Origin of the sequence: Sediminibacterium sp. (assembly GCF_019264485.1) — a bacterium.
Classification (GTDB): Bacteria; Bacteroidota; Bacteroidia; order Chitinophagales; family Chitinophagaceae; genus Sediminibacterium.
The window spans coordinates 115344-173014 of sequence record NZ_JAHVAA010000012.1 but is presented as its reverse complement, the minus strand read 5'-3'; the positions used below and the strand labels follow the sequence as shown (position 1 = coordinate 173014).

Annotated in this window: 51 protein-coding genes (2 of these 51 cut by a window edge); 29 read left to right on the top strand and 22 right to left on the bottom strand. The window is 41.2% G+C overall.

Features of this window, described 5'->3' with window-relative positions; translation table 11 throughout:
- The 3 genes from KXJ59_RS10380 to KXJ59_RS10370 all read left to right on the top strand — a co-directional run.
- Nucleotides 1-76, top strand: partial view of an acyl-CoA dehydrogenase gene (locus KXJ59_RS10380; protein ID WP_295204241.1) — the 3' portion only. It extends 1082 nt beyond the left edge of the window; 76 of the gene's 1158 nt are visible here — the last part of the coding sequence; its start codon lies beyond the left edge, outside the window; it ends in the stop codon at nucleotides 74-76.
- A gap of 233 nt (nucleotides 77-309) precedes the next feature.
- On the top strand, nucleotides 310-708 hold the full coding sequence (locus KXJ59_RS10375) for a VOC family protein (protein WP_295204239.1): 399 nt from the start codon (nucleotides 310-312) through the stop codon (nucleotides 706-708).
- 7 nt (nucleotides 709-715) lie between these two features.
- Complete coding sequence (locus KXJ59_RS10370; RefSeq protein WP_295204238.1) at nucleotides 716-1093, top strand: VOC family protein; 378 nt, start codon at nucleotides 716-718, stop codon at nucleotides 1091-1093.
- Between the two features lie 181 nt (nucleotides 1094-1274).
- Here KXJ59_RS10370 and KXJ59_RS10365 read toward each other — a convergent pair whose 3' ends face one another.
- The 4 genes from KXJ59_RS10365 to abc-f form a co-directional block, all read right to left on the bottom strand.
- Nucleotides 1275-2336, bottom strand: coding sequence for an Ig-like domain-containing protein (locus KXJ59_RS10365; protein ID WP_295204235.1), 1062 nt, complete (start codon nucleotides 2334-2336; stop codon nucleotides 1275-1277).
- Between the two features lie 37 nt (nucleotides 2337-2373).
- Nucleotides 2374-3480, bottom strand: a complete 1107-nt coding sequence (locus KXJ59_RS10360) for a hypothetical protein (RefSeq protein WP_295204232.1) — start codon at nucleotides 3478-3480, stop codon at nucleotides 2374-2376.
- Between the two features lie 392 nt (nucleotides 3481-3872).
- Complete coding sequence (locus KXJ59_RS10355) at nucleotides 3873-4148, bottom strand: hypothetical protein (protein ID WP_295204229.1); 276 nt, start codon at nucleotides 4146-4148, stop codon at nucleotides 3873-3875.
- A 163-nt stretch (nucleotides 4149-4311) separates the two neighbouring features.
- Nucleotides 4312-6285 carry a ribosomal protection-like ABC-F family protein gene (abc-f, locus tag KXJ59_RS10350; RefSeq protein ID WP_295204227.1) on the bottom strand — a complete coding sequence of 658 codons (1974 nt, stop codon included), beginning with the start codon at nucleotides 6283-6285 and terminating at the stop codon, nucleotides 4312-4314.
- 85 nt (nucleotides 6286-6370) lie between these two features.
- Between abc-f and KXJ59_RS10345 the strand changes: the two genes are divergently transcribed.
- The 3 genes from KXJ59_RS10345 (at nucleotide 6371) to KXJ59_RS10335 (ending at nucleotide 10859) form a co-directional block, all read left to right on the top strand.
- A complete protein-coding gene (locus tag KXJ59_RS10345; protein WP_295204225.1) occupies nucleotides 6371-6955 on the top strand; it encodes a DUF3347 domain-containing protein in 585 nt (194 codons plus the stop codon).
- Nucleotides 6956-7084: 129 nt separating this feature from the next.
- Nucleotides 7085-9418 carry a TonB-dependent receptor gene (locus tag KXJ59_RS10340; protein WP_295204222.1) on the top strand — a complete coding sequence of 778 codons (2334 nt, stop codon included), beginning with the start codon at nucleotides 7085-7087 and terminating at the stop codon, nucleotides 9416-9418.
- 124 nt (nucleotides 9419-9542) lie between these two features.
- Nucleotides 9543-10859 carry a TIGR00341 family protein gene (locus tag KXJ59_RS10335; protein WP_295204218.1) on the top strand — a complete coding sequence of 439 codons (1317 nt, stop codon included), beginning with the start codon at nucleotides 9543-9545 and terminating at the stop codon, nucleotides 10857-10859.
- A gap of 7 nt (nucleotides 10860-10866) precedes the next feature.
- Here the strand turns inward: KXJ59_RS10335 and KXJ59_RS10330 are convergent, their stop codons facing one another.
- On the bottom strand, nucleotides 10867-12138 hold the full coding sequence (locus KXJ59_RS10330; protein WP_295204216.1) for a hypothetical protein: 1272 nt from the start codon (nucleotides 12136-12138) through the stop codon (nucleotides 10867-10869).
- A gap of 251 nt (nucleotides 12139-12389) precedes the next feature.
- Here KXJ59_RS10330 and thrS point away from each other — a divergent pair, with 251 nt between their 5' ends.
- The 6 genes from thrS (at nucleotide 12390) to KXJ59_RS10300 (ending at nucleotide 18284) form a co-directional block, all read left to right on the top strand.
- Nucleotides 12390-14327, top strand: a complete 1938-nt coding sequence (thrS, locus tag KXJ59_RS10325) for a threonine--tRNA ligase (protein WP_295204214.1) — start codon at nucleotides 12390-12392, stop codon at nucleotides 14325-14327.
- A 319-nt stretch (nucleotides 14328-14646) separates the two neighbouring features.
- Nucleotides 14647-15237, top strand: coding sequence for a translation initiation factor IF-3 (infC, locus tag KXJ59_RS10320; RefSeq protein ID WP_295204211.1), 591 nt, complete (start codon nucleotides 14647-14649; stop codon nucleotides 15235-15237).
- 291 nt (nucleotides 15238-15528) lie between these two features.
- Entirely contained in the window at nucleotides 15529-15729 is a 201-nt protein-coding gene (gene rpmI / locus KXJ59_RS10315) for a 50S ribosomal protein L35 (protein ID WP_133475824.1), read from the top strand.
- 89 nt (nucleotides 15730-15818) lie between these two features.
- Nucleotides 15819-16163 (top strand): 50S ribosomal protein L20, encoded by a 345-nt coding sequence (rplT, locus tag KXJ59_RS10310; protein WP_295204209.1) that lies wholly within the window; start codon nucleotides 15819-15821, stop codon nucleotides 16161-16163.
- A gap of 143 nt (nucleotides 16164-16306) precedes the next feature.
- Nucleotides 16307-17737 carry an arginine decarboxylase gene (locus KXJ59_RS10305; RefSeq protein ID WP_295204206.1) on the top strand — a complete coding sequence of 477 codons (1431 nt, stop codon included), beginning with the start codon at nucleotides 16307-16309 and terminating at the stop codon, nucleotides 17735-17737.
- A gap of 91 nt (nucleotides 17738-17828) precedes the next feature.
- Nucleotides 17829-18284, top strand: a complete 456-nt coding sequence (locus KXJ59_RS10300; protein WP_295204204.1) for a nuclear transport factor 2 family protein — start codon at nucleotides 17829-17831, stop codon at nucleotides 18282-18284.
- A gap of 173 nt (nucleotides 18285-18457) precedes the next feature.
- Here KXJ59_RS10300 and KXJ59_RS10295 read toward each other — a convergent pair whose 3' ends face one another.
- Nucleotides 18458-18865: an NUDIX domain-containing protein gene (locus tag KXJ59_RS10295; RefSeq protein ID WP_295204201.1), complete on the bottom strand. Its 408-nt coding sequence runs from the start codon at nucleotides 18863-18865 to the stop codon at nucleotides 18458-18460.
- 67 nt (nucleotides 18866-18932) lie between these two features.
- Between KXJ59_RS10295 and pyrE the strand changes: the two genes are divergently transcribed.
- Both pyrE and KXJ59_RS10285 read left to right on the top strand, forming a co-directional pair.
- On the top strand, nucleotides 18933-19562 hold the full coding sequence (gene pyrE, locus KXJ59_RS10290; protein WP_295204196.1) for an orotate phosphoribosyltransferase: 630 nt from the start codon (nucleotides 18933-18935) through the stop codon (nucleotides 19560-19562).
- Between the two features lie 144 nt (nucleotides 19563-19706).
- The gene (locus KXJ59_RS10285; RefSeq protein ID WP_295204193.1) at nucleotides 19707-20105 is read left to right on the top strand and encodes a copper chaperone; all 399 of its coding nucleotides are present in this window, start codon (nucleotides 19707-19709) and stop codon (nucleotides 20103-20105) included.
- Between the two features lie 134 nt (nucleotides 20106-20239).
- On the opposite strand, the gene KXJ59_RS10280 is transcribed toward KXJ59_RS10285, so the two are convergent.
- Nucleotides 20240-20692: an LEA type 2 family protein gene (locus KXJ59_RS10280; protein WP_295204190.1), complete on the bottom strand. Its 453-nt coding sequence runs from the start codon at nucleotides 20690-20692 to the stop codon at nucleotides 20240-20242.
- A 376-nt stretch (nucleotides 20693-21068) separates the two neighbouring features.
- Here KXJ59_RS10280 and KXJ59_RS10275 point away from each other — a divergent pair, with 376 nt between their 5' ends.
- The 3 genes from KXJ59_RS10275 (at nucleotide 21069) to KXJ59_RS10265 (ending at nucleotide 26692) form a co-directional block, all read left to right on the top strand.
- A complete protein-coding gene (locus KXJ59_RS10275; protein ID WP_295204188.1) occupies nucleotides 21069-21689 on the top strand; it encodes a WbqC family protein in 621 nt (206 codons plus the stop codon).
- A 223-nt stretch (nucleotides 21690-21912) separates the two neighbouring features.
- A complete protein-coding gene (locus KXJ59_RS10270) occupies nucleotides 21913-25416 on the top strand; it encodes a PKD domain-containing protein (RefSeq protein WP_295204185.1) in 3504 nt (1167 codons plus the stop codon).
- A 244-nt stretch (nucleotides 25417-25660) separates the two neighbouring features.
- A complete protein-coding gene (locus KXJ59_RS10265; RefSeq protein WP_295204182.1) occupies nucleotides 25661-26692 on the top strand; it encodes a type IX secretion system membrane protein PorP/SprF in 1032 nt (343 codons plus the stop codon).
- Nucleotides 26693-26713: 21 nt separating this feature from the next.
- On the opposite strand, the gene KXJ59_RS10260 is transcribed toward KXJ59_RS10265, so the two are convergent.
- The 3 genes from KXJ59_RS10260 to KXJ59_RS10250 all read right to left on the bottom strand — a co-directional run bounded on the left by KXJ59_RS10260 (nucleotide 26714) and on the right by KXJ59_RS10250 (nucleotide 29737).
- Nucleotides 26714-28681 (bottom strand): M56 family metallopeptidase, encoded by a 1968-nt coding sequence (locus tag KXJ59_RS10260; protein ID WP_295204178.1) that lies wholly within the window; start codon nucleotides 28679-28681, stop codon nucleotides 26714-26716.
- Nucleotides 28681-29061 (bottom strand): BlaI/MecI/CopY family transcriptional regulator, encoded by a 381-nt coding sequence (locus tag KXJ59_RS10255; protein WP_295204174.1) that lies wholly within the window; start codon nucleotides 29059-29061, stop codon nucleotides 28681-28683. The genes KXJ59_RS10260 and KXJ59_RS10255 overlap by 1 nt, the downstream gene beginning before the upstream one ends.
- Before the next feature lie 202 nt (nucleotides 29062-29263).
- Complete coding sequence (locus tag KXJ59_RS10250; protein ID WP_295204171.1) at nucleotides 29264-29737, bottom strand: hypothetical protein; 474 nt, start codon at nucleotides 29735-29737, stop codon at nucleotides 29264-29266.
- 182 nt (nucleotides 29738-29919) lie between these two features.
- Here KXJ59_RS10250 and KXJ59_RS10245 point away from each other — a divergent pair, with 182 nt between their 5' ends.
- The 3 genes from KXJ59_RS10245 to KXJ59_RS10235 are packed head-to-tail and all read left to right on the top strand — an operon-like array spanning nucleotide 29920 to nucleotide 32853.
- Entirely contained in the window at nucleotides 29920-31149 is a 1230-nt protein-coding gene (locus KXJ59_RS10245; protein ID WP_295204169.1) for a hypothetical protein, read from the top strand.
- Nucleotides 31150-31161: 12 nt separating this feature from the next.
- On the top strand, nucleotides 31162-31509 hold the full coding sequence (locus tag KXJ59_RS10240) for a hypothetical protein (protein WP_295204166.1): 348 nt from the start codon (nucleotides 31162-31164) through the stop codon (nucleotides 31507-31509).
- A gap of 6 nt (nucleotides 31510-31515) precedes the next feature.
- A complete protein-coding gene (locus tag KXJ59_RS10235) occupies nucleotides 31516-32853 on the top strand; it encodes a hypothetical protein (protein WP_295204164.1) in 1338 nt (445 codons plus the stop codon).
- Between the two features lie 75 nt (nucleotides 32854-32928).
- Here KXJ59_RS10235 and KXJ59_RS10230 read toward each other — a convergent pair whose 3' ends face one another.
- Both KXJ59_RS10230 and KXJ59_RS10225 read right to left on the bottom strand, forming a co-directional pair.
- Nucleotides 32929-35337: a sodium-translocating pyrophosphatase gene (locus KXJ59_RS10230; protein ID WP_295204162.1), complete on the bottom strand. Its 2409-nt coding sequence runs from the start codon at nucleotides 35335-35337 to the stop codon at nucleotides 32929-32931.
- A 107-nt stretch (nucleotides 35338-35444) separates the two neighbouring features.
- Nucleotides 35445-36644 (bottom strand): serine hydrolase domain-containing protein, encoded by a 1200-nt coding sequence (locus KXJ59_RS10225; protein ID WP_295204160.1) that lies wholly within the window; start codon nucleotides 36642-36644, stop codon nucleotides 35445-35447.
- 100 nt (nucleotides 36645-36744) lie between these two features.
- Between KXJ59_RS10225 and serA the strand changes: the two genes are divergently transcribed.
- Nucleotides 36745-37983 (top strand): phosphoglycerate dehydrogenase, encoded by a 1239-nt coding sequence (serA, locus tag KXJ59_RS10220; protein ID WP_295204157.1) that lies wholly within the window; start codon nucleotides 36745-36747, stop codon nucleotides 37981-37983.
- Between the two features lie 93 nt (nucleotides 37984-38076).
- Here the strand turns inward: serA and KXJ59_RS10215 are convergent, their stop codons facing one another.
- From KXJ59_RS10215 to KXJ59_RS10205, 3 genes are all read right to left on the bottom strand, one after another.
- Entirely contained in the window at nucleotides 38077-38595 is a 519-nt protein-coding gene (locus KXJ59_RS10215) for a hypothetical protein (RefSeq protein WP_295204153.1), read from the bottom strand.
- A 23-nt stretch (nucleotides 38596-38618) separates the two neighbouring features.
- Nucleotides 38619-39341, bottom strand: a complete 723-nt coding sequence (locus KXJ59_RS10210; RefSeq protein ID WP_295204150.1) for a copper homeostasis protein CutC — start codon at nucleotides 39339-39341, stop codon at nucleotides 38619-38621.
- Between the two features lie 111 nt (nucleotides 39342-39452).
- On the bottom strand, nucleotides 39453-40469 hold the full coding sequence (locus KXJ59_RS10205) for a N(4)-(beta-N-acetylglucosaminyl)-L-asparaginase (RefSeq protein ID WP_295204149.1): 1017 nt from the start codon (nucleotides 40467-40469) through the stop codon (nucleotides 39453-39455).
- 245 nt (nucleotides 40470-40714) lie between these two features.
- Between KXJ59_RS10205 and KXJ59_RS10200 the strand changes: the two genes are divergently transcribed.
- Nucleotides 40715-41362: an energy transducer TonB gene (locus tag KXJ59_RS10200; RefSeq protein WP_295204148.1), complete on the top strand. Its 648-nt coding sequence runs from the start codon at nucleotides 40715-40717 to the stop codon at nucleotides 41360-41362.
- An 88-nt stretch (nucleotides 41363-41450) separates the two neighbouring features.
- Here KXJ59_RS10200 and KXJ59_RS10195 read toward each other — a convergent pair whose 3' ends face one another.
- A complete protein-coding gene (locus KXJ59_RS10195) occupies nucleotides 41451-41759 on the bottom strand; it encodes a phosphoribosylpyrophosphate synthetase (protein ID WP_295204145.1) in 309 nt (102 codons plus the stop codon).
- Nucleotides 41760-41855: 96 nt separating this feature from the next.
- Nucleotides 41856-44291, bottom strand: coding sequence for an outer membrane beta-barrel family protein (locus tag KXJ59_RS10190; RefSeq protein WP_295204142.1), 2436 nt, complete (start codon nucleotides 44289-44291; stop codon nucleotides 41856-41858).
- A gap of 178 nt (nucleotides 44292-44469) precedes the next feature.
- On the opposite strand from KXJ59_RS10190, the gene KXJ59_RS10185 reads away from it, so the two are divergent.
- The 5 genes from KXJ59_RS10185 (at nucleotide 44470) to KXJ59_RS10160 (ending at nucleotide 50942) form a co-directional block, all read left to right on the top strand.
- A complete protein-coding gene (locus KXJ59_RS10185) occupies nucleotides 44470-45390 on the top strand; it encodes a hypothetical protein (protein WP_295204139.1) in 921 nt (306 codons plus the stop codon).
- Nucleotides 45391-45499: 109 nt separating this feature from the next.
- A complete protein-coding gene (locus KXJ59_RS10180) occupies nucleotides 45500-46708 on the top strand; it encodes a glycosyltransferase family 1 protein (RefSeq protein ID WP_295204137.1) in 1209 nt (402 codons plus the stop codon).
- Nucleotides 46705-47724: a lysylphosphatidylglycerol synthase transmembrane domain-containing protein gene (locus KXJ59_RS10175; protein ID WP_295204134.1), complete on the top strand. Its 1020-nt coding sequence runs from the start codon at nucleotides 46705-46707 to the stop codon at nucleotides 47722-47724. The genes KXJ59_RS10180 and KXJ59_RS10175 overlap by 4 nt, the downstream gene beginning before the upstream one ends.
- On the top strand, nucleotides 47699-48928 hold the full coding sequence (locus tag KXJ59_RS10170) for a glycosyltransferase family 4 protein (RefSeq protein WP_363265968.1): 1230 nt from the start codon (nucleotides 47699-47701) through the stop codon (nucleotides 48926-48928). The genes KXJ59_RS10175 and KXJ59_RS10170 overlap by 26 nt, the downstream gene beginning before the upstream one ends.
- Before the next feature lie 1213 nt (nucleotides 48929-50141).
- Nucleotides 50142-50942: a hypothetical protein gene (locus KXJ59_RS10160; protein WP_295204128.1), complete on the top strand. Its 801-nt coding sequence runs from the start codon at nucleotides 50142-50144 to the stop codon at nucleotides 50940-50942.
- A gap of 204 nt (nucleotides 50943-51146) precedes the next feature.
- Here the strand turns inward: KXJ59_RS10160 and KXJ59_RS10155 are convergent, their stop codons facing one another.
- The gene (locus KXJ59_RS10155; protein WP_295204125.1) at nucleotides 51147-51680 is read right to left on the bottom strand and encodes a hypothetical protein; all 534 of its coding nucleotides are present in this window, start codon (nucleotides 51678-51680) and stop codon (nucleotides 51147-51149) included.
- 444 nt (nucleotides 51681-52124) lie between these two features.
- A complete protein-coding gene (locus tag KXJ59_RS10150) occupies nucleotides 52125-52793 on the bottom strand; it encodes a DUF3800 domain-containing protein (protein WP_295204122.1) in 669 nt (222 codons plus the stop codon).
- Between the two features lie 398 nt (nucleotides 52794-53191).
- On the opposite strand from KXJ59_RS10150, the gene KXJ59_RS10145 reads away from it, so the two are divergent.
- Together KXJ59_RS10145 and KXJ59_RS10140 are read left to right on the top strand one after the other, a co-directional pair.
- On the top strand, nucleotides 53192-54178 hold the full coding sequence (locus KXJ59_RS10145) for a glycosyltransferase (protein ID WP_295204120.1): 987 nt from the start codon (nucleotides 53192-53194) through the stop codon (nucleotides 54176-54178).
- A complete protein-coding gene (locus tag KXJ59_RS10140; protein ID WP_295204115.1) occupies nucleotides 54153-54554 on the top strand; it encodes a septal ring lytic transglycosylase RlpA family protein in 402 nt (133 codons plus the stop codon). The genes KXJ59_RS10145 and KXJ59_RS10140 overlap by 26 nt, the downstream gene beginning before the upstream one ends.
- 94 nt (nucleotides 54555-54648) lie before the next feature.
- Here KXJ59_RS10140 and KXJ59_RS10135 read toward each other — a convergent pair whose 3' ends face one another.
- From KXJ59_RS10135 to gyrA, 3 genes are all read right to left on the bottom strand, one after another.
- Nucleotides 54649-55809, bottom strand: a complete 1161-nt coding sequence (locus KXJ59_RS10135) for a PQQ-dependent sugar dehydrogenase (protein ID WP_295204112.1) — start codon at nucleotides 55807-55809, stop codon at nucleotides 54649-54651.
- A gap of 114 nt (nucleotides 55810-55923) precedes the next feature.
- Nucleotides 55924-57297: a hypothetical protein gene (locus KXJ59_RS10130; protein WP_295204110.1), complete on the bottom strand. Its 1374-nt coding sequence runs from the start codon at nucleotides 57295-57297 to the stop codon at nucleotides 55924-55926.
- Nucleotides 57298-57308: 11 nt separating this feature from the next.
- Nucleotides 57309-57671, bottom strand: partial view of a DNA gyrase subunit A gene (gyrA, locus tag KXJ59_RS10125; protein ID WP_295204108.1) — the end only. It continues 2295 nt past the right edge of the window; only the last 363 of its 2658 coding nucleotides appear in the window; its start codon lies off the right edge, out of view; it ends in the stop codon at nucleotides 57309-57311.

The following is a 57671-nucleotide window of genomic DNA, read 5'->3' as shown; positions in this document are numbered from 1 at the left end:
GAAAATTACTCAGATTTATGAAGGTACGAGTGAGGTGCAGCGGATTGTGATTAGCAGGAGTATTTTGAATAAGTGAGGAACGTGAGACGTGAGAGGTGAGAAGTGAATTTTGATGCTCTCTATCAGAGTAGGGGGTGGAATTAAAGAAATAGAATTGCGAAACTTGAAAAGGGTTTCGCAATTTTTTTGTTAATCAGGTTGTGAACTAATTACGCCGATTGGCGAAACAGGTTTAGATATTAAAAGTTTCGTAAGTTTATGAGTTGTGCGTCATTTTGGACTGACGCTTTACTATAAACCAATATGGGTATGAAACTTACAAAACTAAGTCCCATTTTATGGACAAAAAATTTGGAAGAAACTACTTCATTTTATGAAAATGTTTTGGGATTTAGCAGTCGAAGCAACTTCCCAAATTTTGTTTCACTCTTTAATGGCGATGTTCAAATAATGTTTGTACTGCCTATAGAAGAACCAGATGATTGTAAAGACCCCAATGATAATGAAACTTTTTTTTCCGAACCAAAAATGACAGGAGATTTATACATATTTACAGACAAGATAGATGAGCTTTGGAAAGCAGTTCAAGGCAAAGCAAAAATTAAATCTGCAATTGCCGACAGGGATTATGCAATGAGGGATTTTTCTATTTTTGATAATAATGGGTATGAATTGTGTTTTGGAGAAGATATTAGCAACAGAAAATAAATGCAATATGCAATTGATTAAATCGTGTATACCTGTAATTCCCAGCGTTGATCTTGAGAAAAGTTTACGCTTTTGGGTTGATGGTCTCGGACTTACCATGGACAGAGAAATGAGAAGTGAAGGCAGATTGATTGGCTGTATGCTTCACAACGAACAAACTTACTTTTGGCTCAACCAAAGAGTTGGGACACCAATTAAGCCAGAAGACTATGAAGGCATTCGGCTTTACTGGTCACCGACTGACATCCATGCCACAAGGGAGCGTTTAAAGCAACTTGGATACGATGTGTCAGAGACCGAAGACAGAGAATATGGGCAGACTGAGTTTTCCCTTACAGACGATGATGGTTATTCCCATTGTTTTGGGGTTGCTACAAAGGCATAGTGGAAATAAAATTTGCTTTCTTTCTCAGCAGAGTATCCAAAAATGAAAGCAGTTCATCGTAGAGTCTCCGAAGCACGAGGGACTTCGTGCTACATAGCCTGGCTGTTTCATTTGCTTTTGCTCTCGCTCTTGTTAGTCGCCTGACCAACAAGCACTAGAACAGATGCTGTGTATAGTATGATTATTCAATGATAAAACTTCTTGTATAATATTCCTGAATAGATGGTTTTTGCGTGTTTGTAATATCACGATCAAAAACTTTGTTCAAATTGTTTCCTGCGAGGTCTTCCAGTTTTGATAAGATGCGCAGCGTATAGCTGCCGGCGCCCCAGTTCTGCTCCGGGATAAAATAACAGGCCCTGTCCTGATCACTTACTCCCAACTTACCCTTTATAAGGTTCCCTTTTTGATCGTACACTGCTAAACAGTCTAACAATAAAAAATGATCCAGGGCCTTGTCTAAATGTATATACAAGGGTTCTCTGAATTGTTGCTTGGGTGCTTCTATTTTCCATCTGTCAGGATTGGGCGATAAGCTATCACGTATACCGGTTACAAATGATTTTATAAAATCATGCTTCATCGGTGTTCCCTCTGTGTCCTGCCAGTTTTTGGAGATCACCAACTGGTAGGTTGTATTGGCCTGCAAGGGTGCGCCTAACTTAAGATTGGGTTGCAGGTTGCGTTTAATTCTGCCGGGATCGAACCAGATGGTAAGCACCGTTCTGTTCTCGTTCCATAGCTCGGGTTGCAGATCGAGAAAGGTATCGGGCAAAGTATCTTTCTTATTCCTCACGAGTTTGATATGCTGCAATGATTCGCCCTCCCGCATGGGTTGAGAGAATTCGATATAGAGCTTCAGGGTATTTTCGGGAATGGTATCTGATTGCGGGTACAACGCTACCACTTGCGGAGCTGTATGTTTGTTATCTACAGGTATATAAAAATTCGCGACTTTCTTATCCTGAACAAATACGGTATAACTGGCACCCTGTTGAAAAGGGATCAGGGGCTCAAATAATAATCCTTGCTGAAAATGGTAATACCCGAGCAGGGTAGTCGTATCATTTTCTTTTTTCACCCTTACATTGTTTTGGATGTCTGATATGGCTACATCCTTTACCAAATGAGATGGTATCAATACTGCTTTGGCTTTATTCCCCTCCTGGATAATGGTAATTGTTTTCGGACCTTGTTTACAGGAGAATAGCAGCACAAGGCAAAAAAATAACAGGTTACGCAATCGGCATAACCTGTTATATTGAATGTTTTGAAAGCTATTATAACGCATCGTTCTTAACGGTAGTCAGATCCAATGAGCCATTGTCTTTTTTCTGCATGATGACTACACTGTTATTATCCAGCTTATCCATCTGTTGTACTTTGGTTAAATTGGGTAATACTGCAAATGCAGTTCCTGCAGTAGTAGCAACCCTTTCTGTGATCGTTCCTTCAAATGCCGCAATGGTTTTGTAATTCACTTCTGTAACAGAACGGGCTGTATTACCCATGATCAGAAAAGTTTCGCCGCCCTTGGTAATGGTGGTCATATCGATCGGTGTATTTCCGCTACCCATTTCAGCCACAGTTCTGCCTTTTACATGCTGGCCTGATTTTAATTCATCCAACGGATATAAAACCAGCGGTGTACAGGTATAGCTGGCAATGATATATTCTTTACCATTGATTTTGCCGGTGGTAAATGTGCGGATAGGAGAGGTAGTTTCAAAACGGCCATGCGCACCATGGTACATTTCTAAAGAAGCCATATCCTGCCGATCGGTAAAAGGGAAAGGAATACTGCGCAGCGAAGAACTGAATTCTTTGTTCGAGAGTCCGCTTACCAATACTTTGCCATTCGCAAAGCCCATATCGGAAATGGTAGATATGCGTAAAGAACGGCCTCTTGCATCTTTGGCATCTTCAGCGGCCACATCATTGAGGGCAATGCTGGAGTAGTTTACTTCTTTTAAACTAACCGCTTCTATTTTCTCACCTTCCAGTTTTACGATCACAGGTGTGCCATCACTGTTTTGTAAACCGATATATAGTTTTTTGGAGACTGGGTTAACAGCCATATCAGTGATCGTGATTTTCTCTTTCACCGTACCCAGGGCATCGGCTATTTTTTGGTCTATACCGGTTACGTCAATTGCTGCGGCATTGTTATTGTTTTTGGCATCTTTTGTATCTACCGCAAAAATGGTAGCACTTTTCGAATCGCCAATGAACAGTATCCCATCCTTACCAAAAGTTAAGGCGCTCACAGACTTGATATCCGGGGTTCCTTTACCGAAGCCAAAGGGCGATCTGGTAAATGGTTTGGTGGCCGCCACTAAAGCGATACCTGCCAAAACCGTAAGGAAGTAGAAATAATTCTTTTTCATTGTTACTTATTGTTGGGTGATTTGATATTGGGAAATACGAAATGTTGCCGCTTTAGTTGCCGTTTTACAGCTTATTAAGATACAAAAACAAATAGAAATAGTTGCGTCATTATCATGCGCCGGGCAAAAAGCCGGGTTTTATCGGTGGAAAGCAGGTGCCGGTCATTCATTCTTCGACGCGTCTACGCGGGATGTGGTTTTAAGGTGGTCTTCCAAATAAGCAACCCTCCGTGCAACTCCGTGTAACACTCTGTGTAACTCAGTGGTTAAAAAAAGGCATATAAATTAAACCACAGAGTTACACGGAGTAAGGCACGGAGTTGCACGGAGGGTTGTATGTTTTGCCGTTGTTCCGCCGTTGTTGGTCGCCTGACCAACAATAGTGAACCCAACTAATTATAAACTACCTGCCAAACCCCAATCCCAAATAATCCCAAAGAAAGCACCGGCCATATTCGATCTATTCCTTTGGCACGAAACAGATTCCAGAGAACTAAAGCAGCCAACAATACAGGTAAGGCCAGCATGGGTAATGACAGCAATTCATATAAAGCGCCTGTGAAAGTATTGCTGTAAACATTAAAATTCTTACCCGTATACCAGAAGAGTACCACGCCAACCATCACCAGAAATAATATACGGTTGGGTATGTTGAGGATTTTCTTCATGCAGCATGAATATACTTACATTTTATCAGGCTGTCTTATCAACAAAAAAAACTCCGTGCAACTCTGTGTTTCACTCTGTGTAACTCCGTGGTTAAAAAGTTTTAAAAATTAAACCACAGAGTTACACGGAGTACGGCACAGAGTTGCACTGAGTTTGGTTCAGTTACCCTTCCATCTCCATCACAAGCTCAAACACTTCCTCATACTCTTTATTCAGCTCAGCCCATTTAGCCTGTGTTTGTTTATACGCCGCTTCGAGTTCCTGGAATTTTTTGGGATCAGAATAATTGGAAGGGTCACCCAATGCCGCTTCCTGTTTGGCTTTTTCTTCCTTGCATTTATTCAGCTCTGTTTCCAGGTTGGTAAGTCTGCGTTTCTGTTTCTGTAATTCCTTCTGCTTCTCCCTGTCAATCGCCTGGTTGGCAGTATTCGTTTTTTCCTCTTTCACCACCACCACTTCTTTCTTCACTTCCTCCACCTGCTGCTTCTCTTTCGGACTTTCGGACTTCCGGTCTCCCTGACTGGCCTTTATCTTTTCCATCCGCTCATTCCACTCCACCCATTCCTGGTAAGTACCCTTAAACTCCTTAATCTGGTGATCCACAATCTCCCAGATTTTATTGGCCGTTTTCGAAATAAAATATCGGTCGTGACTCACCAGTATAATGCTGCCTTCATATTTATTCAATGCTTCTGCCAGTAATTCCACCGAATGCATATCGAGGTGGTTGGTAGGTTCATCGAGAATGAGGAAATTGGCTTTGCTCACAATGGTCTTAGCCAATGCCACACGTGCTTTTTCACCACCACTCAATACACGGATCCGTTTGTCAACATCATCGCCGCTGAATAAGAAAGCACCTAATAAGGCGCGCAACTCCACATCGGTTTTTTTGCTGCCACAGTGTTGTAGTTCTTCAAGAATTGTATGGGTAAGGGTGAGCGCTTCTAACTGGTGCTGGGCATAAAAACTTTCTTCTACATTATGTCCCCATATACGCTGCCCCTCAAAAGGCTCTGTACCACCTACCATGCGAAGAACAGTTGATTTACCCTTACCATTGGCACCAATCAGGGCAATTTTATCGCCACGTTCAATTTCTGCATTGGCGGCATCCACAATCCTGATTTTGCCAAAATGTTTGGTGGCATTTTTCAGTTCCACCAATACTTTACCCGGCACTTTGTCTAACTGGAAATTAATACGCAGATCGGGTCTTTCGAGTTTAACGTCTTCAATTTTGTCAATTTTATCCAAACGCTTCTGAATACTCTGTGCCTGTGCCGCTTTACTGGCTTTGGCTTTAAAGCGTTCAATAAAACGTTCCTGCTGACGGATATAATCCTGCTGGTTCTCAAAAGCTTTCTGCTGCATTTCTATGCGCAGCGCTTTCTCAGTTTCATAATAGTTATAGTCGCCCGAATAGATATGCAGTTGTTGCTGGTACACTTCCACAATCTTGTTTACCATTCTGTTGAGGAAGAATTTATCGTGGCTCACAATCACCACACTGCCCTGGTAATGCAGCAGGTATTTCTCCAACCATTCAATGGAAGGAAGGTCGAGGTGGTTGGTAGGCTCATCCAACAATAATACATCAGGCTGCTGCAAAATCATTTTACACAGCAATACACGCATTCTCCATCCACCGCTGAATTCTTTATAGGGACGAGCCAGGTCTTCATTACTAAAGCCAAGTCCGTGTAAAACTTCTTCGGCTTTATGGTGAATATTATAGCCATCGAGTACATCCAGTTCATGCAGTGCATCGGTGTACTGAATAAGCAGGTCGTTGTTTTCTGAATCTTTCTCCAGTTCATGACCCAAACGCTCAATATCTTTCTCTAACTGGCGCACTCTTTCAAAAGCACCCAATGCCACTTCGGTGATGGTATCATTGGTATCGAAACTCAGAAGATCCTGGTGCAGGTAACCGATGGTGGTTTCTCTTCCTTTTTCTACCGTGCCTTTGGAGGGGGTATATTCACCCACCAGCACTTTCAGGAGGGTAGATTTTCCTGTACCATTATAACCAATCAAACCAATACGGTCGCCGGGTTGTATATGCCAGGTGGCATCTTCCACAATTACACGGGCACCAAATTCAAAAGTCACATTCTGTAAGCCGATCAACATTTCTTAACAACGATTTAGGAGCGCAAAGGTAATTGCAAACTGCTGCCATTTCAATTTGCTTTAATTTTGTGCAAAATTTTACCATATGAATAAGATACTGGTACTCGCAGGAATCGTTTTATTGGCGGCCTGTGGCGGAAAAGACGAGAAAGCAGCAGGAGCTGATGCCCCTCAACCCATATTGGGCAAAAGCACCCATTCCGACAGTTTTAACCTGGCTTTCGGGAAGATGCTGGATACTTATTTTCAGTTAAAAGACCAGTTTATTGCTGAAAATGATACACTGATTGCTGCAAAAACCGTTGCACTGATTACTGATGTAGCAGGAACAGCCGGTGAATTTGGTGAACTCAATACCGATTCTGCAGTGGCTTCAACTGCCCGTACCTATGCCGTAAGCATCAGTTCGGAATTAAAAGCGGTGCTGGCAGAAAATGACAGGGAAGAGCGCAGAAAATCTTTCCAGGTCGTAAGTGAACAGATCTATGACCTTATTCGTACCGTTCGTTACGATCGTGCAGTAGTATACCACCAGTATTGTCCCATGGCATTTAATGATGCGGGTGCTTTCTGGTTGAGTAATTCATCTGATATCCGTAATCCCTATCTCCCCAAAAAAATGCTGATCTGTGGTGAGGTAAAAGATTCTATTGATTTCCGGAAATTCTAACTACTCCGCGGACTTCTCTGCGCTCTCTCGTTCTCTGCGGTGAATATTCGAGTAAGTTCACCGCAGAGAACGAGAGGGCGCAGAGGTTTCCGCAGGGATATTTTTTATAGTATGCGTATTTGTTTTTTAGTGTTATCATTTCTCCTCACAACGTTCGTATCTGCTCAGGAGAAAATAACACTGAATGGTTACCTCAAAGATTCTCTCACCGGTGAAACGCTTATTGGTGCCAATATTCTGGTAACAGGCGAGGGCAGAGGTGTGCAGAGTAACCAGTATGGTTTCTATTCCATCACACTTAATAAAGGAAGCTACAAACTGCTGATATCCTTTATCGGTTATCAACCCAAAGAAATTACTGTCGATCTTCAGAAAGATATTCAGGAAAATATTCTTTTACTACCTAATGCTGCTATCATTAATAATGTAACTGTTATTGGCAGAAGAAGAGAAAACAATGTAAAAACTGCCCAGATGGGCAAAATAGAACTGAGTGTAAACACTGCCAAAGCATTACCTGCATTATTGGGTGAAGTAGACCTGCTGAAAACATTACAACTCTTACCCGGTGTACGAAATGCAGGTGAAGGTAATGCAGGTTTTTATGTTCGTGGTGGTGGAGCCGACCAAAACCTCATCCTGCTCGATGATGCCGTGGTGTACAATACCGGTCACTTATTTGGTTTCTTTTCCATCTTCAATGCCGATGCCATTAAAAATGTAACACTCATTAAAGGTGGTATGCCCGCGCAATATGGTGGACGCTTATCATCTGTGGTAGATGTGGCCATGAAAGAAGGTAACAACAACAAAACACAGATTGATGCAGGTATCGGTTTAATTGCATCACGCTTTTCCATTCAGGGACCACTGAAAAAGAACAAAGCATCTTATATGCTGTCGGCAAGAAGAACCTATGTGGATATGCTGACCAAACCTTTTATTAAAAAAGACAATGAATTCTACGGCTCCGGTTATTATTTCTATGACCTGAATGCCAAAATGAATTATCGCTTTTCTGAAAAAGATATCCTATACCTGAGTGGTTATTTTGGTCGCGACCAGTTTAATTTCAATAACAGCAAGCGTTCCTTCGCTATCGATATTCCATGGGGCAATAGCACAGCCACCTTACGCTGGAACCATATTTTCAGTAAAAAACTATTTGCCAATACAACAGCAGTCTATAATGACTATAAATTTCAGTTAACGGGCAAACAAAACGATTTCAATATCAACCTCTCCTCCGGTATCCGCGACCTGAACCTGAAAACAGATTTTGATTATTATCCGAGTCCAGAACACAAACTCAAATTCGGGGTGCAATACACATTCCATACATTCTTACCCAATGTACTCAGCGGTAACCAGGATACGGTAGTGTTTCAACCCAATAATGCCACGAAGAAATTCGCCAACGAATATGCAGTGTACGTGCAGGATGACTGGGAGCTGAGCAGTAAACTGAAACTCAACTACGGCATCCGTTACAGTGTTTTTCAGCAGGTGGGGCGATACACTTTTTATGAACGCGATGCCAATGGCAATAAATTAGACAGCACCACCTATAAAAGCGGACAAACCGTAAAAGCATATGGCGGTCTGGAGCCAAGGGCTACATTGCGTTATGCGTTTAATGAATTGTCATCATTCAAAGCGGCGGTTACACGCAATATTCAGTACATACATTTAGTAACCAACGCCGGTACTACATTACCCACAGATTTATGGGTACCCAGCACCATTCGTGTACAACCACAAACAGGCTGGCAATATGCCATGGGTTATTTCAGAAATTTCAACAATGGTATGTTCGAAACATCTGTTGAACTCTATTATAAAACCATGAACAACCAGATTGAATACAGAGAAGGTTACACACCCTCTTTAAAAGATCCGGAAGAAGAATTTGTTTTTGGCAAGGGCTGGAGTTATGGTGCAGAATTATTCATCAATAAAGTAAGAGGAAGATTTACAGGATGGATCGGCTATACCCTTAGCTGGACCTGGCGCAGGTTTCCTGATCTGAATGATGGACTCAAATACCCAAGTCGCTACGACCGCCGTCACGATATGTCGATTGTAGGTACGTATGAGTTATCTAAAAAATGGAAAGCCTCTGCTGTATTTATTTATGGAACAGGTAATGCCACATCCTTACCCGAACGTTTTTATTTTGTAGGAGGGGTGCTAACGCAGCAATACAGTCGCATCAATGCTTACAGAATGAAAGCCTATCATAGAATGGATCTCTCATTTACTTATACACCCACACCAAAGAAAAAAAGAAAATATACCTCCAACTGGGTCTTCAGTTTATACAATACCTATAGCAGACTCAATCCATACTTCATCTATTTCGATCAGGAAGGCGATGCCAGTAATGGAACACTGGAAGTAAAAGCCAAACAGGTGTCCTTATTTCCGATTATTCCTGCGGTGACTTGGAATATTAAGTTTTAGCATTTCTATGATGCGGGTATTGGCGATTGCTACCCGCTACTTACACTTTTCGCTACGCTATTCTTCCTCCGGGAAATTCCGTATCATTGAATACCGGATACATTCACCTGTTAAATAATTTATTATGAACACCAGGAGTTTTGTTAGGATATTGAATTATTTCCGTCTGGGTGTGGAGCGAGAGGAATTTGAAAATGTCAGTGATGCCATACAGAAAGGAATAGAGTTCAGATCAACCAATTTATGGGTATTGATTTTTGCCATTTTTATAGCTTCTCTTGGACTGAATGTCAATTCTACTGCTGTTATTATTGGAGCCATGCTTATTTCTCCATTAATGGGTCCAATTATGGGAATGGGTTTCAGTATGGCGGTGAATGACCTTGCAATGCTGAAGAAATCGGTATTCAATTATCTTTTTGCTGGTGCAACGGCCTTGATTACTTCTACTTTTTATTTTCTGATTACACCGATTAGTGATGCTCACTCTGAGATACTTGCGCGTACTTCTCCGAATATTTATGATGTACTCATTGCATTATTTGGTGGTTTGGCAGGAAGTCTTGCATTGGCCAGCCGACAAAAAGGAAATGTAGTTCCGGGTGTGGCTATTGCTACGGCATTGATGCCCCCTCTTTGTACGGCAGGTTATGGACTGGCTACACTCCAGTTTCGTTTTTTCTTCGGGGCCTTTTACCTGTTCTTTATTAATACGGTCTTTATTGCATTGGCTACATTAATCATCATGCGTTTTTTGCGGTTCCCGTATAAGAAATTTGAAAATGCCCTTTATGAAATAAGAGCTAAACGCATTATAGGTGCTGTGGTTATTTTTACACTGCTGCCCAGTATATACCTTGGTTATCAATTGGTTTCTGAAAGCAGATTTGTACGAAATGCACAACGGTTCATTGAAGCTGAAGCTGATATACAGGGCGACTATCTTTTGCAAAAAACAATTGACCCCAAACAAAAAAAGATTACCCTGGTTTATGGAGGTCTGCCGATACAACCGCAAAAGATCAAAGCCATAGAATCGAAGCTGGAGCATTATCAGCTTTCCGATTGTGATCTGCAAATAAAGCAGGGTTTTGCTTCGATAGAGAATGATGATATGAAGTCGCAGGATGTAATGAATCAGGCATTGTTGCAGAAAGAACAAAGAATAAGTCAGTTACAGGTTATTTTCGACAGTATCCAGGTACAGCAGCAAACAAGCCGTCAGGTATTTAAGGAATTGAAAGCATTGAATGAATCTGTTCATTCGTTGGTATTAGATAGGGCTTTGCAGGTTTCTGATTCAGTAGAAAATAATAATTGGCTTGCTATTATTGTTGCAGGAAAACAAATACTACCTGAGGAAAAGAAAAAAATACAGCTATGGTTGACTAAAAGGGTGCAGGTTGATTCGTTAAAAGTATGGTATGAACTAAAAGAATAAAAGGGCTTTATTCCTTATACTCAACCACCACTTTCGCATTCCGCTCTTCATTAGAGATGAGGAATACTTCGTAGCGTTTTTTTCCGGCGGTGATAACCATGAGTGCGCTGTTGGGAGGAATTTCGCCCAGGTTTTCTGCCACCATAATCAGTTCATGGCGCTTACTCTCATCTGAGCAATCAATTTTTAAACGGAGTGGTGTATAAGTAAGTTTGGCCTGACTAATGACCAGTTTATTATTGTGATAAAGTGAAATGGTATCGTTATCGATAGTGCCATTATCAAAAATTTCTACAGTAATGGCTTTTTCATTGGTGTAGATGGTTTTAACAAGATTGTTTTCTCGTTCCAATAATACTTTTGGTATCGGCCCCTGTGTTGCAGGAGGTTTCTCCCATTTAACAATGGGGGTATCTGTTTTTTTTGCTGATACAGTTGCATCAGGCTTCCATGCAGAAGCAACAGGCGGCGGAGGGGTAGTAGTAGTTTTAGTATCCTGCTTTTTGGTAGCATTATTTGTTTTAGCTGCCGGTTTGTTTTGTGCCGTCGCAGTATTTTGTTTTACAGGTGTTTTGCTGCTATTTGTTTTATTAGTTGCAGGAGGAACTACTTTAGTTGTTGTATTTGTTTTTGGAACTGCCGGCTTTGTAGTAGTAATTTTTACAGGAGCTTTGGTGGTATTGTCTTTCTGTGTCTTATTATTATTAGGTACAGTAACCTTTTTTGATTGTTGGGTAGTAGGAGGTGGAATAATGGGTGTTCTTCTGGCTGTAGACTCGGGTCTCTTTTTGAGGAGAAAAGGTTCGAGTTCAAAATCAGATTCTTTAACACGTTCAAGATATACTTTACCACTGCCACAATCCACTTTCGTTTTTTCATTCACAGAACTGAAAGTTCCCTGTAATACTTCCAGCTTGCCTATTTTGGAATATTCAAGATAGCAGGTCATTAAACAGGGTTGACTTTTATCGGTGATCTTTAATTCTTGCAGACCTGTTTCTGTGAGGATCATGTTTTTGGTCTGTACCGTATAAATACCCCTGAAAGCCGCTTTACCGTAAAAAACAGTGCTTTTATAAGAATAGGTAACACCTTTGAGACCATTGTTGGCTTGCTGGTCAATTTGTACTTCGTATTTATACAGTTCCTGTCTAACATCATCCCTGTACAAACCACTTGAAGAGCTGAAATACCCACGCCATATACCGGTCAGGTCCTGAGCACCTGCGGCAATAGCGAACACCAGTAAAATAGGAATTAGGGTAAACTTCAGTTTCATTCGGGCAAAGCTACAACCGCAATATAGTGTATGCTGATAAAGAAGCGTTAAATAAGCCGCTAGCTGTTAGCTACTAGCTTCTAGCTAATAGAAAGCAAAGACAGTTCTATTATAGAACAAATAGTCATTTCTCTATTCGAAAGATCAAATACAGTAAACCCTCTGGCAACTAGTGGCTAGAAGCTAGTAGCTAACTGCTCGCAGCTCACAGCTTTTTCGTACTTTCGCATCCCTTAGAATTAAACAGACAAATGATCAACATTAGTTTTCCCGATGGGGCAGTTAGACAGTATGAAGCGGGGGTGAGTGCCCTTGATATTGCAAAGTCAATCAGTGAAGGATTGGCCAGAAAAGTTTTGGCCGCAAGTGTAAATGGACAAGTGTGGGATGCCACGCGTGCCATTACAACAGACAGTGCATTGAAATTACTCACCTGGGATGATGCAGATGGAAAAAATACTTTCTGGCATTCTTCGGCTCACCTGATGGCCGAGGCGGTAGAAGCTATTTATCCCGGTGTAAAATTCTGGGTTGGACCTGCACTGGATAAAGGATTCTATTATGATATAGACCTCGGTGGTCATCATATTTCTGATGAAGACCTGGCAGCGATTGAGAAGAAGATGAATGAACTGGCCAAACAGAACAATCCCTACCAGCGTAAGGAAATTACAAAAGCCGAAGCGGTACATTATTTTACCGATAAGTCTGATGAATATAAACTCGATCTTTTACAAGGCCTGGAAGACGGTTCTATTACTTTCTACACACAGGGACAGTTTACCGATTTATGTCGCGGCCCGCATATTCCGCATACCGGTTTTATTAAAGCCATTAAACTCACCAGCATAGCAGGTGCTTACTGGAAGGGCGATGAGAAAAATAAAATGCTTACCCGTTTATATGGTGTAACATTTCCTAACCAGAAAGAACTGGAAGAATACCTGTTGATGCTGGAAGAAGCCAAAAAACGCGATCACCGTAAACTGGGTAAAGAGCTCGGCATTTTTACCATGGATGATGATGTGGGAGCAGGGTTGCCCTTATGGTTACCCAATGGTACCGTAATCATTGAAGAGTTGGAGAAACTGGCCAAACAAACTGAAGAAGCGGCAGGTTATAAACGCGTGGTAACACCACATATCGCCAAAGAAAGCATGTACCTCACCAGCGGTCACCTGCCTTATTATGCCGATAGTATGTTTCCACCCATGGAACTCGACGGTACCAAATATTACCTGAAAGCCATGAACTGTCCGCATCACCATAAAATTTTTGATGCAGAACCAAAGAGCTACAAAGATTTGCCATTCCGTATTGCAGAATATGGAACCTGTTACCGATATGAGCAGAGTGGTGAGTTATTCGGATTGATGCGTGTACGTTGTTTACACATGAACGATGCGCATATCTATTGCAGCAAGGAACAGTTTGCTGCAGAGTTTCGTGCAGTAAATGAGATGTACATCAAATACTTCAAAATATTTGGTATTGATAAATATGTGATGCGTTTGAGTTTGCATGAACCCGCTAAACTGGGTGCCAAATATGTAAATGAACCCGAACTCTGGAAAGAAACAGAAGAGATGGTGCGTAATGTACTGATCGAATCTGATATTCCTTTTGTAGAAGTACCGGATGAAGCGGCTTTCTACGGACCCAAGATCGATGTACAGATTTGGAGTGCTATCGGAAGAGAATTTACACTGGCCACCAATCAGGTTGATTTTAATTCAGGCAACAAATTCAAACTGAATTATGTAAACCAGCACAATCAGCCCGAAGTACCGTTGATCATCCATCGCGCACCTCTCGGAACGCATGAGCGATTTATCGGTTTCCTGCTTGAACATTATGCAGGTAAGTTCCCGGTATGGCTGGCACCATTGCAGGTGAAAATTCTGCCCATCAGCGATAAGTTCATGGATTATGCCAACCTGGTAAAAGACAAACTTAAGCAGGTAGGTGTGCGTGTGGAGATTGATGACAGGAGCGAAAAAATTGGAAAAAAAATACGCGACACTGAACTGAGCAGGGTTCCTTATATGTTGGTAGTAGGAGAAAAAGAAGCGGCAGAGAGTAAATTGGCCGTGCGCAGACAGGGTAAAGGCGATCTGGGAACACAGGAACTTGATGTATTTTTAACCATGATTCAGGATGAAATTCTTCACCGAAAAGAAGGGGAATAATCAGTAACGGCTTTTATATTGTTGATAGCTTTACTAAATAAAGTGGTTACGAAAAGTCAAATAGGTTAGGCTGGTTAAAATGAATGATTTTAATCAGTCCCTGTGGACGGGCCTCATTGGGGTCGGTGTCAAGCGCAGCGAAGACAGATTAGATCAGAGGCCAATGCAGCCCGGTAACAGGGACGGGTCCCGATATAGTCGGGAGGCCATGAGCATATAAGTTTTAAACAGCAGCGTAGTTGATTTTAATAGTACAACACGTCAGAATACAGAAATAGCTATATCTTTAACACCTAAATTTTTAACTAAACAAGTTTTAATGGCATTACCACCAAGAGGGGGCGGCAGATTCAATCCCAGGTTTAACAGGCAACCGGAGCCTGAACATCGTATCAACGAAAGAATCCGGGTACCACAAGTGCGTTTGGTTGGCGACAATGTAACGGTTGGGGTATATTCTACCCAGGAAGCATTAAAGATCGCACAGGAGCAGGAACTGGATCTCGTGGAAATTTCTCCAACGGCTGACCCTCCGGTTTGTAAGGTGATCGATTATAAAAAGTTCCTTTACGAAAAGAAGAAGAAGGAAAAGGAAATGAAGGCCAATTCCAAGCAGAGTGAGATCAAAGAGATCCGCTTTACGCCTGGTACCGATGACCATGATTTCGATTTCAAAGCCAAACACGCAGAAAAATTCCTGAAAGACGGCAATAAAGTAAAAGCCTACGTACAGTTTAAAGGACGTGCCATCATGTTCCAGGACCGGGGCCAGCTTTTACTCCTCAAATTCGCTGAGCGACTGGCCGATGCCGGTTCACTCGAAAGCATGCCCAAATTAGAAGGCAAGCGTATGTTCGCCATTTTTACCCCGAAAACAGGGAAGAAGAAAGCGGCGAAAACAGAGGAGTAATATGTCCAAAGGATCCTGAGGGGAAATTAGATAATTTGGAGATTTGGAAATATTGAATGGTCGTTGCTGTGCAACGGCCATTTTTGTGTAAATAAGTCATAAGTTATTGGTAATTACATAGTTGCAACCCTTCGCTTCAAAAATGTGCCTATTATTTCCAAATTTTCAAATTGTCTAATTTCCAAATTATTTCCGTACTTTTGCAATCCAAATTTTTCCCGTAAGGCTCAACAAGTGTCCCGTCTGTTCGGGGCCGCCAGCAGGGTGTAATCTTTAACAGGATTATTTAATATGCCAAAGGTAAAAACAAACTCCAGCGCAAAGAAGCGCTTTAAGGTGACCGGTAGTGGAGAGATCACCTTCCAGAAAGCTTTTAAAAGGCACATCTTAACCAAGAAGTCAAAAAAACGTAAAAGAGCATTGAACAAGAAAGGTCTTGTAGGTGCCCCAAACAAAGATTTCGTTCTGCGCTTATTGCGTCTGAAAGGTTAATCAATGCCATTTCCCGGAAGGGAGTTCAAACCATTTAAAACACCATCCTGATTCCGATACTATCGGAAGATGGAACAAAAAAAGATACTATGCCACGTTCAGTAAATGCAGTAGCATCAAGAGCCCGCAGGAAACGTATCCTGAAGCAGGCCAAAGGATTCTACGGTAAACGTAAAAATGTATACACCGTAGCCAAAAATATTGTTGAAAAAGGTATGACTTACAGCTATGTTGGCCGTAAGTTGAAAAAGCGCGAATACCGCCAGCTTTGGATTGCCCGTATCAACGCCGCAGTAAGAGAAGAAGGATTAACCTATAGCCAGTTTATCAACAAACTGTCTGTAAAAGGTATCGACCTGAACCGTAAGGTACTGGCCGACCTGGCTATGAATGAGCCTGCCAGTTTCAAGGCACTGGTAAACTCTGTAAAATAATTAGTTGATCCCTGATCGAAAAATATAACCGGGAAGTAACCTCACTTCCCGGTTTTTTTATTCGCGGAACTGTACAAACTGTTATTTTTGTTGCTTATTGAAAGGTAATTTTCGTTCACACTAAACAACCACTAACCCGGCTAATGAACAATACCTACACCTCACTGGTGAACCAGACCTTCCACTTTCCTCAAGAAGGATTTGATGTAAATGATGATGGCTATCTGCAGTTCAATGAACTGGATTTGAAAAAAATCATCGAAAAGTATGGCACACCGTTGAAACTGACCTACCTCCCTAAAATTGGTATGCAGATCAACAAAGCCAAGAAAATGTTTGCCGATGCTTTTAAGAAACATAAGTATGAAGGCGAATATTTTTATTGCTATTGTACCAAGAGCTCACACTTTTCTTTTGTAGTAGAAGAAGCACTGAAGCACAATATTCACCTGGAAACTTCTTATGCATACGATATTGAAATCATCAATCGTTTGTACCAGCGCAGAAAAATCAATAAAGAAACTTATGTCATTTGTAATGGCTATAAGCAAAAGTCATATACTTCCAGGATCGCTAAACTGATCAATACAGGTTTTAAAAACGTCATTCCGATTCTTGATAACAAAGAAGAATTGATGGCCTATAAACGCAGTGTAAAACAACCCTTTCGCCTGGGTATCCGTGTAGCTGCAGAAGAAGAACCCAATTTTCCTTTCTATACATCACGCCTCGGAATACGTGCAAAAGATATCCTGGAGTTTTATGTAGATGAGATTGAAGGGTATGAAGACAAGTTTCAACTTAAAATGCTTCATATCTTTTTGAATAAAGGGATCAAGGATGATATCTATTACTGGTCTGAGCTGAATAAAATCATCAACCTCTACTGCCAGTTAAAGAAAATTTGTCCGGAGCTGGATTCTATTAATATAGGCGGCGGATTTCCAATCAAACACTCATTAGGGTTTGAATACGATTACCAGTTCATGATCAATGAAATTGTAAGCAATATCAAAAAAGCCTGCAAGAAAGCCAAAGTACCCATGCCAAATATTTATACCGAATTTGGCAGTTACACTGTAGGGGAGAGTATGGCACATATTTACAGCGTGATTGGTCAGAAAGTACAGAACGACCGCGAGTGCTGGTATATGATTGACTCTTCTTTTATTACCACTTTACCCGATACATGGGGCATTGGAGAAAAATTTCTTATGCTGCCCATCAATAAATGGGACAATGAATACCATCGTGTTGTGCTGGGTGGTATTACCTGCGACAGTCATGATTATTATGATTCAGAAGAACATATCAATGAAGTGTTCCTGCCCAAACTACAGAATACAGATGTGAAAGATGTGGAGGGGAATAAAGAACCGCTTTATGTTGGTTTTTTCCATACAGGTGCCTATCAGGACCAGATCAGCGGATATGGAGGTATTAAACACTGTCTGATTCCTTCTCCGAAACACATTATTGTGGAGTACGACAAAAATGGTAAACTGGAAGACTGGGTTTATGCCAAAGAACAGACGGCTCAAAGCATGTTGAAAATACTGGGTTATCTCAGGTAAAAAAATCCTCCCGTTACAAGCGGGAGGATTTTTTATGAAAGGCTTTTTATAGCAATCAATTCCTGTTACTTTTAGAGACAAATAACACCACATGAAAAAAGCGATTTTATTTTTCGTACTGCTCACTGCAGCTTATAACACAAAAGCACAAACAGCAAGCGATTCAGTAAAAGCAGTGATCAATCAATTATTTACGGCCATGCGTAATGCCGATTCTGCCACCATTGTAAATTCTTTTTCCGAGAAATATACTTTACAAACGCTGGTACGGGATAAAGACGGTCATATGCAGTCGAAGAACGAACTGGTTACAGACTTTGGCCGGAATATCGCCCGCTTACCCAAAAATGCAGCAGATGAAAGAATAGAATTTGCATCGATACAAATTGATGGTCCTCTGGCATCTGTATGGACACCCTATAAATTTTATTTCAACGGAAATTTCAGTCACTGCGGTGCCAACTCTTTTCAGTTATTAAGAGGAAAAGATGGCTGGAAAATTCTCTACCTCGTAGATACACGCAGGAAAGAGCCTTGTGAGAAATAGTGGTCGTGAATGGTCAATGGTGAATCGTGAATAATTTATCTGCATATTATGTTACCTCTGTGTAACTCCGTGCCGTACTCCGTGTAACTCTGTGGTTTTATGATCTCTTTTAACCACAGAGTTACACGGAGTTTAACACAGAGTTGCACAGTTTTTTATTCACGATTCACCATTCACGCCTTCCTCACTATCTCCACAATATTATCATAACTATTCTCCAGGTATTCATCCAGTTCTTTTTCACTCACCCATTTGATGATTTCAATATCTTCTTCCGTTTGTGGAATCAGTTTCTGATTGCCAGGTGCTTCCATCCGGTACCAGTGCGATTCTTTTATCACTTCTTCTTTTAACCATTGATCGAAGTACTGGTGATAGGTAATACCGATCAGATTACCCCGTATTACAGTTGTTAATCCGGTTTCCTCCATTACTTCCCTTATCGCACAATCTTCAATAGTTTCCCCATCATCGAGCTTACCCTTTGGCAGATCCCATTTACCCCTGCGAAATATCATCAGTAATTCATCTTTTTCATTATACACCAAACCGCCCGCGGCTATTATTGTTTTTCTATCCATAGTCAAAACTCATCTTAATTTTCAAATTTTCAAATTCTCAAATTAACAAATTGCCTTTCTTTGCAGCATGACCAACGAAAAAGCCGTTGCAGAAAAGTTACTACAGGTAGCTGCTGTAAAATTAAGCCCCGAACAACCCTTTACCTGGGCCAGTGGATGGAAGAGTCCAATTTATTGCGATAACCGCAAAGTATTGTCATTTCCCTATGTGCGCGATTTTATAAAAAGTGAACTCTGCAATGTAATATTTGAAAGCTTTCCCGATGCTGAATTACTGGCTGGTGTAGCTACTGCCGGTATTGCCTGGGGAGCCATGGCTGCCGATCAGTTGAAACTACCTTATGTATATGTTCGACCCAAACCAAAAGAACATGGAATGGGTAACCAGATAGAAGGTTTTTATACAGCCGGACAAAAAGTGTTGGTAATAGAAGACCTGATTTCAACCGGTAAAAGCAGTTTGCAGGTGGTAGATGTATTAAAAGCAGCGGGAGTGGAAGTGGTAGGTATGGTTTCCATCTTTACCTATGGGTTTCCGCAGGCAGATGAAGCATTTGCCAAAGCGGGAGTAAGCTATAAATCACTCACCAATTATACCAGTTTAATTAGTCTCGCCGTTGAAAAGGGCCAGGTTTCTGCCGAAACGGAACAATTATTGCTGCAATGGAGAAAGGATCCCGCGGGTTGGGGGAGGTAGTCAATAGTGAGTAGTGAGTAGTGAGTGGGGTAGCAGGCAATTATTAACGATTAGTAATGCAGCAAATTTTATCCTCTGTGAATCTTCCTTTCATGTTTCCGGACTTTCCGTCTTCCGGTCTTTCGGACTAATTAAATCATGACCATGAAAAAACTAGTATTCTTAAGCCTTTTACTGATTACATTATCTGCAAATGCACAGCAGCCTAAATCGGAGTGGGTAACCATTAAATCGCCGAATTTAAAGTGCTGGGAGTGCAAGGAAAGGGTAGACAAATACCTGGAAATGGAAAAGGGCAATACAGAAGCCGGTATCCTGCAATGGAAGATCAATCTCTTACAGGGAGAAATAAAAGTACAGTTCCTGCCTGATCGTGCCAGTGCAGATGGTATCCGTACGGCTTTAAACAATGCCGGTTTTGATGCCGATAACAGTAAAGCCACAGAAGACGCCTATAAAAAATTACCACCCGCATGTAAACGCTCAGAAGATGGTGGCGGCCCACAGCCCAGAAAGCCCTGCCATGTAAAGCCGTTTTATTAATGTAAAGGAGTCCGGAAGACCGAAAGTCGGAAAGTCCGGAAGATGGTTTCAAAGACTATAAATACGTAATAAACTTAATAATCTAATACAATTGTCGCCGGTCTTTCGGTCTTCCGGTCTTTCGGACTCTCTACTCATAACCCCATATCAATCTTATGCCGGGCTTCATAATTGAAGGAAACCGTCTTAAAGAAGCCTGCTTTACCCACCCGGGTAGTTCCTTTTACGTTTACCAATACTTCCTTGTTAAAGAGTATCGTAAGAACATTTTTGAAGATGCTCTGCATATCCACCTGTATGCGTGAGGGGAGTACAAACTCGGCTTTGCGCTGGATATGCATGAGGGTATCGAGTTTGTATTTACCGAGGTAATGGTTATCGATATAGATATCACAATCCACTTTTCTCAGGTCAACCCCAAAACTGTTGGGGTTATAATAAACCAGGTCCATACAAAGGGTTGATTTCTCAAAACCCAGTTTTTCGAGTTTTACATTTTTTACGGAACGGTAGTCAAAAGCCTGTGGTTTTTGGCAGGAGGCCAGTGTAATGATGATGAGCAGGGTAAAGAGGGAAAGGGGTCTCACAAATTCAATTTCCTGCAATATAGGGGATAAGGGAATTGATGCCGATCCGTTTAACCATAATTAGCAACTGTGAGGAGAATGTGGAGATAGCTGCGCAGATCTGCTTTTATCTTTAAAGCTTTAAATGGGAGGGAGGAATTTGGTTGAATCGTATATCGTAGCCAAAGGGAGGCTTATTTTATGTACTAAGATTATTAGTTTTTTGATAAAATTGACGATGATTTCTTAAACTAATTTTGTTAGTCTATTAATTAGTTTAATAAAGTGCTTTAAAACAATTAGTTATAAATGTCTATTTGATAATAAAATAAACTTTAAAATAGCGACTTAAGTATCATTTTACGATGAATGCCAAGGTTTATAAAATAATGTACAAATGAACAAATTTATAGTTGAATATCAGTATTTTGGAGCAATTAACTATATAAACACTTTGTTTCAATTTTCAAATATAGAATTTGAAGTATGCGAAAGCTTTCAAAAGATGAGTTTTCGCAACAGAATGGTGCTTGCCGGGAGTAACGGACTGGTGAATTTGTCGGTACCCCTGGAGAAAGGAAGGGATCAGAAGCAATTGCTGAAAGACGTAAGGATCAGTTATTCTCTGCCCTGGCAACAACAACATTGGCGTACCATCGAATCCTGTTATAACCGCTCCCCATTTTATGAATATTACCGCGACTGGCTGGAGGGCCTCTATCAGCGCCGCCCGGTTTTCCTGCTCGACCTGAACCGGGAGATTATGGAATGGCTGGTCAAGCAATTAAAACTTACAGCCCGGTTTGGGGAGACTGCTGTATTCGAACCGGTTTATTCGATTGACATTACCGATTACAGAAACCGTTGGTTGCCCCGTAATTTTCAGGAAAACCAGCCGATTATCAGGTACCGACAGGTATTTGAAGACAGGATCGGGTTTCAGCCCAACCTCAGTATTCTCGACCTGCTTTTCTGTGAAGGACCGGCAGCCAGGCTTTTATTGTCAGGCAACGTTTGAGGCTTATAAATAATCTTTTATACAATAGCTGCTAAGCCCTTAATTTTAAACCCCGTATCCTAAAGAGCCTCTAACTGATTTACTGAACCCGATAATGAAAAGATACTTCCCGTTAGTTTTAATATTTGTGCTCTTACATTTGACTGCTCAAGCTCAGTTTTCAAATAAGGGGACTGATTTCTGGATTTCATACCCCTTACATATTGATGGAACAGTATCCCTGATGGGCATATATATTACTTCTGATGTAGATGCCAAGGGAACTATTTCTGTAGGGGCACAAACAATCAATTTCAATGTAGCTGCCAATGGTGCTGTACAAAAATTTATAGGCGGGAGTAATTGTACAACCTGTGATGCCAACAGTACCAGTGTGTATATGGATCAATCAATTACAGATGGTACGAAAGTTGGAGCGGGCATACATGTTGTTTCAGATAAGCCAGTAGTAGTCTATGCGCATATCATTAACAGCGCTCGCTCAGGGGCATCATTAATTTTGCCATCGAATGTATGGGGTAAAAAATACCTGGTACCGAGTTATTCGAATGTGAGCACAAATCAGGGTAATCTGGCAGGATATGGAACGCTTACTATTATTGCTTCTGAAGCGAATACGGTAGTTAAAGTTACTCCCGCGGTACAAACTGCTGGTGGTAAACCTGCGGGCGTTCCTTTCAATATAACGCTGGCGAATCCGGGCGATGTGTACCAGTTGCTTTTTCAAAGGCATACCGATATTTCGGGCACTTTAGTTGAATCTCAATCATCTGGTGGAGGTTGTAAAAGTATTGGCGTTTTTTCCAGTACATCCTGGAGTTCGTTTGGCTGTGGAAATGCGACAAGTGGAGATAACTTATACCAGCAACTTTTTCCCATTACAGCCTGGGGTAAAAATTTTTTAACGGCACCGGCTAAAACCCGTACAAGTGATATTATCCGTGTTTTTGTAGCAGATCCTTCCACTATAGTAAAGAAAACAGAGAATGGGGTTACTACCACATTGTCAGGGCTGATACAAAATTCCTTTTATGAATACAGTACGGGTAACCCAACATTTATTGAGGCAGATAAATCGGTTTCTGTTGCACAATATTTTACTACACAAGCCTGTCAGCCTGGTGCATCCACTGGAGACCCGGAGATGGTTATATTGAATCCGGTAGAACAGACCATTAATAATATTACCGTTTTTTCTGCTCACAGAAACTGGATCCCGCGAAACCAGAGTCAGGTTACCAATTGTTTTTTGAATATCATCATACCATCCAATGCTGCCGGTAGTTTCAAAATCAATGGCACAAAACCAGCCACTGCATTTACAGCAATTACCGGAACGAACTATTCTTATCTGCAGGAAGATGTAACCAGCATCTCCCTCACCAATCCGGTGCAGAATTTAACTGCAGATTCCGGTTTTATTGCCATAGCCTATGGATTTGGAAACGTTGAATCATATGGCTATAATGCGGGAACCAATGTGAAAGATTTCAGTCGGCAGGCAGCCTTTTCAAATCCATATGGAAGAATTGATTCTGCTGTAACCTGTATCAACACACCTGTTAAATTTTCTTTGCCCTTAGGGTTTCAGCCCACTTCAGTGAGATGGGATTTTTCAGCTGCACCCAATATCAATCCTAATACTGTAATCGGACCACTAAATAATCCTGTAGCCGACAGTACCCCTGTTGTTGGAGGGCAAACACTGTACTATTTCAGTCCGGGCCAAAGTTTCAATTTCACCAATGCCAATTCAGTTAGTTTGCGCGATACCGTAAAATTATACACCACTTCTGCTTCACCCGATGGTTGTGGAAGTAATGAACAGGTATACTCCATCCCCGTAAAAGTAAATGCCAAACCAGTGGCCGATTTTACCTGGACACATACAGGCTGTGTAAATGAACCGGTTAGTTTTGTGGCGCCACTTAGCTCAGGAAAAAGATGGTTATGGGATTTGGGCAATGGATCGAACCTCGACATTACCACTGAATTATTAGGAGCAGTGTATGCACAACCGGGCGTTTTCAATGTAAAACTTCGCTCCATTTCCGATATCGGTTGCGTTTCCGATGAAGTAACTAAACCTATATCCATCACCAACAAACCTGTTGCTTCCTTTACTTATTCTGCCATCCGCTGTCTGAATAATGATATCAGTTTCACCGATGCCTCCACCACTCAATCCGGCACACTCACCAAATGGATTTGGAACCTCGATGATGGGGCAGGAGCTGTTACCGCCACTACCAATGCAGCCAGAGTAGTACAGTATGCAAGTACCGGCACAAAAAATGTTATGCTGCAGGTTGAAACCAGCACCGGATGTAAGAGTGATGTATTTACGCCTGCAACAGCACTCTTTGTAAATCCATTACCACAACCCGGATTTATATTACCTGAAGTTTGTTTGAATGATGCATCCGCTCAATTTACCGATACCAGCAAAATTGCCGACGGCTCAGAAGCACAGTTCAGTTATCTCTGGAACTTTAATGCCGGCGCACAGGCAGTTGTACCCGGACCCAATATCAGCACCAGCACATTGAAGAATCCACAGGTGAAGTATAACAAGTCTGATAACTATTCTGTGTCATTGCGTATTACATCCAAAGATGGTTGTGTGAATACAGCCACACAAACCTTTACCGTAAACGGTTCTGTACCCAAGGCCGATTTTGAAGTGCAGATGAACAATGTACTCTGCGATAAAGTACCCATTGTGATCCTGAATAAATCTACGGTAGATTTTGGTGCGGTTACCAAATCGGAAATTTACTGGGATCGTGTGAATAAACCCACACAGTTGCAGACAGATGATAACCCTGCTTTGAATAAAGCCTATCCGAATAAATATGTGGTGAACAATGCAGCCGGACAAAACTTTACCATCCGTTTAGTTTCTTATTCAGGCGGTAATACCTGTGTAAGTGAAGTAAGTAAAACCATAACGGTACATCCCAATCCCAAAGCAGCTTATACCATATCGGGTACGGAAGTATGTTATGATGAACCGGTTTCATTTACCGATCAGTCGGCAACGGCATCCATCGTAGCGCCTGCCAGTTGGGTATGGGACCTGGGTAAAGGCAATTCATCCGCTATTCAAAATCCGGTAAGGGCTTACCGCGATTCCGGACTTTTCAATACCAGTTTACATGTATTCAGCGCCGCAGGTTGTGGCAGCGATACGGCAGCCATCAGTTTTACAGTGTTTCCTTTACCCGTGCTGGTCATGGGTACCAAGAGCACCGCTGTATTGGAAGGTGGAGAAATACGCCTCAAACCATCATTTGTATATGGCAACCAGTTGAGTTACCTCTGGACACCCCCGAGTTACCTCAGCAGCGATACAGCTTTCTCACCTTTATCGAAACCGGTGAACGATATCCGGTACACATTCAACCTGATAGGCGAAGGTGGCTGTACCGTAAGTGATACCATTTTTGTAAAAGTGTTGAAATCACCCGAAATACCCAATGCATTCTCACCCAATGGAGATGGTATCAACGATACCTGGAACATTAAATACTTAGAGAGTTATCCCGGAGCAACGGTAGAAGTGTATAACCGGTACGGACAGATTATATACAGGTCATTGGGCTATAGTAAACCATGGGACGGCAGGGTGTCGGGATCACCGTTGCCAATTGGTACCTATTATTATATCATCAATCCGAAAAACAATAAACCACAGATAACGGGAGCCATAACTATAATTAGGTGATGGCAGATGGTAGATGGCAGATGTCAGATCGCAGATGTCAGATTTTTGGTTTTTGAATTTTGAATTTTGTTTTTATATCATAATCGACCGATTGGTGTAATGATTGCACCGTTTATCAGGTGAAGAGCTAATAGGAGGATGTTAAACTCATTTACAAAATGTGATCTGAATTCGACTAATTACTATATTGTCAACCAATCGGCAGGACGCTGATATTCGTAGGTATAACTGTTTATTGAATAAAATGAATCGTAGAAGGATATATTACCTGGGTTTTATGTTGATGATCCTGCCGGTACTGGTAGAGGCGCAGCAGCGTCCTTATTATACCCAGTATATCATGAACAATTATATTATCAATCCTGCCGTGGCGGGTATTGAGAATTACTGGGATGTAAAAGCATCACACCGTATGCAATGGGTAGGTATACAGGATGCACCGGTTACTACCTATATCACCATTCACGGGCCTTTAAAAAAGGATGATTTCGGATGGGAAACAGCTACCAGCATGCGAGCCAGAGGGGAGAACCCAAGAGGCGAAGCTTATTGGCGCAGTTACCAGGCCGCAGCACCCCACCATGGACTCGGTTTTACCATGCTCAATGATAAAACAGGCCCCTTGAACCGCTTTGCAGCCTTTGGTACTTATTCATATCACCTCGGACTCTCTGGAACCACAAGTCTGGCAGCAGGTATATCTGCCGGTATTACCAATATGAGTTTAGATGCATCAAAGCTCAATTTCGGAACCACGGTTGTAGATCCTGCAGTAGCCAGCAGTGGAATGATTAACCAGATCAGACCCGATATCAGTGCAGGTTTATGGTTGTATTCAAACAAATATTTCCTGGGTCTGGCGGCCCAACAGATAGTTCCGCAGAATGTGGCTTTCTCCAATAATACCGTATATGTAGAAAAAGGAAAACTGGTACCGCATTTGTTCTTAAGTGCCGGTTACAGGATGCAATTGTCAAGAGATGTAAGTCTCCTGCCATCTACCTTAATACGCTATGTATCTCCCTTGCCCATCGGTTTCGATATCAATGCCAAATTCATGTACCAGGATCTATTATGGCTGGGTGGTTCATATCGCTACCAGGATGGTTTTGCAGGAATGGTAGGCTTGAATGTAAGCCACAATATCAATATCGGTTATTCATACGATCTGCAGACATCCAGACTGAATACAGTTAGTAAGGGCACACATGAAATTCTGATTGGTTTTCAGTTGGGCAATCGTTTTGGCGACTGGTGCCCGAGGAATTTGTGGTAACTCAATGACTGAAGAGCAGGTTTAAATAATGGCTTTCTTTTTCCCTGTTTGCTTTTTCCTGCGTTCTTTAAATGCATCCCATTTTACTTTAAACAGGCTGTCATATTTCGCACGATCCTCCAGCGTAGAGATCAGTTGCATTTGTTTTACTAACCATTGCTCATATAAACTGTCAGCATCGGGCTCTATTTGACTCACGCTGATAAGCGGTATTTCAGTTTCATCTTCAGCGATGATAACTATTTTATCATCTTTATCAGCGCTTTGTTTTTCCGATACTTTTTTATCGACTTTTTGCTGTTTAACTTTTTCGGTCTGAACATCCTTACTCAATTTAATATCGAATTGTTCAATGATTTTTAGGATATCAACCACAGGTATCAGTTGTTTGATATTTTTATCGAGTTGCAATTTCTGTATTTCCTGTATGGCTCTTTCAATTTCTTTATTCACCATATCCTGTTCAGCTTTGAAAGAGATGGTGGGTTTAGAAATTTTACTGATGGCTTCTTTTGCTTCAGCAAAATCGAGTTCCATCTTTTTTAAAGAGAGGGCCATTTCTTCTTTAGCCTGTTTTCTTTCTACTGCAGGAATAGAAATAGTATCAAGTGAAGCCAATGCCGATTTCATTTCTGCTTTGGCTTTCTCCAGTTCGGCTAATTCTTTTTTCCAGCCCGATGTATTTTTGAAAAGATCGGTGGTAAGGGTGGTATAGGCCTCATTCAACACAACAGGCACATCCTGAATGGCTTCTTGTACTTCTTTACTCTGCAGGGAAGCCCGCATTTCATCGGTTGCTTTTTTCAGGTTATCCTCCATTTCTTCCTTTAATGTTTTCGACAGAAAGAAGGCAGGGTTAAAAAGCGGATTGGTAACTTTCACCGCCATCGGTTCAACAGTAACCGGTTGAATATCGATGGAAGCAGAAGCTGTGTTATTTTGTTTTGTTGTTAAAGCCTTTTCTTTTTGCTGTTGTTGATCAGGACTGAGCCAGGCAACAGAACTCAGTATACCTGTTACCAGAAAAAAAGCCAGCAATTGTTTGCGGTAATTAAACCCCTGTTCCTGCGTGCCAATCATTCTTTTAACCCTGGTGAGTAATTCGTTTTCATTCGATCCTTTTGCGGCCATGGCAAAAGCAGGAACGGTCTGTAACTGTGCTATACGCAACAATGCTGTTGCATAGGTTTCGGCACTGTATTGAAATTGCAGCACCCAGTCATCGCAACTGTTTTCTCTTTCCTTCCTGATTTGTTTCGAAAGTAATTGTGTAAAGGGGTTGAAGAAAAGACTGATCTCTGCAACCGACAATAATATATTAACGAGGTAATCGTATCGTTTGATATGTGCCATTTCGTGCAGTATCACTGCTTCCAGTTGTGCTACTGTAAGGTGATTGATGCTGGCCACCGGCACCAGAATCATTGGTTTGATAAAGCCAATGGTTAAGGGAGAGCCAATTTTCTCCGACAGGTATATCGATATTTCACGGGTAATACCCAGTTGCTGTGCCGTATTTTTTACAAATAAGCGCCAGTCTACCGGAATTTTCAGCAATCCCTGTTTACGGATAAGGGCAGTATAACGGTAACCCATCACCCAACGAACACATAATACCAGCATCAGTAGTAGATAAGCCACCGATAAATAGGGGAGTAATTGTTCTCCGCGTATCATCCATTCAATGATTACAGAACGCAAACCCTGACCCTGTGGTACCAGTGTGGCAATTGTTTTGCTGTCTAAACCGGTTGATTCAATTGAAAGAAAACGGCTATACTGGCTATAATAAAACTGAAGTGTAAAAACGAACCAGATAAAGCCGATGCTTTGCAGGCAAACAGCCAGGCTGTATTTGCGCGAAGAGGAAGGTTTCAGTACTGCAGAAATAGATACATAGGCCAGCCATAGAAAAGCCATTTGCCATAAACTGTTGGCAATGGAATAGCCCAGGGCCTGGAGAAAAGCAGACTGAAACAAGGACTGCATCAGGATTGTTTTTTCAGGTTGTCTAACATTTTTTGAATCTCATCCAGTTCTTCTTTATTGGGGGCCTGGTTACCCAGGGCCTGCATCACGAGCTGGCTCGATGAACCGCCGAATAAGGAGTTGATCATTTTACCTACAATTTGCTGTTGGGTACTTTCCCTGCTGATATTGGCGCGGTAGATATGTGTTTTATTGCTGTCGTCGCGTTTCACAATACCTTTCTCAAACATAATCTGCATGAGTTTGAGGGTAGTGGTATAACCTGCATCCTTATGTTCGCTCAATATTTCATGAACATCCCGAACGGTGGCCGTTCCTTTGTCCCATAAAACCCTCAGTATTTCAAGCTCACTTTCCGTTGGTTTGATATGTTTTGCCATGCTTTACGATTTAATTCGTAAGCAATTTACGAGAGAAATCGTAATGAGGAGGTAAAAAATTTGTTAAACGGCAGGGGGGTGGGAGTGAATGGTCAATCGTCAATAAGGAGATCTCGAGGTAATATTTACTGTTTTTATTCTTTCAGTAGATTTTCAATTTCACGATTGACCATTCACCATTCACCATTCACCATTCACGCTACTATTTCGCTTCCGTCCTATACACCCCCACGGCATAACTGGCCACAGTTTTAAACCTAAGTCTTTCGCCTTTAACGCTGGCACGGGAGAGGGGTTTGAATTGGCCTTTTTTATCGGGGAAACCCAGGGTGCAGGAGAAGGGATCCTTGTCTTTTTGAATCTGTACAGATGGTTCTATGCCAATATTGGGAATATTGATGGAGTCTGTTACCCTTAATTCTTTGTATTGCATACGTACTACATAATGAAAGCGGCGTTTTGTTTCGTATACCTGAACGGCAAATTGCCAGTCGTTGAGCTCATCGGGTACTTTTTGGCTATAACTGGCAACGGGTTCTTTCTTAATACTGGTTCGCAGGCCTGGTATTGTATCAGTGAGCACAATAACCCTGGCATCAACCACTTTATCTGTTTTATCATTATTGCTGTTACAGCCCAAAAGAATAAACACTAAGAAAACAAAGAGGTACCTCATGCTATCACGATTTATAGGTATTTTTTGATATAAATAGTAAATTAATATGTTTTGCTTGTAAAAATCAAAAACTCATTATATTTTTAAACATCCCCCAATATTTAGCTCCCCAAACTCCTCCCGGTTTGAGCTATATATGATTGTGCGTTTCACTGTTATCTGTAAAACTTAATGCTTACAATATGCCAAAGAAGGTCGGTATTTATATGCCTGGTTTAGGAGAAGCTTATCGTAAAGAATCGGCTGAAAAATATGCAAGGCGTTTCATGCACCAGATCAATTACAATCGATCGGAGAGCAGTATTCAATACAGCAGTACAATTGAAAAAATTTTTTATGACGAAGCGGGCAAACTATCTGCCCAACATATAACTATATGGGAAACAACAGCTGGTGAAAAAAAACAGGCTTATTGTTTTTATGAGTATCAATATGCGGATGTGTTGGTTGCTGCATTCGAAAAGAAAAATGTATTACTCAAATCACTTACTTTATTTGCACATGTAATAGTTAAGATCCCCCTGATATTTTACCGGTTATTTTATGTAGGAAGATCTATAGGTTATACACCCAGATACAGGGGAGAAGCTTTTTTTGTTTTTCTCTTGTTTCTACTAATGTCTTCAGCGATTCTATTTCTTTTTCCTGCAGCTATTGCATTAATAGTAAACGCTGGTAATGAAAATGTTTATTTTAAACAACTGCTAAACTGGTTGCATTTATCGCCCCGAAAACTTCAGGAATATTCACAAATGGCTTTAAATATAACAGCTGTGATTTTGATATTACTGCCGGGTATCAATACAATGATTACTGCATTAGCTACAGAGTTCTCATGTGCAACAGATTATCTTAACAGTGGTGAGCGAAAGCAGAAAATACATGGACAGCTTGATAAATTGCTTGAGTTTATCTGCGAAAAAGAAGGGAATGACACTGATGTAACCTTACACACATATAGTTTTGGTTCTATTATTGCGCTGGATTATATTTTTCCTTTTGGAATACCTGTATCTGCCAGAATTCGGAATAATATAAAAGGACTTATCACCATCGGATGTCCTTATGATTTTATTCGGGTTTATTTTGGATCGTTCTTCTCAGGGCGAGATGTTTCTGTGTCTGATAAAATTTACTGGATTAATGTGTATTCTCTTGCAGATGCACTGGCGAGCAATCTGCGAAAAACCAATACAAAGGGAAAGGCTGAATATGGCATGCCGGGAAGCCCGCTATTACCTGTAAACCTCAATTATGAACTCACCAATATCAAACCTAATTTACTATATCAGTTATTAACCTTGTATTCGGTTCGAGTACATGCCAGTTACTGGGATGCTGATGATGATGCGCAAAGCTGTCTGAGTCTGGTTGTTAAACAATTACAAGAGCAAAATATTATTCACCAATAAAACACTAAAACAATGGCTGTATTTTACAAGAATTCTGAAACTTACAAAGCTGGCAATGGCAGTCTTTTTCTCTTTTTGAAAGTAGGTATGGGACAGTATTACAATGCTTTCATAAAGATTGGAAAGAAGAAATTGGTATCGGGTCAGTTTGACGAAATTTTGATAGGCGATATTGAAGATTGCCGTAATAAAATATTACTGGTAGAAATCAATGCCACCGATGTAAATCCAGATACAGATACAGTTCCTGTCAGTATTCAGTTGAAAGATGATCAGAATGAATCATTATATGAGTATTCAGTTGATGCGGATAAAAATGGCGGTACTATTTTGTTTGAGATCAAATTCAGTATTAAATAGTTATTTATGCGTATTTATTTATTCATCCTCATTTGTCTGATCAGCTTGAATGTATATTCACAGACTGATACTGTTAAGCTGGATAATTTCCGCTTGCCTACAACACCTGCTGCTTCCGTCTTAAATCTGGGGTCAACTAGTATTACACGTCCGACAACACCTCAAGGTGTAGGAACATCCTTAATATCAGGATTAGGAGGATCAACTTTTAATCCGAACATCAGCCTAGAATTTTCTCCCTATTGGTTAAAGTCAAGACCTGATATTGATTTTTTTACATACTATAATATTTCCCGCAATTACACTGATATTCCTGCACCGGATGTTTGGAATAATATGATGAAAACCCTGGCATTATCTGTAGCTACCAGTAAACTTAGTGATCAAAGAGATACTCTTTCAGGTACACGGCTTGCGATTGGCTTACGAACTCAGTTATTCTCGGGCAAGATTCCAGAGCAATTGCGAAGGTCTGTTCGTATGCTGACACAAAAAATTGATGTGTCTGATTATGTAGAAAAAGGTATCAGGGAGATACTGGAAGAAGAAGCAGAAAATAACGAAGCTACTGTACTGGAAAAACTACAGAATAAACAGATAAATGAAACCGCAATAATTGAACTGGTAAAAAAAGCCATTGGTGAATATGTAGATTTGAGGCGAGATACATCAGGCAATCAATTATTGAAAAGTGCAGCTTATACTTTAATTGACGATCATTGGACTGATGCCCAAAAAAATAATATTACACTCGTTACAGCATTAAAAAGGCTGAGAGCTGCTGTGCTTGATAAAAGTATTGAAGCGCTGGCACTTCAAAAAATCAAGTCTGAAAATAAAGATAAAGTAGGTTTTATATGGGAACTGGCGCTGGCAGGAGTGCAGTATTTTCCTGATAATCAGTTCGGACGCTCTCTCTATCAAAAAACAGGTATATGGTCTACCATGAGCTACAGAAGCCCTGATCAACAATCTGAATTTTCAGGATTAGTCAGATACTCATTCTCGAAAAATGATTCTGTGAGTAGTCATTTTGATGTTGGTATCAGTGCAAACAGAATTGTGGATAAAGGCTTTAATTATGGACTTGAAGTGATCTATCGTTCTTTCGATTATCGTTATCCCACTAAAGATATTAATGGTAATAATATACAGGCCATTCGCTCAGGTTCAACTTACAGGATAGCTTTAAATATGGAATATAAAATCAGTGAGGTACTCTCATTAAATGCTTCCTTCGGTAAAGACTATAATGCACCTTTTGTAGTAAAAAGTAATTTACTGGCCGTGATAGGTGCCAATATTTCATTGCCGTCTTTGGCAGGGTTGGGGATAGAGCGCTGATGAATTATTGATCATTATATCTTAAAACGAGAAAGGCTCCAATTGATTGGAGCCTTTCTCGTTTATAAGAAAAAATTACTTTTTCTCTTCCGTCACATCTACTTTAATATTCACTTTCTCTTTACCATCCAGGTATTTAGAAAACTGTTGTGCAACATCTGCAGCAAGTTCCTGACCATTCAGGATGATCTTACCATCCTTGATTTCAACATTTACATTGTTACCTGTAGCCAGACCTGCTTTTTTCAGTTCTTCAACCAGGTTATCAATATTTACATCTGCACCATTTACAGTAACACTGGCCGATTCTCCACCATGGGTAGCTTTTATTTCAATCCTTTTCTCAACCTTATGATCTGCCGAAGCACCATGTATCTGCGACAGCGTAGGCGCAATCACCAATGATACAATTGACATCAGTTTGATCAGGATATTCATGGAAGGACCTGATGTATCTTTAAACGGATCACCCACCGTATCACCTGTTACGGATGCTTTATGTGGCTCAGATTTTTTGTAGAACATCTCACCATTGATCTCAACACCTTTCTCAAAAGATTTTTTGGCATTATCCCATGCACCACCGGCATTGTTCTGGAACATACCCATCAATACACCACTCACCGTAGCACCGGCTAAGAAACCACCCAATGCTTCAGGGCCCAAGAGGAAACCAATAATCAAGGGAGATACAATGGCAATGGCTCCGGGTAACATCATTTTTTTGATAGAAGCTTCAGTAGAAATAGCCACACATTTATCATATTCCGGCTTACCCGTTCCTTCCATAATACCGGGGATGGTACGGAACTGACGACGAACTTCTTCTACCATCGACATTGCTGCTTCTCCTACCGCACGAATGGCCAGTGAAGAGAAGATAAAAGGAATCATGGCACCCACAAACAGTGAGGCCAATACTTTTGCTTTATAAATATCAATACCCTCAATTCCTGCTACACCCACGAAAGCCGCAAAAAGCGCCAAGGCAGTTAAGGCAGCAGAAGCAATGGCAAAACCTTTACCGGTAGCAGCTGTAGTATTACCTACCGCATCGAGTACATCGGTTTTTTCACGCACTTCTTTGGGCAGTTCACTCATTTCGGCAATACCACCTGCATTATCCGCAATCGGACCAAATGCATCGATGGCTAATTGCATGGCTGTAGTGGCCATCATACCTGCGGCGGCAATTGCCACACCATATAAACCGGCACACTCATAAGAACCCCAGATACCACCCGCCAATACGAGAATAGGAAGGAAGGTTGATTCCATACCTACTGCCAGACCACCAATTACGTTGGTAGCATGACCGGTTGATGACTGACGGATGATCGACATAACAGGGCGCTTACCCATCGCCGTATAATATTCTGTAATAATGCTCATTAATGTACCCACGGCCAAACCTACCACAATGGCACCAAATACACCATCACGTGTAAATTCGTTGCCACGCAGACTCATGGTCTCAGGTAAAATATAGTATACCAAACCTGCACAGGCTCCTGCAGTTAAAACAATAGAACCCCAGTTACCCATATTCAGGGCTTTCTGTACCACTGCGGTATTAATACCCGCTGTATCGCTGATACGAACAAACCAGGTACCTACGATAGAGAAAAGAATACCTACACCTGCAATCAGCATGGGCAGCAGGATAGGGGCATATCCACCAAAATTATCCTGCGAAAAAGTTTCCTGACCCAGTACCATGGTAGCCAGAACGGTGGCCACATAAGAACCAAATAAATCGGCACCCATACCTGCCACATCACCCACATTATCACCTACATTATCGGCAATGGTAGCAGGGTTACGTGGATCATCTTCCGGAATACCCGCTTCTACTTTACCTACCAGATCGGCACCCACATCGGCCGCCTTGGTATAGATACCTCCACCCACACGGGCAAACAAAGCAATAGACTCTGCACCCAATGAAAAACCGGTGAGTACTTCAATCGTACGCAGCATTTCTTCAGAATTGGCAGCAGCTTCAGGCGCAAATACCTGTTTCAGGATCAGGTAAACACCACCCAGACCCAATACGGCCAGACCGGCAACACCCAGTCCCATAACGGCACCGCCTGTAAAAGAAACATTCAATGCTTTGGAAAGACTGGTTCTGGCAGCCTGTGCGGTACGAACATTGGCTTTGGTAGCCACTTTCATACCAATATAACCGGCAACAGCACTACAAATGGCACCCAATACAAATGCCAGTGAAATGGACCAGTGTGAGTGTGGATTGCTCTGGGCCATTACACCCAATAAAAGCGCAACAATAGCCACAAAATAGGTCAGTATTCTCCATTCGGCCTTCAGAAAAGCCATGGCACCTTCAGCAATATAAGTGCTGATCTCTTTCATGCGGTCATTGCCCGCATCCTGTTTCGAAACCCAATTAAACTTTAAAAAAGTGTAGAGAAGACCTACAACTCCCATCGCCGGAACGGCATAAAACAAGATTTTGTCCATAATCAGTGTGTGTCTGGTAAAGTTTATATTAAAAGTCTGCAAAAATAGGGGTAAAAGGCTAAAATCGGCCTCCCCGTTCATGCTCATTGAAAACTATTCATGACAGTTCATTCCTCCAGTTCAGTACTGTCTATGCGACCGGTAAAGGCAGAAGACAATTTTTTGGCCTGGTAAATATGGCGGTTATAACGGTTGCCCAATACAATAATAGTGGCCGAATCCCTGATATAACGCGTAAAAACAGTGTTATTGCCATGCCACCAACCATTGTGGTAAACGATTTCTTCCGTTGGAGAATTCAATAAACGCCAGCCCAATCCATAATTGTGGAAGGATTTTGTTTCAAAACTATAGGGCTGATAGGCAAGGGTTTGTGAGCTTTGACTTACATAAGTACCCTCATGCAGGGCCCTGTCCCATAAAAACAGATCCCTGACGGTGGAGTATACATTTTTGTCTCCATAAATACAATCCAGCTTTTCTATACGGTAGGGAACATTGTTGTTTTTATAAGACGGAATATAGTTGGCAGTATCGGCTACACTGAAAACATAACTGTCTGTCATACCCAAGGGCGTAAACAAACTGTCTTTTATATAAACCGGATAGGATTGTCCTGTAATTTTTTCAATGATCAATGCAAGCAGGGCATAATTGGTATTGCTATACCTAAAAGCCCTGTCGGGTGCAAATAAGGGCGCAGGTTTATGCTTGATCATATAATCCAGCATATCCTGGTTGGTGAGCAGTCCGGGTTTTAAGGGCGGCATTTTAATGGTACGTTTTCTTCTTACCCAACGTCCTTTTTTGGTTTTTACCCGATAGGTCTCCACTTTACGGTCTACAAGGAAATAAACATAATTATTCAAACCACTTCTGTGATTCAGCAGTAATTGTACTGTAATACCTGAGTAGGGAAAATCGGGGAAGAAATCGGTGACTTCATCATCGAGCTTCAGTTTACCCTGTTCCCTGAGTTTCATGATAGCCATACCTGTGAAGGGTTTCGACACAGAAGCGAGGTGAAAAGGGGTATTAGGGGTGATGGGATCCTTGGTTTTGAAATTGCTGAAACCTTTATAATCTTCAAACAATATCTCTCCGTTTTTGGCAACCAGTATACTTCCATTAAATCCTTTGTTCGCTAACAATTGTTTGTATTGTTTCTCTATTTCAGCCGCATAGATTGCTTTATTGGCAGAAGGAATGGGCGCAAAACTTTCTGCTGAATCTTTTTCAGGAGGCTGCGCCGAGCAGGACTGTAATACACCCATCAAAATAGCGATACCAAAGGCTTTTGCGATCATCTGTTAGTTTTTCTTCGCGGCGAAAATAAAAAACAAACTGTTATGGAAATGGTTAAAAAGCGAAAGGTTATGCAGAAAATAAAAACATTATTTTCGCTGCATGAGCAAGCAGGCAATCACCAGTTATCCAAAAGAGCGGATCAATATTTTATTCCTGGAGAATATCAGCGACAAAGCAGTTCAATATTTTAAACAACAGGGTTATACCAATGTACGCAAACTCAGTGGTGCCCTAAGTGAGGATGAACTGATTAAAGAAGTAAAAGATGTGCATCTCCTGGGCATCCGTTCCAAAACACAGATTACTGCCAGAGTATTGGATGCCGCAAAAAAATTACAGGCCATCGGTTGTTTCTGCATTGGTGTAAACCAGGTTGATCTGAAAAATGCCACCAGAAATGGTGTGGTGGTTTTTAATGCCCCTTATAGCAATACCAGAAGTGTAGCCGAACTGGTGATTGGTATTTCTGTGATGCTGATCAGAAAAATATCAGATAAAAATATCGCAGCCCATAAAGGTATATGGATGAAAGATGCCAAAGGCAGTTATGAACTCCGTGGAAAAACACTCGGACTTATTGGCTATGGAAATATTGGCTCACAGGTAAGTGTACTGGCCGAGGCATTGGGAATGAAAGTATTGTTTTATGATACTGAAACCAAATTACCACTCGGTAATGCCATAGCAGCCAAATCGATGAAAGAAGTATTGAGCAACAGCGATATTATTTCATTGCATGTACCTGAAACTGCACAGACAAAAAACCTGATCAATAAAAACAATATTAAATACTTCAAGAAAGGTTCCATCTTACTTAATTATGCACGTGGTGAAGTGGTGGATTTAAAAGTATTGAGCGAAGCCCTTAAGGAAGGAGCCATTGCAGGCGCAGGAATTGATGTGTACCCATGGGAGCCCGAAAAAAATGGCGATCATTTTGAAACACCTTTACAGGGATTATCCAATGTAATCCTTACACCACATATTGGTGGCTCTACAGAAGAGGCGCAACAGAATATAGGAGAAGATGTAAGCGTAAAATTATTTCAATACCTCGAACGTGGTATCACCAATGGCTCCCATACTGTTCCTGCTATTGGTTTACCACCGGTTGATGGTGCCCACCGTATTCTACACATACATAAAAATGTACCCGGCGTACTCAGTGCCATTAACACAGCACTCTCTAAAAATAATATCAATATCGTAGGACAATACCTGAAAACCAATGAAGAGATTGGTTATGTGGTTCTCGATGTAGACAAAAAACTCTCCAAGAAGGCAGTTGAACTGTTGAAAGAAGTGAAAGAAACAATTAAGGTTCGTATGCTTTATTGATGATCTCTGATCTCTGATGTCGGATGTCTGATATTTTGATTGGTGCTGGTGATTAAACATTCACCTAGTCTTATAAATATCCGACATCCTACATCAGACATCAGACATTTCCTTCAATATTTTCCTCCCCCTGCTTCTGAATGCCGCTGTTTCAGTATCCCATCTTTCTTCAATGATGAGTTTTAGCTCTGGTTTTATTTCGGGGTATTGTTTCGTGAGGTTGAATAATACGGTTAATGAAAATGCCTTGATGGCTGCGGGTGTGGATGGGGTTTCAATAAAGCCGAAACAGGCATTCATTACTTCACCATGAAACTGCTCGGGAATAGCAATATCTTCTAAAATTCTTACCGCATTGCGAATAACAGCAGGATGTACACCCGGTTCCTGCAACCTTTTCACCAGCACACCAATATATGGCTCAATCATGGCGGGTTTGTTTTTTGCCGCCCAGCTCACACTCCATGCGGCACGCTGCGAAAGTCTGTAATTTTCATCTGTATAACAGTCCATTAATTCCTTGAACTGTTTTTTATGCTGAACAGCATAGTTGGCAATACGAGATGCCTGTTCTTTGGAATGTTCTTTTTCCAGTTCAAGTCTGATATTCATTTGTAAACAGCGAATTAACGGACTTAGCTACTTAAAATTTGTTTTAGTTTTCGAATTTCATCTGTATCTGTAAAATCCTGACTGAAATCTTCCGGAATCAGAGGGTTCATATATTCCGTTTGTGATGGCCGCATGATACGTGCAGATGTATGAAATTCTTTTGCACCCGTAAATGCAACCATTTCTGCAAGGTTAGTACTGTTAATGCCACTTCCCGGCATAATGATGATTCTGTCATCAGCCTGTTCCACCAATTGTTTGATCAGCTCTTTCCCATCAGGCGCTTTGGGGTGTTGTCCGCTCGTAAGTATGCGGGTACAACCACATTGTATAATGATCTCCAATGCTTCCAATGGGTCTTTGCATCGATCGAATGCACGATGAAAAGTTACATCTAACGGATAAGCCAGTTCAACCAATCTGGCTGTATTTTCTTTATCAACCGACCCATCACGGTTGAGTAAACCAAAGACCACACCATCAAATCCCAGTTCCTTACACAGTGCTATATCTTTTTGTATGATCTCAATTTCTTCCGGCCGGTGAAAATAATCGCCCCCACGTGGACGTATCATCGGAAAAATGGGGATGCTGACTTTTTCTCTTGTCGTTTTTAAATAGCCATAGGATGGGGTAGTACCACCATTGGCATAATTCTCACACAATTCAATTCTGTCAGCACCTGCTGCTGCCGCCGCGATGGCTGTTGCTGTATTGAATACACATATTTCAAGTGGTAATGACATATCAATATTTTTACATCGGAAAAAATCTATCATCGTAAGAAACAACTAACCCCATAACCGCTCCAACAACCCAGCACCTGACTTTAGTCCGGTGGGGGATAGAATAAAATATCAGATCAAAGGTTTTGCATCTACTAAAAAGTTTTTATCGTCGGCATGACATACTGCATAATTAAACCCTTTTTGTAAAGCATATCCACCATACTCACCATTTTTGCCGATAGCAATAAAACCTGCCTGTATGGCTTTTGCTTTTTCGGGGCCCTTGGTTTTGAATAAACGTTCCATGGCTTTTTTGCAGGCTGCTTCTGGTGAAAGCCCCTGTCGCATCAATTCAACAATGGTATGTGCACCACAGATGCGGATGATATCTTCACCCTGACCCGTAGCCACAGCAGCGCCCACTTCATTGTCTACATATAAACCTGCACCGATAATGGGAGAGTCGCCAATACGTCCGCGCATTTTAAAACCCATACCACTGGTGGTACAACTGCCACTGAGGTTACCCTTTGCATCCAGTGCAATCATGCCGATGGTATCATGGTTCCATTCACCATTTTCTAGTTTGGCTGGTACAAAAGCATCTTGTTTTTTACTGTTCTCAATATTGATGACGGGTTTGTACTCGCTTTTCTTTAACCAGTTCTGGTAAGCCCTTTTTGCATCATCTGAAAGTTCCGCTTTCTCCAATGGAAAACCTTCTGCCACAGCAAACTGCTGTGCACCTTCACCCACGAGCATTACATGTGGTGTTTTCTCCATCACCCTTCTGGCAACCGATACCGGGTGTTTGATTCTTTCGAGGAAAGCCACACTACCGCAATTGGCAAATTCATCCATGATACAGGCATCCAGTGTTACAAAACCATCCCGGTCTGGATTGGCACCCAAACCCACACAACAATTCAGTGAAGCTTCCGTAACCCTTACACCTTGTTCCACCGCATCCAATGCACGGCCACCGGCACGTAAAACATCCCAAGCCGCTTTATTGGCCGCAATACCGGCATCCCAGGTAGAAAGCACCAGCGGTTTTTGCCCAATAACCGTTCCCCTGAAAGACGAAAAACTGAAAGCAGATAATCCGAGTGAACCCAGTTGAAGAAAATGTCGGCGATGAAGCATAAAAAGGGTTTTGTTTGATCGAATGTATGAAAGAGAAGAGGAAAAAATCAAAATTCAAAAGCCAAAATTCAAAACCACATCCGTTATTCATTTTGAATTTCAACTTTTGACTTTTAATTCCTTCCCCACCTGTAAAACATGTAAGCTTCTCTCCCTCATATGTAAAGAAAATAAAAATGAATGGTTCAACTTTGTAACATGATGATGACCTGGTTTTATGCCCGGTTAATTCATCTACTGTTATTATGTTATATCAAAACAAAGTCAAACAAAATGTTACCCTTAAAACTCCTTTTTACCTGTTGATTGCGATGGCAGGTATGATGAGTTTGAATGCCTGTTCTACCGGCAAAAATGCAGAAGAGCTGAAAAAAGATTCCCTGACAGCCGATTCAGTTGAAAAAGCAGCCGCTGCTTCAAAAACAGTTACTACTACCCAAACTACTACCACTATTACCACCGGAAAAGCCGTAGCCAATCCGCTGAAAAAGAATGGCCGCTGGGAAGTGATTGTGGAGAGAAATCGCAGATGGGATGAAGAGTATGCCAATATGATGCTTGAAAAAGACCAAATGGGTATTTACTATCGTACTGAAATAAAACCATCGTATCCGGGTGGTGAAAAAGCATTGGCCAAGTTTATACAGGAAAATATTGTTTACCCGGAAGCAGCACTGGAAAATGGTGTGGAAGGTGAAGTACTGGTTGGATTTGCCGTTGATGAAAGAGGTGTTATTTATACACCTGTTGTAAAAGGAGACCTGGCCGGTTATGGTTTGGATGAAGCTTCTACTGCGGTGGTAGCTAAAATGCCGGTATGGAATCCCGGACAAATACAGGGACGTAACGTAAAAAGTTATTTCAGTTTACCCATTAAGTTCCGGATTTATTAAATCGGTTTATTGGTTTTGGTTTGAATATTTCGCATGGCGATTCTTCATTTTTGAAGGATCGCTTTTTTTTTAGACCTATTCAAAACAGTCATCTTTCATTAACAACCAATTTATTGATCATCTCATCACTGAGTGCATCACCATAGACTCCATAAGCACTGATGAGTATACCTTTCATCTGTTGGTCGTGTGAGCTTATGACGTATAATACACTGGAATTGGAAGGGTCTGTATCGGCTTCAAAACGATGATGTGCCACAATCTCAAACTGAGACGGTAATAAACAAGTGCCAGTAGCAGCACATTTAATCTGATCAAATGCAAGGTTAAAATCTGTCGTATAACCAGCGGCTTTTAAATCACTGATCGCATCCACCAGGTTGTCGTAGGTTCTCATGTATACAAGATACAAAAGATGTGTGATAGCTGATGTAGGATGTCTGATTTAAGAAATGCATATCAAACATCCTACAACAGCTATCATACATGTCTTTTATCCCCCAATCCTGCTGGCTTCCTCCGATGCACTGCCGGAGCTGCGTTTATTGGTTTTGAAAGATTTACCAAACCTGTAATTAAAAGTGAGGTTCAGGATACTGTTTTCCCATCTGCTGTTGATAGTGGCATCAATGGTAGAATAACGGGCCGTACCATTGAAACGCTGGAGTTTAAAAGGATCGCGGTAGTTGAGGGTAATTTTCCCCTGGTTTTTCAATACCGATTTTGATACCGCTACCGTAAACATACCCATGCTTTTAAAAACCATCACACCATCTACACCACGGGTATTATAAAAACCATTCAGCTCGGCATCCCATCCCTTGCCTAATTTTGTTTGTATGGCTCCATTGAAGTTGCCGGAATTAACACTCAGGTTAATCAATGTATCATTTACAATACCCTTGAAACGATTGTTGAAAATATTGGCATTCAAACTAAGGGTCATCCACTTGTTGATGGCTTTATAGAAATTAACAGCCAATCCATACTGCTTACGTGAAGCAATATTTTTTCTTACGAGGAATGTCTCTTTGGTCGTTTCATTCTGTTCAATCACTTCCGAAATCACACCGCTGGTAGCTGAATAATTCAATGTACTGGTGAGCATACCTGCATAAGTATGACTCAGCTCAATATTGTTACTAAACTGCGGCTGTAAATAGGGATTGCCTTTCTGATAAGTGTATTTATCAACAATAAAAACAAAAGGATTGAGGTTCCTGTATTGTGGACGCATGATACGTCTGCCGAAATTGGCAGTGAACATATTTTTTTCATTCAGGTTATAACTCAGGTAAAGGGTAGGGAAGAGCTGACCATAAGTATTCTTGAACTGAATATTACTCGTAACCTGATCGCCCCTGGCATCGGTATACTCATAACGCAAACCCGCCTGTAATGATAGTTTGGTACTCAATGGGGTATTCAGACTCATATAAGCCGCATATACATTTTCCTTGTAGATAAAATAATTAGAGCGGGTAATATCTGTAACACGGTTGCCATTGATAATACTGTCGAAACGCATATTGTTATCGCTGGTTACAAAACTCAGTTTGGCACCCGCTTCAAATTTTCCTTTGTTTTTTAAGGGCTGTGCATAATCGAGTTTGGCCGCATATACATCAAAACCGGAAGGAAGATCACCAACCAGACTATCGGCCTTGCCAATGATATTTCCGCTGGCATTATACACACTGTTGATGAAACGCTGGCGATGTTTGTCTTTATAGCTGATATAATCTGCATCAAAACTAAGTTCCCTGCCGGTAGAATCGAACTGGTGTCGGAAATTGAAATTGCTGCTATAGTTGGTAACATTCGGTGTCATGAATGTATTGCCATAGGTTGTAGACTGCAGGTTGCCATTACCATCTGTGAGCAGACTGGTACTGTTATTGTTAAATTCCATTTTAGTGCCAAAACCGTTCAGCGTAAGTGCCGCAGATGTTCTTTTGGAGAAAGTATAATCAATACCTATTTTACCTGAATGCGAATTGCGGTTATCGGGCATATAAGCACGCTGATCAAAACTACCGGTAATGTTTTTTGTAACAGGATTGATAAAATTACGCAGGATACTGAACTGCTGATAAGCTTCGCGGTAACTGTAATTATAATTACCAAAAAGGTTCAGCTTATTGATGCGGTAATTGAGGTTGGTGCCGATACTGGCTTTGGGATATACACCCTGTGCATACGAAGTATTGATATTACCATTAAACCCTTTGGTTTTTATTTTTTTAGTGCGGATATTGATCACCCCCGAATTACCCGATGCATCAAAACGGGCAGGTGGATTGGTCATAATTTCAATCTGGTCGAGCTGGTTGGCATTCATGCCCTTCAGCATATTGGCGAGGTCTTCACTGCCCTTATAAGTAGGCCGGCCATCAATTAAAACAATTACACCCTGCTTTCCTTTCAGACTGATATTACCCTCTCTGTCAACGCTTACGCCGGGTGATTTCTCCAGTACTTCCAGCGCGGTATTGCCGGCATTGGAAGGAGAAGCGTCTACATTCACCACCATTTTATCTGCTTTCATTTCCAGGAAAGGTTTTCTGCTGCTCACGGTTACTTCACCCAGTGTATTCACAGCAGGCGCTATTGTAATGGAGCCAAGAGAGACATCGGCCTTATCGGAAGAAACGACAATAACAGGAGAGAAGTAAGGCTGGTAACCAATACTGTTAACGGCAATCCTGTAGGAGCCGAAAGCGATATTGTCAAAAGTAAAAAGGCCGTTTTTATCAGATACAGCCACTTTAACCAGACCTGAGTCTTTGGCTTTTAACAAACTAATAGAAGCACTTTCAATAGCTTTACCACTAAAAGAGAGTGAACCTGATAATTTACCATTGGTTTGTGCAATGGCCTGAAGGGTCATTGCTATCAGTAAGCTTGCAAGCACTATAATTTTTTTCATGTAGGTTGAATATTTAGTCTGATACTGCCACAAAACTGCTCATCAATCGGTAAGTATTCAATCGCATAAATATGTATGTCGTGACGAACGGTTGTTGAATGAGATAAGTGGATCAGGAATTGTTTCGTAAATTAAGGAACAGGCAATACACAAATCAATCACTCCTAAATCATCCTTTATGCGTTCAATACATTATGGTTGTAAGGGTATTTTACTGTTTGTTGTTCTTGTATGCGCCCATACAGTGAGCAGTACAGCTAATCCATCCAATGACAAACCCTTTGTTTTAATGGGCAGTACACCGGGTGATTCGTTGATAAAAACCATGCTCTCGATACCCCCACAAACAGCCATTGATTTTATGAAGTGGAACCTGGTATTTGAGCAGCACAATGTATTTGTACTGGATATTGTTTTTGGGGTATCTCAACCCAATACATTGGGTTTTAAAGAAGGGGGCACAAAAAAAAACATCAGGGGTAAGTATATGGTTACAGGAAATGGGCATAACAAGTATGCGAAAGAAATATACCAGTTAAAGTCAAACGATGGTCAGGTGAGTCTATCGCTGGTAAAAATCAGCGAGCATAGTTTTCACCTGTTAACACCGGATGGTAACTTGCTCATAGGTAATGGTGGCTGGAGTTATGCTTTGAACAGAAAGGATCCAGTGGGGGGTAATGAGACACTTATACTTACTGCAGCGTTAAAAGCAAATAGTACACAGGTAATTTACGACGGCAGAACACCCTGTAAGGAGATTGCAGCCGAGCATCCTGAAATGAAAGTAAGTGCGGCCTGTTTCAAACTCAAATGGCAGCTTATTCTTAACAGGGATGCCGTAACCTATCAACCCACCAGTTTTTCGATCCGCAAAATAATCGATGGAAAGGCGCAACATGTAACCGGGAAATGGATCATCCGAAAAGGAACAGGTACAAGAGCCGGACAAACGATTTATACCATTGAACCAGATAAACCCGGTGCATCTATATCCTTTCTGGTGGCCGATGATAATATCCTGTTTTTTCTCAACAAGGATGATCAACCTTATATCGGTAATGCAGATTTCAGTTTTGTATTGAACAGGAAGAGCTGATTTATTGGGTTTACCAATCGTATTTTTCAAAAAAATGAAATACTGCAAAAATCACATAATCATCACTTTTTAGTAACATAAAGATTACAGGAGGCGGTTACATTGGAGAATGATTTCTGATACCGCTGTCATCCGACTTGTTTTTTTTACAGATATACTCATTGAAGACTTCGATGGAGCCAGCAGAACCATGTTTCAGTTGATCCGACGAATCCCATCTACAAAATTTAAAGTATTATTTATCTGTGGAACAGGACCCGAACAGCTTTTCGGATTTGAAGTAATTCGGTTGCCTGCCATGCGGTTGCCTGTTAACCGCGACTATAAAATTGCACTTCCATGGCTTTCAAAAGAAAAGATCAGAAGAAAAATGGATGCTTTCAGGCCACAGGTTATTCATATTGCAACCCCTTCTTTGCTTGGGCAGTTTGCCTTACAGTATGCACAAAAACATAAAGTGCCGGTGGTAACAATGTACCATACCCATTTCATTTCGTATATCGACTATTATTTGCGGTACGCACCTTTTCTGATACAATTAGTAAGGGCCAGGGCCTCACGTGCACATAGAACATTTTACAATGGATGCAACAAAGTGTATATCCCATCAGAAACCATTGCAGCAGAATTAATAAATATGGGGGTAGAAGCCGAAAAATGCAGTATCTGGAAAAGAGGAATCGACACGACTCAATTTACACCCGCCAAACGCGATATTGCCTATATCAGGTCGCTTACCGGTAACTGGAAACCCAATATTCTTTTTGTGAGCCGACTGGTATGGGAAAAAAACCTGCAAACATTGATTCACATTTATAAGATTGCAGAACGACAGGGGTCGCCGTATAATTTTATTATTGCCGGCGACGGTATTGCAGCCAAAGCCTGTAAAGAAGAAATGAAAAATGCTTTTTTCATGGGTAAACTTTCTCATGATGCACTTTCCCGTCTTTATGCTTCATCAGATATTTTCCTCTTTCCTTCCGTATCGGAAACCTTTGGTAATGTAGTGGCCGAAGCTATGGCATCAGGCTTACCCTGCGTAATTGCCAATGGTGGCGGATCAAGGGATTTTATTCAAGACGGGATCAATGGTTTTGTAAGTCAGCCCTTTCATACCCTCGAATACATCCAGAAAATAGAAATCATTCTCTCTAATCATAGTCTCCGATCTGCAATGAGTCAGGCCGCTGTTCATGCAACCCGTTTGTTGAACTGGAATCAGCTTGTACAAAGGTACCTGACCGACCTGACTTCACTTGTTGCCCAGTACCAACAGCCCATGCATCAGGAACCATTATTACCTGCCAGATCATGAAAAAATCAGTAAAGATTGCATTGCTTGTCTTGATGCTGATACTTCTTGTGCTATTTGTGCGCGAAATAAAAGTATATGCTATCCTCAACTCTTTACATCAGATAGGCTGGCTGGGTTTTCTTTCGCTGTTGGCAGTAACCGGTATCGCCTACTGGATGGCCACACTGGCTTGGAAAGCCTGTTTACCAGCTCATTTTAAATCCATAACGCTGTACCGTCTCTTTCTTATACGGCATGTGGGTGAAATAATAGCATTGATTAATCCTACCAGTATTGTGGGTGGTGAAACAGCCAAAATGATACTGATCGAACAACAATACAATATCCCCAAACCCGCTGCTGCCAGTTCAATACTAATTGCAAGAATTGTTCTTATTTATACCCAGTTGATTTGCTTTTTTGCAGCAGTAGTTTTTTTATTGGTGCAGGGAATCCGTTTCCCATTACTGATGCAGCAACTGCTTTGGGGATTAACGATCTTTCTCTTATTGACCGTGGTTGTATCAGGGTTCTTCATCCGTAAAAACCCTGGTAGCAAGGCACTGGTATTACCCCCACATGAGCAAAACTGGTGGGTACGATACGGTATAAAACTGCAGCAGGTTTGGACGCAGTCTATCCGTTTTTTTACAGAACAGCCCAAAGCCATTTTCTATTCCAGTTTGTATGCCCTATTGCATTGGGTGTTTGGCGGACTTGAATTTTATATCATACTTCAGCTATTGCAATACAATGTTTCGATAGCGTCAGCACTAATGATTGATCTCGGGGTAGTATTTTTTAAAACAGCAGGTGCATTTGTACCCGGACAGGTAGGCGTGGAGGAACTGGGTAATAAAATGATGCTGGCATCAATTGAAATTACCGATCCGGAAATATGGATCACAGCTTCCTTATTACGAAGGGGGCGACAAATTTGCTGGATAGTATTGGGTATTCTCTTTTATATAATGGTTCGAAAAAAAATAACAGACGCTAAAATCCTGCCAGATGGAAGTATTATTCGTGAGTCATAAACATCCACCCGCAACAGGTGGTATGGAAAAACAGAGTTATGAATTGGTAAAAGGCATGCACCAGTATGCCCGGGTACATACTTTAATTTATACAGGGAAGGGCAGTAAGCTATTATTCTTTTTGTCGCTCGAAAGAAAAATCAGGCTTATCTGTAAAAAAAATCCGGGAATCAGTGTGGTACATTTTAATGATGGCTTACTCGCTGCTGTTTGTTTATGGCATAGAAGCTATTCACATCTTGCAAGGGTAATTACGCTGCATGGACTGGATGTGGTTTTCCCCAACAGGATTTACCAACGATATATATTACCGGCATTCAATGCTTATGATAGCATCATTGCAGTAAGTGAAGCTACCGCCGAAGCCTGTATTGAAAGAGGGATTGATGCCACCAAACTCAGTGTTATTCATAATGGGGTAGACCATACACTCGCCGATTTTTCAAGCAAATATTCACGTGCTGATTTTTTTAAAGAAAGATGGGGCATCGACGCAGCACAAAAAAAAATATTACTCTTGCTTGGAAGACCAGTAAAACGTAAAGGATTCTCCTGGTTCATTGAACAGGTATTACCGCACCTGAAAGGCGATGTACTGGTACTTGTTGCAGGACCTTTTCAACCCAAAAGCATGTCAGGTATCATTATACGAATGCTGCCGGGCAGACTCAGAAAATCAATCGAACTCTTGCTGGGTTGGCCTTCTGATTCACATGCTTTGAAAAGATTGCTTGAGGATGAAGTATTCGCCAGACATGTGCAACACCTGGGTCGCCTTGCATTTACAGATCTACAGGAACTGTGGACTCATAGCGATGCCTTTCTGGTACCCAATATTGAAGTAGAAGGCGATATGGAAGGATTTGGGCTGGTATGTCTGGAAGCTGCTTTAAGCGGGGCTACTGTTTTTGCTTCTGCAAGTGGTGGTATAAAACAGGCTATACGGCATGGCGTAAACGGATTATTATTGCCGGCAGGTGATGCCGTTACCTGGGCAGGATCTTTAAATGCTTATTTCAGTAAACAACCACTTGTAAAAGAAAAACTGGGCAATGCCAGGTCATTTACGATTTGCCAGTATGGCTGGGGACGCATGGTCTATGCTTACTACAGCCATTTTGTCGAACTTGGCTTTGTTCAGCAGAAAAGTCTTCAGCGAAACCAACTCATCAGTATTGATCAGGTCAACCCCGCACTCCAATAATGCTGCCCACACTTTTTCTTTTTCAGGAGAAGCCCATAGTCTTACTTTTTTTCCTTGTTCATGTGCTTTGTTTACATAGTCCAATAGTTTTTTCTTTTCTTCTGTAGGCATTTCACCATCGCCATTCCAGTTGAACAAGGAACGATAATTTGAACTGGCAATAGGGCAGGTGTTGATAGTGAACTTACTTGTTTCAATTTTTTTAAGGTCTTCATCAATAAACGCCAGTCTTTTCTGCTCACCCCGGATACCTGAAAATGGTTTACTGCCCGATAAAACAATAGTTACCTGTTTTTTTATGAGTTGTCCGTTTTCATAACTTGTTAAAATAGACTCATATTTTTTCAGCAGGCGTTTGAGTGCACGGTAAGTGTTTTCGCCACTAAGTTTAATATCGATCATTAAAGTAACGGGTTCTTCATAACCGGGGTATATATATCCACGGTTTTTGACAATATGTTCATATATCGGACGCAGGTACAAACTCTCCAGTGTTTTACCCTGGCGGAAAAAAGGGAAAAGATGCGCCACCACAAATTCATCACCTACTTTAAAAATATCTACTTCTATATAGGTGTAACCATTATCAAGGGCATCGAAAAGCGGACGCTTGTGCCAGTAATCATTATGTGCATAAGCCTGACTCAATGGAACCAGTGCATTTGCATTTGTTTTTACTGCTGCCTGAGCAACGGGGCCCGGGGAAGAATCTTGTCCCTGTACAGCAATTTGCTGACAGGAAAACAAAAGTATAGACAATACAAACCCTATAAATCTTATGATTACAGTTTGGATGGTCATGATCAACAGGTTAGTTATGTAAAACTATCCTGCCGACATAAACTGATTGTGAAATAGCGATAAAGGAATTATTACTGCTGTATGAAGAAATAATGAAGTAAAGCTTGTTACACAATATCTAAAAGAGATGAAAACGCTCTAAGTATTTAACCTGTGCTCGAAAGGTGAGGGAGAACCTATTTATCCCTTTTACTAACCGCTATGAACAACAGTATTTTACTGGTTAGTTCTTAATAAGTGCTGAAGGCTTTAACCATGGTCTGTCGCATAGCTATCCCATAGCTGTCGCAATACTGTCGCATTGCAGACGCACATTTTACAGGATATGCGACAACTATGCCGGAAAATTAACTCGCAAATGGCTTGGATATATGCAAATTATTACATATCTTAAAAACAAAAATACAAGCATATGCCAACCTTAAAAGGCCCCATTCAGTTCACCGGTACCCTTGATGAACTTATTGCCTATAAAACGAAGCACAGCGACAAGATTATTGTGCGCCGAAAACCTTTTATTTCAAAAGATGCGTATAAAAAAGCACCTCAGTATGCGGCCATGCGACAGAACAGTGCTGAATTCACGGGTGCTGCCTATGCCGGGAAAATGGTGAGAATGGCATTGGGGCCATTGATGCAGCTGGCCGACTATAACATGACACCAGCGCTCAATAGTTTCTGTAGAGCCATTCAACAACGTGATACATGGGGCAAACGGGGGCAAAGAGCCATCTGTTTTTCTACACACAAGGAAGCTTTTGGTTCTTTGGTTTTTACGAAACAATACCATTTTGACTCGATTTTTAAGCAAAGACCGGTGGCTGAACTGTTGAGGGAAAAAGCGGAACTGCATATTCAATTGAACGAGTTAGTGCCGGGGTTTAATTTTTACCAGCCCTGGAACAAAGCGTATTTCAGGATCATCGGCTGTATGGGTGCCATTGAAGATTTACATTTTACAGACAAAGGATACGATAAACGACACCAGCAAACGCTGCTGCCAAATGCAACTGTGTACAGCGACTGGATGCCGTCGGGCAAAAAAGTAAATGCGCATAGTATGATGATCAGGCTACCAAACCCCGAATTACTGCAACAGGAAACAACAAGCTTATTGGGAGCCATCGGGATACAGATGGGACAAGCTGGTTTGTTTGGTGAAATTAATCCGGTCAAATATGCTTCTACGGCCAGGATACTCGCTGCATGCTGAAATAAGGCCGGTTCATCAATCGTATAACTGATTGCCAGCTATATATTATTATATGTATAACATTATCAGTGAGTTATACGATCAGCCAAGTCTATTTCGAAAACTAATAATTTTCCTATAATTAACATTATGTTAAATAGAGCACAGCGAAATACGAGTAAAAAAGAAAACGGCCAACGCTTCTGTTTTTTATTGGTGCGAGTATTAGGGAGTTTTTTGTTTCTGCATGGAATCAAGCTGTTTCTGAATGGAGTGAATTTTCACCATTAGATAGACTTCTTTTAAGCTGTCAGATTGCAATCGCAATGTTTGTTGGTTATCTTGCTTTCTCTGTAAGTTAAAAGATTGATACTGATAATAACAGCTAAGACCGATTATTACGCACGTAATAATTAGAGACCATTTTTGTATAGTGTTTGTTTTTATAACAGACCTATTCGTATCAATAATAGATTGTATCTGATCTTTATTTATCTTTTTTAACTTTTCTTCCTCTTCAAATCTTGCCTTGTATCCTCCTCTTCTTATAAAATCTCTCCCATGGGCAGTTAAATCGTATATTCCTTGTTTATTACGCCTTTCTACTAAAAAACCGTCGGCAATGAATTGGTCTATTGCTATTGTTCTTGGGTCAAGGTTAATCTCAATAACTTGGCGGGGGTCTCTGGCTATAAAATTTGTATTTAAAAACTCAGGTATTATTTTATCACATTCAGCCAAATGATCTCGATACTCCATCGTAGTTAGTTTTACTCCAATATACACCAGTTGCTCGCTACTCTCGCTTCCCTATTCCTTTTTTTTCTTTCTACTTTTCTGCTCACATCGGGGCTTTTGTATCGCTACGCTAAAAAATACAAAAGCCCCTACACAGAGGCTACCGAAGTAACATAATATTGAGTTATAATTGTTTTTCAATGGTCTGTCTATTTCTGCGCACGAACGCACGATTGGGGGTCGGTTATTGTGTGGATGAGATTGCCGTTATAACCCAAGGCAGAGTGTACTTCACATCAAGCGAAGTGTCAAATATTTTTAACTAAAAAACTGAAAATAATATTTGAAATACAGAAAATATTTTTAGTTTTGTTGTACTGCCGGGTTTGGCCACATGCCTCTATCGGGTAGTAAAAATCAAAATTATTTGAGCCTCGGTTTGTAACCGGGGCTTTTCTTTTTTACTTATACATAAGCGCTCGAAACAAGCGAACTAAATCGATCGAATAATACATCGAGGTTATATTTTTTCGCTGCTCCTTTTGGATACATTTTTTTATACAACAAAAATGCAATCACATCCACTGTCTGTATAAAATAAGAACTCTTTGAACTGCGGTGCGAAAAGTCTTCAACGATATACTGCAGCGATTTATCTCTGCGTAAATTTCTCAACAAATATCTTAAGGTTGTTTCATTGCCTTCGTCAGCAATTACCATTCCTCTCTCCTGTTGTTGTTGTAAATATTCATGGTATTTTATCAATAATTTCTGCCAGGCAGCTTCGCTGATGGTTTTATTGCTACAGTAGGATGCTTTATCAAGATGAATAGTAATCAATGACCCTGTAGGAAATATTTCTGTTAAACAATTCGCATAAGCGGCTAGAATATTGATGCGCTGTTTTTTTGTGATGCTTTTATACGTCTCTTGTTTTTTGATCCTGATGAGGTCTGTTGCATGAATTTCGGTATGTAAACCTATTCCGTATAATTGTTGTACTTGTTTCCTGAATTGTTTTAGACGCAATAAATGCTGTTCCCATTCCGCATGATGAATAACCAAGGCTGCCAGAATATAATGTTCCGATGAACCCTCGCTAATGCCAGGATCGCCACTTTCATCAACATACATCAAATACATTTTTTACTGAAAATAAGATGTGTATTCTTTGCATCCAACGCCATCCAATAAATATGCGGGGAATACAGCATCTTTATCCGTATTTATACCTGATGCAACAACATGGTTATCGATCAGATTAATAACTTGTTCATTATTGAAAATGAAAAAGCCGCTCAAAAGTGGCTTCAAAAAAATAAGGCTGTTCAGTTAAAACGCCTGCCAAATTAATGGCTGACCAGCTTTTTCCCCTGCCTTATCAATACCTGAGTCGTGTACGCAAAGCACAAACTGTCCATCTGATAAGGTGTTTGAAGAATAAAAAAACACACTATATCTATCCAAATCCGACATCAGACATCCTACATCCTACATCTGAGATCTGCCCTCCCTTCCGTATTTTTACACCCATGCATATTCTTATCGTCAACAACACACCCATCCCTGCTTTAAAATATGGCGGCACCGAACGTGTGATCTGGTGGTTGGGTAAGGCATTGGTGAAAGCAGGACATAAGGTTTCTTATCTCGTACCTGCAGGCTCCAGTTGTTCATTTGCAGACGTATATCCTTTTAACCCTTCTCTCCCTTTTAATACCCAGGTACCAGCCAATAAAGGTATTGACCTTATTCACCTCAATCATACGGTGAATGAAACGCCTTTGCTGCCTTCTGTTATGACTTTACACGGTAACCTGAACGAACAGTTTCCGCTGCCGCTTAACACCATATTTGTATCGCGTAACCATGCCGAACGTTTCTGTTCCGATTCGTTTGTACACAATGGTATTGATCCGGATGATTATGGTGATCCTGCCCTCTCCCGCTCCCGTTCCTATATTCATTTCCTGGGTGATGCTGCCTGGCGCATTAAAAATGTACAGGGTGCCATTAACGTGTCGCGAAATGCAGGGCTGTCTTTACATGTAATCGGAGGTCATCGTTTTAATTTCAACCAGGGAATACGGCTTACGTTTGATCGTCATGTACATTTTCATGGCATGAAAGGTGGTGAAGAGAAAAATGAAATACTGCGTGGCTCAAAAGCTTTTTTATTTCCTGTTCGCTGGCATGAACCTTTTGGACTGGCACTGATTGAAAGTCTTTATTTCGGTTGCCCTGTTTTTGGAACGCCTTATGGGTCGCTGCCAGAAATTGTGCAGGCTGATATTGGTTTTTTATCCGCGAAATCAACCGAACTGGTAGATGCTTTAGCGCATATAGATGCTTATCAACCCCGGTATTGCCACGACTATGCTATGGCTTATTTTTCTTCTGCTATTATGATGCGGTCTTATCTTTCGAAATATGAAAAAGTATTAAACGGATATACTTTAAATACCCATCCCCCCGTTTTGAAAGAAATACAATATGAAAAATTCCTTCCGTTTGAATAGTAACAGATGGCATATAGTCAAGCGTTTCTGCTTTGTAATAGCTGTTATTCTCATTGGCTCAGGCTGTTCGAGAAAGATAACAGAATCGGGTATGGCTTCTTTCTATGGTGCTGGTGATGGGTATAATGGGAGAAAAACAGCCAACGGCGAAACTTTTAACAAGAACAAACTTACCGCAGCACATAAAACATTACCCTTTGGTACCATTGTGAAAGTGAAGAACCTGGGTAATGGACAAACCGTTAAAGTTCGTATCAACGATCGTGGCCCCTTTGTAAAAGGCCGTATCATTGACCTTAGCGAAAAAGCGGCAAAAAAAATAAACATGCGCCAGCAGGGTGTGGCGGAGGTTACACTTAAATACCGGAAGAAATGATGTATGATGTCAGATGGCAGATGGCAGATTTTTTTTAGGAAATTGTCTACAAAAATAAAATCAGACATCTGACATCAGCCATCTGACATCCTCTCTATTCTGCTGTTACTTTTATAATCCTCCCCGGGCCTTCAACAGCTACATAGATATTGCCATCGGGGCCTTGTTTTACATTGCGTACTCGACCGATGCCTTCGAGTATTTTTTCTTCACTTACAATTTTATCTCCCTCTACCACTGCCCTGCTTACATGACTGAATTTTAATGAGCCGGTGAGTAAACTTCCCTTCCAGCTTTTAAAATTATTGCTGGTGATCAGCGCAAGACCACTGGGTGCAATCGATGGATCCCAATATTTGGCGGGGTTGGTTATGCCGGGTGCTGTTGGACTGGCCGACACGGCCACGCCATCGTAGTTCTTGCCATAACATACCAGGGGCCAGCCATAGTTTTTTCCTTTTTCTACCAGGTTAATTTCATCACCTCCCATGGGACCATGTTCGTTTTCCCAGATGCGGTTGGTCAATGGATCGAAAATCATTCCCTGTGGGTTGCGGTGTCCATAGGAATAGATGGTTGTAGCACTTGTATTACCGGGTAAAATGGGGTTATCGGCTGGTATGGCGCCGGCATCCGTCATACGATGTACTTTACCCCAATCGCTTTTGGTATTCTGTGCATTCTGGTTGCTGCTGCCTGCACCACCATAACTGGTGGAGCCTCCCTCTCCTATACTCAGGTATAACATACCTGCATTGTCGAAAACAATACGGCTTCCATAATGTCCGTACCAGGTATTGGCAGTTGTACTGGTGAAAATATTTTCGGCACCGGTAATGGCATTGCCATTGAGTTTAAATCTTGTTAGGCGCAGCAGGCTTCCACCGCCGGCATTATTCATGGCATACGATATATATATCCACCCATTGCTGGCATAGGAAGGATGTACTTTTATATCGAGTAATCCACCCTGTCCGCTGGTATTAATACCTGCAGGTACACCTGTGAGTTCCTGGGTAATGCCTGTACTGGTATAGCGGTAAATACGTCCGCGTTTTTCGGTAAACAGGAGGTCGCCATTGGGAAGAAAATCCATGCCCCAGATGATTTCATGGTTATTCACCAATACGGTTGTCTTCAGGTTAGGTGTACCGGCTACGGGTGTTTCGGTTTTGGTATCGGCCGATCCTTTACAGGAACCCAGTACAATAACAAAGCTGAGTACAGGTATGAGTGTTTGTAATTTGGGTAGCATAAGAAGGAATAAAAATGGTTGGCAAAATAGCGTCTATAAATATACTGATAGTTTTCAGCAACAAAAAAGCTCCGTTATTTTTAACGGAGCTTTGATGATTATTTCAGAAAGTGATTAGAATTTACTGTGTAAGGCATCGAATTCTTTAAACTTGGCTTCATATTTATCAAATGCAGCATTGTCTTTACCCCTTACTTTATCGCGTTTATAGCTGTATAAATTGGCCAGCCAGTCAACCGATTTGTTGATGACGCTTCTTTCATTATTGGTTCTGGTGGCTTTGTCTTTTAATAAAATATAGGCTTTTTCTAACCATTCTACAGCCTGGTCTACTTCTTTTGCAATGGGTGCTTCGAGTGCGGCATTGGCTTTGAGGTATGGCTCAGTTTCTGCTTTTACTTTGGCCTCGGCTGCTGCTTTCTTCTTTGGATCTTTTTCTATTGGTTTCTCTGAATTAATACGCTGTACAGTTCTGATATTGTCGCGCACTTTATCATCCAGTTCACCAAAATTATTATAGTGTATCACCCCTGTATTGAAGGCTGCAATGGCATTCTTTTCATTTTTTGCATAGGCTTTCTTGAAAGCTTCGAGGGCTTTGCTGTTATACATGGCAGCCGTGGTACTGTCGAGGTCATCTTTCATTTTAGCATTGGCAAATGCACTTCCGTACTGGATGTATTTATTTTCAGTAAGTGTGCCGGCTGCTTCTTCTTTTGCATACAGGTCTGTTTTTGCTTTCAGGTCGTATGTGTCAATGAAATCCATTTCATAGCTTTCCCATTCTTCATTGAAGGCAGGAAATACTTCTCTGGATAGTCCAAGGTATTTGTAGAACTGGGCTTCGTCTTTTTTACCGCGTGTATAATAATCAACCAGAAAACGGTATACATCTACATAGTTGGTATCGTTTACTTTATTATCAGCAATTTTTTTGTAGTATAAAGATGCTTTTTCGAGTTCTTTTGCATTTTGAAAACAGATAGCCGCATACAGGATAGAAGTAGTATCCATCGGTATGGTATTACTTGTCCATTTATTGGCAATAATCTGATCAATGTATTTAATACCGTTTACAAATGACTGACCTGCATTGGCCCAGTCTTTCTGTTCGAATCTTTTACTGCCCTGGGCAATAAACGAGGTATACATATCGAAATAGGAACTAATACCGTCATTGGCTATGGCCACTGCATAAGTTGGGTCAAGCTCTTCATACTTTCTCAGTGCGGCTTCTGCTTCTGCTTCTGCATTGGCGAATTTGGCATTGAGTTGCTGGTTCTTGAAAATCGCAGCATAAATCCTGCCCTTCCACATATAGGTTTCGGCTTTCACCGGTGTTTTGGGGTCTGCGATTAATTTGTCGATTTCTGTTTTCGCATCTTCTATTCTGCCTAATAAAACAGCATTTTTTACTTTTTTATAATCCTGTGCAGTTGCAATCTGCAGTGACATGGCAAAGATGGAAAGCAATAAAAGCTTCTTCATAACGGGAGGTTTTATTCTTGGTTTTCGTTTGAGTTGGTTTCGTTTGTATCGGGTGTTTGTTCACCGGCTGTTTCATCAGTAGCAGTTGTTTCTGCTGATTCAGCTACCGGTTCAATCAGCTCTTCTTCTTCTATCTGAGATATCGCTGCAATTTCATCCCCCTCATCAATACGAATCAGTTTTACACCCTGTGTGGCCCTGCCTGCTTCACGGATATCGATAATACCTGTTCGGATGGTAATTCCTGATTTGCATGTAATGATAAGATCTTCTTTTTCAGTTACATAGAGAATGCCGACTAAACTTCCTGTTTTATCGGTAACATTAATGGTTTTAACACCTTTACCACCTCTGTTGGTAATACGGTATTCATC

Bases quoted from the DNA above. Each gene is read 5' to 3' on its own strand.
- KXJ59_RS10175 (WP_295204134.1), top strand. From the start codon at position 46,705: ATGAAAAAATCAGTAAAGATTGCATTGCTTGTCTTGATGCTGATACTT.
- pyrE (WP_295204196.1), top strand. From the start codon at position 18,933: ATGACCAACGAAAAAGCCGTTGCAGAAAAGTTACTACAGGTAGCTGCT.
- KXJ59_RS10255 (WP_295204174.1), bottom strand. From the start codon at position 29,061: ATGGCAAAACATATCAAACCAACGGAAAGTGAGCTTGAAATACTGAGG.
- rplT (WP_295204209.1), top strand. From the start codon at position 15,819: ATGCCACGTTCAGTAAATGCAGTAGCATCAAGAGCCCGCAGGAAACGT.
- KXJ59_RS10225 (WP_295204160.1), bottom strand. From the start codon at position 36,644: ATGATCGCAAAAGCCTTTGGTATCGCTATTTTGATGGGTGTATTACAG.
- KXJ59_RS10260 (WP_295204178.1), bottom strand. From the start codon at position 28,681: ATGCAGTCCTTGTTTCAGTCTGCTTTTCTCCAGGCCCTGGGCTATTCC.
- KXJ59_RS10160 (WP_295204128.1), top strand. From the start codon at position 50,142: ATGCCAACCTTAAAAGGCCCCATTCAGTTCACCGGTACCCTTGATGAA.
- KXJ59_RS10240 (WP_295204166.1), top strand. From the start codon at position 31,162: ATGGCTGTATTTTACAAGAATTCTGAAACTTACAAAGCTGGCAATGGC.
- KXJ59_RS10150 (WP_295204122.1), bottom strand. From the start codon at position 52,793: ATGTATGTTGATGAAAGTGGCGATCCTGGCATTAGCGAGGGTTCATCG.
- KXJ59_RS10305 (WP_295204206.1), top strand. From the start codon at position 16,307: ATGAACAATACCTACACCTCACTGGTGAACCAGACCTTCCACTTTCCT.
- KXJ59_RS10180 (WP_295204137.1), top strand. From the start codon at position 45,500: ATGATTTCTGATACCGCTGTCATCCGACTTGTTTTTTTTACAGATATA.
- rpmI (WP_133475824.1), top strand. From the start codon at position 15,529: ATGCCAAAGGTAAAAACAAACTCCAGCGCAAAGAAGCGCTTTAAGGTG.
- KXJ59_RS10145 (WP_295204120.1), top strand. From the start codon at position 53,192: ATGCATATTCTTATCGTCAACAACACACCCATCCCTGCTTTAAAATAT.
- KXJ59_RS10285 (WP_295204193.1), top strand. From the start codon at position 19,707: ATGAAAAAACTAGTATTCTTAAGCCTTTTACTGATTACATTATCTGCA.
- KXJ59_RS10265 (WP_295204182.1), top strand. From the start codon at position 25,661: ATGAATCGTAGAAGGATATATTACCTGGGTTTTATGTTGATGATCCTG.
- KXJ59_RS10135 (WP_295204112.1), bottom strand. From the start codon at position 55,809: ATGCTACCCAAATTACAAACACTCATACCTGTACTCAGCTTTGTTATT.
- abc-f (WP_295204227.1), bottom strand. From the start codon at position 6,285: ATGTTGATCGGCTTACAGAATGTGACTTTTGAATTTGGTGCCCGTGTA.
- KXJ59_RS10355 (WP_295204229.1), bottom strand. From the start codon at position 4,148: ATGAAGAAAATCCTCAACATACCCAACCGTATATTATTTCTGGTGATG.
- KXJ59_RS10270 (WP_295204185.1), top strand. From the start codon at position 21,913: ATGGGCATATATATTACTTCTGATGTAGATGCCAAGGGAACTATTTCT.
- KXJ59_RS10205 (WP_295204149.1), bottom strand. From the start codon at position 40,469: ATGCTTCATCGCCGACATTTTCTTCAACTGGGTTCACTCGGATTATCT.
- KXJ59_RS10235 (WP_295204164.1), top strand. From the start codon at position 31,516: ATGCGTATTTATTTATTCATCCTCATTTGTCTGATCAGCTTGAATGTA.
- KXJ59_RS10200 (WP_295204148.1), top strand. From the start codon at position 40,715: ATGTTATATCAAAACAAAGTCAAACAAAATGTTACCCTTAAAACTCCT.
- KXJ59_RS10360 (WP_295204232.1), bottom strand. From the start codon at position 3,480: ATGAAAAAGAATTATTTCTACTTCCTTACGGTTTTGGCAGGTATCGCT.
- KXJ59_RS10190 (WP_295204142.1), bottom strand. From the start codon at position 44,291: ATGAAAAAAATTATAGTGCTTGCAAGCTTACTGATAGCAATGACCCTT.
- KXJ59_RS10300 (WP_295204204.1), top strand. From the start codon at position 17,829: ATGAAAAAAGCGATTTTATTTTTCGTACTGCTCACTGCAGCTTATAAC.
- KXJ59_RS10215 (WP_295204153.1), bottom strand. From the start codon at position 38,595: ATGAATATCAGACTTGAACTGGAAAAAGAACATTCCAAAGAACAGGCA.
- KXJ59_RS10195 (WP_295204145.1), bottom strand. From the start codon at position 41,759: ATGAGAACCTACGACAACCTGGTGGATGCGATCAGTGATTTAAAAGCC.
- KXJ59_RS10295 (WP_295204201.1), bottom strand. From the start codon at position 18,865: ATGGATAGAAAAACAATAATAGCCGCGGGCGGTTTGGTGTATAATGAA.
- KXJ59_RS10130 (WP_295204110.1), bottom strand. From the start codon at position 57,297: ATGAAGAAGCTTTTATTGCTTTCCATCTTTGCCATGTCACTGCAGATT.
- KXJ59_RS10250 (WP_295204171.1), bottom strand. From the start codon at position 29,737: ATGAGGTACCTCTTTGTTTTCTTAGTGTTTATTCTTTTGGGCTGTAAC.
- KXJ59_RS10140 (WP_295204115.1), top strand. From the start codon at position 54,153: ATGAAAAATTCCTTCCGTTTGAATAGTAACAGATGGCATATAGTCAAG.
- serA (WP_295204157.1), top strand. From the start codon at position 36,745: ATGAGCAAGCAGGCAATCACCAGTTATCCAAAAGAGCGGATCAATATT.
- KXJ59_RS10185 (WP_295204139.1), top strand. From the start codon at position 44,470: ATGCGTTCAATACATTATGGTTGTAAGGGTATTTTACTGTTTGTTGTT.
- KXJ59_RS10345 (WP_295204225.1), top strand. From the start codon at position 6,371: ATGAATAAGATACTGGTACTCGCAGGAATCGTTTTATTGGCGGCCTGT.
- KXJ59_RS10245 (WP_295204169.1), top strand. From the start codon at position 29,920: ATGCCAAAGAAGGTCGGTATTTATATGCCTGGTTTAGGAGAAGCTTAT.
- thrS (WP_295204214.1), top strand. From the start codon at position 12,390: ATGATCAACATTAGTTTTCCCGATGGGGCAGTTAGACAGTATGAAGCG.
- KXJ59_RS10230 (WP_295204162.1), bottom strand. From the start codon at position 35,337: ATGGACAAAATCTTGTTTTATGCCGTTCCGGCGATGGGAGTTGTAGGT.
- KXJ59_RS10275 (WP_295204188.1), top strand. From the start codon at position 21,069: ATGAACAAATTTATAGTTGAATATCAGTATTTTGGAGCAATTAACTAT.
- KXJ59_RS10210 (WP_295204150.1), bottom strand. From the start codon at position 39,341: ATGTCATTACCACTTGAAATATGTGTATTCAATACAGCAACAGCCATC.
- infC (WP_295204211.1), top strand. From the start codon at position 14,647: ATGGCATTACCACCAAGAGGGGGCGGCAGATTCAATCCCAGGTTTAAC.
- KXJ59_RS10155 (WP_295204125.1), bottom strand. From the start codon at position 51,680: ATGGAGTATCGAGATCATTTGGCTGAATGTGATAAAATAATACCTGAG.
- KXJ59_RS10170 (WP_363265968.1), top strand. From the start codon at position 47,699: ATGGAAGTATTATTCGTGAGTCATAAACATCCACCCGCAACAGGTGGT.
- KXJ59_RS10335 (WP_295204218.1), top strand. From the start codon at position 9,543: ATGAACACCAGGAGTTTTGTTAGGATATTGAATTATTTCCGTCTGGGT.
- KXJ59_RS10330 (WP_295204216.1), bottom strand. From the start codon at position 12,138: ATGAAACTGAAGTTTACCCTAATTCCTATTTTACTGGTGTTCGCTATT.
- KXJ59_RS10375 (WP_295204239.1), top strand. From the start codon at position 310: ATGAAACTTACAAAACTAAGTCCCATTTTATGGACAAAAAATTTGGAA.
- KXJ59_RS10370 (WP_295204238.1), top strand. From the start codon at position 716: ATGCAATTGATTAAATCGTGTATACCTGTAATTCCCAGCGTTGATCTT.